This window comes from Acinetobacter sp. (assembly GCF_041919735.1).
Classification (GTDB): Bacteria; Pseudomonadota; Gammaproteobacteria; order Pseudomonadales; family Moraxellaceae; genus Acinetobacter.
On the sequence record NZ_JAYRTF010000007.1, the window covers coordinates 1 to 57,671 of the forward strand.

Genomic DNA, 57,671 nt, shown 5'->3' on the forward strand with positions numbered 1-57,671 from the left:
TCAATTACGCAGAATAATTCGGTACTATTGAACATTAGGACTAGAGTTGTGAGTTTTGTGTGGTAACTCAACTGATGGCTCTAGTCCTCTTATTTTCAAGTTTATTTCTTATCCGCGATTCGGGTTATAATAGCAACTTAGAACTATGTAAAAAATATCTCCTACAAACAGAAAAGTATTCAAAACTTCCTAAGGCTCAAATTTTAATATCCGATGAAGATTTAGACAATGTCCGTAATGAACCATGGTTCATTGAATTGTTAGAGCGCTTAAAAGCAAAAGAAGAAGCCGACAAAGTAGCATAAACAAAAAAAAACCGCTAAATAGCGGGTTTTCTTTTAGCTTCAAATCTTAAGCAGATTTTTTTGCTTGATTATTCTTACGAATCGTAATCATCACTAATTGCACTGCTGCTGGCGTTACACCTGGAATACGGCTTGCTTGAGCAAGTGTTTCTGGACGCACATTATTCAGCTTTAATGTAATTTCACGAGAAAGACCCGAAACCACATCGTAATTAAAGTCTTCTGGAATACGTGTGTCTTCCAAACGCTTCATTTGCGCCACGTCTTCTTGCTGACGGTTAATATAGCCTGCATATTTCACCGCAATTTCAATCTGCTCACCCACAAATGCAGACACTTGAGAATCAGTCAATTCAGCAATTTGCGAGAAGTTGATATTCGGACGTTTCAGCAAATCAATCGCATTGGTTTCTTTAGACAGATCATCACCTGTCATTTCAACGAATTTTTTGCCTAGGGGGTTATTTGGCGCAGCCCAAAGATGCTGCAAACGGCCTTTTTCAGTTTCGACTGCTTCCATTTTTTGGCAGAACGAATCCCAACGCGCATCATCCACCAAACCAAGTTCACGGCCAATAGCGGTTAAACGCTGATCCGCATTGTCTTCACGCAGCATCAAACGGTATTCAGCACGTGAAGTAAACATTCGGTACGGTTCTTTAGTGCCCAAAGTAATCAAGTCGTCAACCAATACACCCATGTACGCTTCATCACGTTTAGGCGTCCATTGTTCTTGATCCCATGCACGGCGCGCAGCGTTCAAGCCAGCAAGCAAGCCTTGAGCACCTGCTTCTTCATAACCAGTCGTACCGTTAATTTGACCTGCAAAATACAGGTTATTAATTGATTTGGTTTCTAAAGAGAATTTCAAAGATTGCGGATTAAAATAATCGTATTCAATGGCATAGCCCGGACGCAGAATATGCGCATTTTCCATACCACGGATTGAACGCACCAATTCAAACTGCACATCAAATGGCAATGACGTTGAAATACCATTTGGATAAAGCTCATGTGTGTCTAAACCTTCAGGCTCTAGGAATACTTGATGCGAGTCTTTATCAGCAAATTTATGAATCTTGTCTTCAATCGATGGGCAGTAACGCGGGCCGACACCTTCAATCACACCGGTATACATTGGTGAACGGTCTAAGCCGCCACGGATAATCTCATGCGTACGTTCATTGGTATGGGTAATGTAGCAATTGATTTGCTCAGGATGCATTGACGCATCGCCCATGAATGACATGGTTGGAGACGGGAAATCGCCCGGCTGCGGCGTCATGACAGAGAAATCAACAGAACGCGCATCAATACGCGGCGGTGTACCGGTTTTTAAACGGCCTACAGGCAAGTTCAATTCACGCAGGCGCGCAGCCAATGAAATTGAAGGAGGATCACCCGCACGGCCGCCGGAAGCATTATTCAGACCAACGTGGATCACGCCGCCCAAGAATGTACCAGTGGTCAACACAACGGTTTTCGCATCAAAACGGATACCCATTTGTGTCACGACGCCTTTTACGGTATCGCCTTCGACAATCAAGTCATCCGCTGCTTGTTGGAAAATATCCAAGTTGGCTTGATTTTCTAGCGTATGGCGAATGGCCGCTTTAAAACGCACACGGTCAGCCTGCGCACGTGTCGCACGCACTGCAGCGCCTTTACGCGAGTTTAAAATACGGAATTGAATGCCGCCTTTATCGGCAGCCAAGGCCATCGCGCCGCCCAAGGCGTCAATTTCACGTACTAAATGTGATTTACCGATACCGCCGATGGCTGGGTTGCAGCTCATCTGCCCTAAAGTCTCGATATTGTGCGTCAACAGCAGAGTCTGTCGACCCATACGCGCCGCAGCAAGCGCAGCTTCGGTACCCGCGTGACCGCCGCCGATAACAATGACATCGTAAACTTTAGGATAATGCATAGTGGTATTGGAAGAATTAAAAAATTGATGACCGAAGATTATAGCAAAATTTCAAACATTAGTTGAGTGATTCAGTCAATTTTATTGTGATTGCCAACAGCTGGATAGGCTTGAGCTTTTGCGCTTTTGCCATAAGTTTGTTATTCAGCTTTGCACAACTCATCAAAATGAAACAATTTTACCGTAAAACTTACCCGATCAATGTTGTTTTATTCTGACTATTTTTTATCCTATTAATTGACTCTACGAGAAACCATAAGGACAACAATCATGAATAAGAACGTCTTATTGTCATCGATTCTCTGCGGTTTGTGTTTGGCGCCATTTGCCGCGTCGGCAAATGATAAAGTTCAAACGGTTTATAATGCTCAGAAGTATCAGCAAGTCTGCAAAGGCAAATCCCAAGGCGCCCAAGTCAGCTTTGCCTACCGTGGAATTATCTGGAACGGCACATGCGAGCCTCAGTTCTTTGCTTCCGGCAAAAATGTTGCGGTTGAAGGCAATGAAAATGAATTATTCACTTCCTGCTCAAGCGGTTCAGGCGCAACCACCGTCATGCTGAACGGTACAGAAGTTAAAGGCCACTGCGCTTTAGGCTTTACGCCTCCTCGTCCTAAATAAGCTGAGCGGCAACCATTTATCTATTTGCTGCAATTGAATGTTAACTGTTTCAAAAAGCGGGTGAAAAGGTTTAATTTTCACCCGCTTTTATATATTGCTAATTTAACCAGCTCAGCTAAACTCAGGGGGATAGATACCGTTGTTTAGGCCTCAGGGCTTTACAAAAAACATAACAGGACAAAAATAAAAAAAGGATATTCCATGGATTCGGGGTTATTTGCTTTTTTTCTGCCCGTAACATTGTCCCTCATGATGATGGGTCTGGGTTTGGAACTTTCAATTAAGGATTTCATCCGTGTAGGGCGCTATCCTAAAGCGATCTTCTTAGCACTGTTCACACAGCTGATTATTCTGGTCTTTATTGCCTTCTTAATTTGCAAGATTCTGAATTTACCGCCTTTGCTGTCTGTCGGCTTAATGCTCTTGGCCTCGACACCTGGCGGGCCTACTGCAAATTTATTCAGCTACATTTATAAAGGCGATGTAGCGCTCAATATCACCTTAACCGCGCTCAACTCCATCATCAGCTGCTTTACACTGCCGTTTATTGCCAATTTATCCATCATGTACTTTTTAGGCGACAATCAAACCATCGGCATGCCTGTGGAAAAAATTGCGCACGTTTTCCTAATCATTTTCATTCCCGTGTGCATTGGCATGCTGCTGCGTCAAACCTTGCCTAGCATCAGCTATCAGCTGACCCGGCCAATGCGCTTTCTTTCGATCTCATTTATTTTCTTTATTTTTCTGTATGCGCTGTTTAGAGAAAAATCCAATGTGGCGCTGTATTTTCATAATGCCGGCTTAGCCACTGGCCTATTTTGCTTTACCAGCCTATTTTTAGGCTATTTAATTCCACATGTCGCCAATATTCCAGAAAAACAGGCCCGCGCCTGCACATTTGAAATCGGCATCCACAATACCGCCATTTCATTGACCATTGCGCTTTCCGTGCTGTCCAATACCACGATTGCCATTCCTGCAGGCGTATACACCATATTCATGTATGTTTTTGCGGTGTTCTTCGGCTTTATGTTAACGCGCAAAAGCAATGACCTCATCCGCCACTCAAACAGCACCAAAATTTAACCTTGCCCTATATAGGCTTTAAAAAACCAATCAGCCTTAACTTAAAAGGATAAAACACCGCCAAGCAGGAAAAATTATAAAACAAATAATTACTTACATCATAAGACATAAATAAACCATTAGTTTCCCCAACAACAAGTCAGACAGCCATGAACTAACAGCCAATTTTATCTTAAGGAGTGTACAGATGGATTCTGGAATTATTACCGTGATGCTGCCTTTGGCATTGGCCATCATCATGATTGGCCTTGGTTTGGAACTCACCCCTAAAGATTTTTCACGGGTTACCAAACACCCCAAAGCGGTTCTCATTGCCCTGTTTTGCCAATTGGTGCTGCTGGTTGGCATTGCCTTTTTGCTTTGCAAACTTCTGGCTTTGCCGCCATTGCTGGCCGTCGGCCTGATGCTGCTCGCCGCTTCACCCGGCGGCAGTACTGCCAATCTGTTCAGCTATCTCTTTAAAGGCGATTTGGCGCTGAACATTACCCTGACCGCTATTAACTCCGTCGTTGCCGCCCTGACCCTGCCTTTAATTGTCAATTTTTCCATTCTTCATTTCATGCAGGAAAGCCAGCAGATCAGCCTGCAATTTGCCAAAATTCTGCAAGTATTCGGCATTATTATTGTTCCGGTCTGCATTGGCATGCTGATCCGGCATTTTACCCCTGCGCTGACTGAAAAGCTGAACAAGCCGCTGCGCATCTTTGCAGTCGTTTTTCTATTATTAATTATTGCGGGCGCCATCTTCAGCGAACGGCAGAATATTGCCGAATATCTCGGCCAAGTGGGTGCAGCGACAGCAATCTTCTGCATCTGCAGCTTGAGTATCGGCTATTTTGTTCCGCGCTTCCTTGGAATCAACAGCACACAGGCCCGGGCATGCGCTTTCGAGATCGGCATTCATAACAGCACATTGGCCATGACCATTGCCCTTACGGTCATGGCCAGCTCCACAATTGCAATGCCTGCAGCCGTGTATTCCATTTTCATGTATATCTTCGCAGCCGGATTTGGCATGCTGATCAGCAAGTTTGCGCCGCTGAGCGCAGAGGCTCAAACCGACGCGCGAAGCAATACAGCCGTGTAGGCTGCTGCTCTCACGGCTTTAAAGCAATAGCCTGTTTTGAAGCAATAAATAAAGGGTGCTCCAGCATCCTTTATTTTTTTATGCAGAAAATAGTTATAGGCGGCGCATCCTGAGTTCCGCTACAATAGCTTTTTTACATAACAAATTTAGGTTTATCCCGTGAAGTGGTTACAAATTCATATTACTGTTGATCAAGCTCAAGTCGATTACACTGAAACCCTGCTTAGCTCTTTAGGCGCAGTCAGTGTAACCCTGGATGATGCTGAGAATCAGGAACTGCTGGAACCGCTTCCTGGCGAAACTCCGCTTTGGAATAAAGTCATCGTTACCGGCATTTACGCTCAGGAAGATGATGAACAGATTGATGTTGCCGCTTTAGAGACATTTATTAAGGCCCAATTGCCTGATGCGCCAATGCGCAGTGAGTTTATCGAAGATCAGGAATGGGAACGCACTTGGATGGATGCGTATGAGCCGATCCAAATTGGTGAAAAATACTGGATTGTTCCTGAGTGGATGGAAGCGCCCGAAGCGGATGCTGTCAACATTAAACTGGATCCAGGCCTGGCATTCGGCACAGGCAACCACGCTTCAACTTTCCTTTGCCTGCAATGGCTCGGCCAAACCGATGTCAAAGATAAAATTGTCATCGACTATGGTTGCGGTTCAGGCATTTTAGGCGTAGCCGCTTTGCTGCTTGGCGCGAAAAAAGTCTATGCAACAGATATTGACCCGCAAGCCGTACATGCAACCCAGCAGAATGCTGAGCTGAATGGCGTACTGGATAAACTGTATGTTGGCTTGCCGGAAGAATTCAATGCCGAATTCAAAGGCCAGCAAGCGGATGTGTTGCTTGCAAATATTTTGGCAGGCCCGCTGATGTCGCTTGCGCCGGAATTCTCAACTTTAATTAAATCTGAGGGTGAGTTCGCACTCGCGGGTGTAATTAAAGAGCAAGTTGATGATGTTTCTGGTGTTTATTCTGAATTTTTTGATATATTAGATGTCCAAGAACGTGAAGAACACTGGTGCCGAGTTTCAGGTAAGCGCCAATAAGCATTAACCGGTTTACTTTGAACACTTATGAGCCATAAACAGACATTCTGCCCGACTTGCGCTACTACCTATAAAGTAACAGTTGCTCAGCTGACTATGGCTCAGGGCATGGTCTGCTGCCCGAAGTGTTCAACCTCATTCAATGCCCTCAGCCACTTGGTTGCAGCTAAAGTGTTTCAAGCAGCTGCCGCGACTGAGGCTGTCTCAAACAGCAATGCGCCCTTTCAAACGCAGACCATCGACATCAGCAAGCTAGATTTTCAAGATGAACCTGATAGCCAGATTGAATCCAGCCAGCCGCGCACGCTTTTAGATATTTTTGACGATAAAGTTGAAAACTCCAACATTGATCTGAAAACCTATCTCAACAACCTCAACTATTTCAGCACAGAACCGATTGGCAACTTCCCTGCACTCAACTGGTCAGAAAAATCAGATGCCGAATCCAAACATGGCGTTCTGTATTATGTCATGTGGACATCCGTCAACATGCTCTTGTTCTGCGTGCTCTTATTTCAATTTTTCTGGTTCAACCCGCAGTATTTGAAAAATAGTCCTGTGATGGCTGTGGCATTCAATGGTGCGTGTGAAGTATTCAACTGCTCTAAGCTTGAAGAACATTACAATTTAATCGCAACCAAAAAAGTAAAAGTCCGCGCCGTTTCTAAAAAAGAAGTCGCATTTTCCGGGCAGCTGATCAACTATCATGAACGGAGCTTAGCCCTGCCACTCATCAAAGTTGACTTAAAAGATAACGGCACCGTGTTTGCAACCTATTTACTGCATCCGCAGGAATATTTAACAGAAAGCCTTGCCGGCATTCAGCGCATTCCATCCAACAGCCCGTTCAAATTCAATTTCAAGCTTCCTGTCGACCGCAAAAGCTTTGATAGCTACGATTTAGAAATAATTCGTCCATAAGATTGAAAAAAACTATTAAAAATTGCAAAAAAACTAAAAAAAAATGCAGTTTTCTTGCTCACTTTTTCTTAGACAATGGTATGATACGCGCCACGAAAGCTTTGCACTGCAAACACCTCACTGATTTTTCAAAATAAATACGATCCAGCTAAATGCGCTTTATCCCTATATTGCGTATAGAGCAGATTTTTTTGTTTAATTTTTGCCTGTAACAAATATTAATCTATTGTTACGCTTAAATTTCGATCAGATTCGGCGAGTTGTGGCAAGCTAAAGCTAAATTGCAATGTACACGTTTTAGAGCTTCTGTTTTAAGATCTAAGACAGAGTTCATTGAATTTATAGACCACTTTTTTTATATCACTTTACCCAAGTGATACCTGATTTTTTCGGATTAATTCGCATGAATAGCAAATCTCCTATTTTTACTGCACAATCTGATGTTGCTCTTCGTATTCACGTAGATCGCGCAGTTCGCCATTACTTTGCTCAGCTGCAAGGCGAACAGCCTTCTCAGGTATATGACATGGTGCTGGCAGAAATGGAGAAACCTCTTTTATCTGTAGTTCTTGAATATACACGTGGCAACCAGACTCGCGCTGCTGAAATTCTCGGACTGAACCGTGGCACTTTACGTAAAAAGTTAAAAGCTCACGGTTTAATGAGTGAATAAATGATAAAATGCTTGCGGCTTCCGCGGGCATTTTTTTTGACCCGAATTTGGCTATTTCTGTTTTATTTGTAATTGAAAACTGTGACGAAGATCATGACTATCAAACGCGCTTTAATCTCTGTTTCTGACAAGACTGGTATTGTTGAGTTTGCACAAAACCTTGCTGCTCTTGGGGTAGAAATTTTATCTACTGGCGGTACATACAAATTATTGAAAGACAATAATGTTGCTGTAGTTGAAGTTTCAGAGCACACTGGTTTCCCAGAGATGATGGACGGCCGTGTAAAAACACTGCATCCGAAAATCCATGGAGGCATCTTAGCTCGCCGCGGTCTAGACGAAGCTGTGATGGCTGAACACAACATCGATGCGATCGATTTAGTTGTTGTTAACCTTTACCCATTTGCTGCAACTGTTGCAAAACCGAACTGTTCACTTGCTGATGCCATCGAAAATATCGACATCGGCGGTCCAACTATGGTTCGCGCTGCGGCGAAAAACCATGCATCTGTAGGTATTGTGGTTAATGCTGCTGACTATGCAACTGTTGTTGAAGAACTGAAAGCCAATGGCGCTTTATCTCATGCAACACGTTTTGACTTAGCGGTTAAAGCTTTTGAACACACTGCTCAATACGATGGCATGATCGCTTCTTACTTAGGCGCTCGCGTAGGTAAAGAAGAAGGTCAAGCAGACAAATTTGCACGTACCTTCAATACACAATTGAATAAAGTTCAAGACCTTCGTTACGGTGAAAACCCGCATCAATCTGCTGCATTCTATGTAGAAGACACTGCGTCTGAAGCTTCTGTTTCAACTGCGAAACAGCTTCAAGGTAAAGAACTTTCTTATAACAATATCGCAGATACAGATGCAGCGCTTGAATGCGTGAAATCATTTGCTAAGCCTGCATGTGTAATCGTTAAACACGCAAACCCATGCGGTGTTGCAGTATCTTTAGACGGCATCCAAGCTGCTTATGACCTTGCTTATGCAACTGACCCTGAATCTGCATTTGGCGGCATCATTGCATTCAACCGTGAATTAGATGTTGCAACTGCGCAAGCGATTGTAGACCGTCAATTCGTTGAAGTAATCATTGCACCAAGCATTGCTGAAGGTGTTCTTGAAGTGACTGGCGCAAAGAAAAACGTACGTGTATTGGTATGCGGCGAACTTCCAGCGATCACTGAGCGTAAAGCGCAGCTTGACTACAAACGCGTAAACGGTGGCTTACTGGTTCAAGATCAAGACTTAGGCATGATCACTAAAGATGACCTTAAAGTTGTGACTAAACGCGCGCCGACTGAAGCAGAAATTGATGATTTAATCTTTGCTTGGAAAGTTGCGAAATACGTTAAATCAAACGCGATTGTATATGCAAAAGGCCGTCAAACTATTGGTGTAGGCGCAGGTCAAATGAGCCGTGTTAACTCTGCTCGTATTGCTGCGATCAAAGCGGAACATGCTGGCTTAGTGGTTGAAGGTGCTGTAATGGCGTCTGATGCATTCTTCCCATTCCGTGACGGTATTGATAATGCTGCGAAAGCAGGTATCAAATGCATTATCCAGCCGGGTGGTTCTATGCGTGATGAAGAAACAATTGCAGCAGCTGACGAAGCTGGCATTGCAATGGTCTTCACTGGCATGCGTCACTTCCGTCATTGATTGATTAAAAATCGTATTTATTAATCCCCCTAAATCCCCCTTTGTAAAAAGGGGGACTTTTCACGTAAGAAACCTTGATTTTCAAGCGTGATCCCCTCCCTTTTTTAAAGGGAGGTCGGGAGGGATTTTATTCTTTTGAGGGATTTTTAGATGAATATTTTAGTTTTGGGTAATGGCGGTCGTGAACATGCATTGGCATGGAAAATCGCACAAGACGACAAAGTTGCAAAAGTATTTGTAGCGCCGGGTAACGCAGGTTCTGCAACTGAAAATAAATGCGAAAATGTTGCCTTAAATATTTTAGACAATGCTGCGATTATCGATTTTGCTAAAAACAATGCCGTTGATTTAATCGTTGTTGGCCCAGAGGCGCCGTTGGTTAACGGTGTAGTCGATGCTTGCCGTGAAGCAGGCGTAAAAATTTGGGGCCCTACTCAATTTGCAGCGCAGCTTGAAGGCTCTAAAGCATTCGCAAAACACTTCTTAAAACGCCACAATATTCCAACGGCTTTTTATGACGTATTTACCGAAGTGGATGCCGCAAAAGCATTTGTAGAAAAAAATGGCGCGCCGATTGTGATCAAGGCAGATGGCCTTGCTGCAGGTAAAGGCGTGATTGTTGCCATGACTAATCAAGAAGCATTTGATGCGATTGATGACATGCTAGCAGGCAACAAATTCGGTGATGCAGGTTCTCGCGTTGTGATCGAAGAATTCCTTGCTGGCGAAGAAGCGTCTTTCATTTGCATGATTGATGGCGACAACATTTTACCAATGGCAACGTCTCAAGATCACAAACGTATTTTTGAAGGCGACCAAGGTCCAAACACTGGCGGTATGGGTGCATACTCTCCTGCACCTGTTGTGACTGCTGACGTATTTGAAAAAACCATGAATGAAGTGATGCGTCCTACCGTTGAAGGTATGAAAAAAGACGGTCACGTGTATACAGGTTTCTTATACGCAGGCTTGATGATTGATGAACAAGGTCAACCGAAAGTGATCGAGTTCAACTGCCGTTTTGGCGACCCTGAAACTCAGCCGATCATGATGCGCTTAAAATCATCATTGGTTGATTTGGTTGAAGCGGGTATTGCAGGTAACCTCCCTGCGGAAGCTGAATGGGATGAGCGTAAAACTGTCGGTATCGTGCTTGCGTCTAAAGGCTACCCAGAAACTTCAAGCAGCAATGATGTAATTTCAGGTTTAGACACTGAAATGACTGATGCCAAAGTGTTCCATGCAGGGACTAAAGTCAATGAAAATGGCGAAATTGTCACTGCTGGTGGTCGTGTGCTTTGTGTGACTGCACTGGGCAATACAATTGGTGAAGCACAAGCAAAAGCTTTAGAACTTTGCCAAAAAGTGACGTTTGATGGCGTTCAATACCGTAAGGATATTGGCTACCGTGCAATTGCTCGTGAAAATGCTTAATCTAAATTTTTGATTAAGTAAAAACCCCGCTGAGTGCGGGGTTTTTAACAGTATAAGTTCTAAGCACTAGGCTTATGCTGAGGACTGCCTTTCCATTTAAAAGCGTTTAAAACTTCTGTCAAAATACTTTGCAAATGATTCATCGATTCAGGTGATACATCTACTTCACCATAATGACCATCTGCCATAGTTGATCCATACTTAGAACCATTTAAACAATTTAATATTAATGCACCATTTGGAGCATTTATAAAGCCATTATCAACAGGCTTTAAATCCAAAGGTTTTGGATTTCTTCCTCCCCCCAAACTTCTCGATCTATCCTCTAAATGTTGAACTGTATTTCTAACTCCACGTAAATTAGGGAAATATTCCGTCATTTTCTGATATGCATTTTTCACTTCAATTGGAACACGTTCATAATTAGAGAGAACTTTAAGAAATTTATCAAAGGTATCCAAAGCATATAAAAATGCTCGTGCGTACAAAAATGCTAAATTATGATTAAATTCTCTAGGAATATCTCCTTGGCTCCATTTTTCTCTTTTAAAAATAACTTCTGTTTTTAAATTGATCTCATCCATATAATCCCAATGATTCTTACCTTCTTGAAGAATTTCAGCTTCAATCTGCTTCCTTATCTCACTTCTTCTATTATTATCTAGAAGCCAATCTTCTTTAGATGTCGATTCCTGATGATCAATTGAATGAAAAAGATTTAATGCTAAATTTGCTTCGAAAAATTGTCCTTCTAAGGAACGGAGCTGACTTTCAACTTCCCAACTCCACTCTCGATCCTCATAATCAAGCCAAATACCTGGAGTAATAATTTCATAAATATACATCACACCCTCATTTTATTTTTATAATAAAATTAAGGAATTATAATATTACATCTATGAAAAACATCCAAACCCCTCGCCTCATTCTCCGCCAATGGCAAGACTCCGACACTGCCCCATTTATTCAAATGTGTGCTGACGATGATGTCATGCGTTATTTCCTTAAAAAGCTCAATGCTGCCGAGGCTACGGCATTTATGCAGCACATGCGCGATGCCATCGAAACACGTGGTTGGGGTTTATATGCCGTTGAGCTGAAAGCCACAGGTGAATTTATTGGCTTTATCGGATTACATATCCATCCACCTGAGTTTGAAATAGCAGATGCACCCGAAATTGGTTGGCGGTTACTGCCTCAATATTGGCATCAAGGCTATGCCACCGAAGGTGCAAAAGCAGTATTAAAACATGCTTTTAGAAATCTTAGATTAGATAAAATCATTTCATTTACAGCTTGCCTGAATACGCCATCTGAACGTGTGATGCAAAGAATTGGAATGGATAAGGTGAGAAAGTTTGATCATCCTTTAGTTCCAGATGACCATCCATTACACCGCCATGTACTGTACGAAATACATCGCAGCGACTTTGTGCATCACACTTTTTGCTGATGCAAAAGTTTTCCATGCAGGTTAAAACACTTGTAAATGGTAATATCATGGCTACTGGCGGCCGCGTACTTTGTGTGACTGCACTAGGCAATACCATTGGTGAAGCGCAAGCGAAAGCTTTAGAGCTATGCCAAAAAGTGACGTTTGATGGTGTTCAATCCCGTAAAGATATTGGCTACCGCGCAATTGCTCATAAAAATGCCTCATCTCTATGAATTGCTTCAGCAATCCTAAATACTGATTTGATTTTAACCTTATCTTCAGTCTTTAAAGACCCGCCAAATGCAGGTCTTTTTTAATTAAAGCGCAGCCGTTTTTTTGAATGACATTTTATATAGGCAGTCATTTTAATGATTTGCCCTGTATTTATCTGCACCGACCATGTTCTCTTTTTTGAAAAAAAAAGCTTTCATTCAAAATAACAAATATCTTCAGCAGCCTCTGTGGGGCGCATTTAAGCTGCAAAGCATGTAGATGAAACTGCCAGATACTCCTCAACATCCGAACATCTAAACTCAGGATTTCATCAATCAGGAATCTATATGCAAAAAACAGATAACTAATCCAATTTTATTTACAAATTACTAATATGCATTAAAGCGCCATTTGATGGCTCAAAATTCAATAAAAGCATTTGTTTTCTTTATTAAATTCTATAAAACATCAACTAATTGCAGAATCGGCCCTCAGCCCGGCGCTGAAAGTCATACTATGTATAATTATAATTTATTGATATGATAAACAAATCTTTAGAGCCTGTTTTAAACAAATAAAATTCATTTGAAATGGACATCTAATACCAGAATGCAATGAACATGCATATAGCGGCCTGACTGCGTGTCTCCGCTATGCGGCATGTTCAGCAATGTTAAAAATTCGACATTAACTGTCGAGAATGCAAAGGACTCCATTCTCTTGCATTTCCTGATCAGGAATTATTCATGAAAAAGCTGTTTAGCGTATTACTCAGCGCATCCGTGCTGACCCTTTCTGCATGCGGAAAGCAAGAAGCGCCAAAAACTGATGCAGCTCAAGCAGATGCAGGCAAAGAACAAGTCGTGACTATGGCTTCTACAGGTTCCGATGCAGACGTTTGGCGTTATATTGCTGGTTTGCCTGAAACCAAGCAAGCAGGCATCAAGCTGGAAGTTAAAAACTTTACCGACTATGTATCGATGAACACCGCTGTTGCCAACAAAGAAATTGACGTGAATGCATTCCAATCGTATGCATACATGGTTGCGTTCAATGACAACAACAAAGAAAAAATTGCACCGCTTTCTACAACTTATTTAGAGCCAATGGGCATCTATTCAAGCAAAATCAAAAAGCTTGAAGATTTCAAAACTGGCGCAACGATTGCCATTCCTAACGATGGCGCTAACGAGTCGCGCGCTTTATTGCTGCTTCAATCTGCAGGTCTTGTAAAATTAAAAGCTGATTTTGACAATGTCAAAGGCACACCTGCTGACATTACAGAAAATGCGAAAAAAATCGTGATCAAGCCAATCCAAATGGCAACTGCTGTCCGTGTTAAAGATGAAGTGGATGCCATTGTTCTAGGCAATACTTTAGCAATGGAAGGCGGTTTAAACGTATTAAAAGATTCTGTTTACTACGAGCCGATTGACCAAAGCACAAAAATGAACGTCAACGTTTTAGCAGTTGCGGCTGGCCGTGAAAATGACGAAACGCTGAAAAAAGTTGGCGCGCTGTACCACACTCCAGCTGTTGCAAAATATGTTCAAGAACACTTCGGCGGCACAAAAGTTGATGTTAACAAGCCAACAAGCTACCTAACTGACGCAAAATAGTTCTATACTTAACGTATCTAAACAGGCAAATTCACTTTGCCTGTTTTTCTTTTATCTACAGCTTCTGACGATATGATTCAATTTAAAAATATTTCAAAGCATTTTGAGCTGAAAGGCCAAACCGTTACAGCACTGGATCAAATTGATCTAAAAATCCCTGCTGGATGCATTTTTGGCATTATCGGCTACAGCGGTGCAGGCAAAAGTACCCTGATCCGCCTCATTAACCTGCTTGAACGCCCAAGCCAAGGTCAAATCATTATCAATGATAAAGATTTCACTGCGCTGAATGCGGCTGAATTACGTCAAGAACGCACTAACATTGGCATGATTTTCCAGCATTTCAACCTGCTTCAGACCAAGACCGTGTCTGAAAACATTGAGATGCCTTTAAAGCTGCTGGGGGTGTCTAAAGCCGAGCGTCAGAAGCGCTTGGATGAGCTGCTGGAATTTATTGATTTAAAACATAAAAAAGATGCTTTCCCGGATGAGCTTTCAGGCGGGCAAAAACAGCGTGTCGGCATTGCCCGCGCTTTGGCCAATCATCCTAAGATTCTGTTGTGCGATGAAGCGACTTCTGCGCTGGATCCGCAAACCACCAAATCGGTATTGGCTTTATTAAAGAAAATTAATGAAGAACAAGGCATTACGATTGTCATGGTAACCCATGAAATGGATGTCATTGAATCGGTTTGCGATTATGTTGCGGTGATGGAACAAGGCAAAGTCATTGAGCTGGGTTCTACCCTCGATATCTTCAGCCAGCCGCAGCACCCAACCACCAAAAACTTTATTCAAACAGTTCTTCAGCAGCAGCTGCCAGTCAACATTTTGAATAATTTAGAAAATCAAAATCATAAAAGTATTTACTGCTTGAAATTTTTAGGCAGCTCCGCGCAGGAAACGGTGATTCAAGCCGTGATTAAAACTTTTGATATCAGTTTGAATATTTTATTCGCCAACATGACTGAAATTAATGGTTCTGTCATTGGGCAGATGTTTATTCAGCTTTTAGGTGAAGCTGATCAAATTCAGCAAGCAGTCACCTTTCTGGAAAATAGCGGTGTAGAAGTAAGCCAAGCAGGAGTTCAGCCATGAGAGATTGGATCGTACAATGGCTCACTGAAGTCACTGCGCCGTTTTGGAAAAGCTCCCTGTCGATAGACCAATTTGTCACAGCGCTGCAAGAAACCTTCCATATGGTGTTTTTTGCGATGCTGTTTGGCTGCATCTGGGGCTTTATTCAAGCCGTTATCCTGTTTGTCAGCCGTCCGGCAGGCATTCTGCCAAACCGCGTGATTTATCATGGCCTGAATCCGATTGTAAACGCGCTGCGTTCTCTGCCCTTTATTATTTTGCTGATTGCGGTAATTCCGCTGACTAAAGTTATCGTCGGCACCTCTATCGGCACTTGGGCTGCAATCGTGCCGCTGACTATTTATGTTGGTCCGTATATCGGCCGCTTAATTGAAACCTCCCTGCTGGAAGTCAATGAAGGCATTATCGAATCCGCACAAGCGATGGGTGCTTCACCTTGGCAAATTATTTATAAATTTGTTTTGCCTGAATCCCGCAGTTCACTCATTTTGAATTTGACTACCGCAACCATCAGCCTGATTGGCGCAACTGCAATGGCAGGCGCAGTCGGTGCAGGCGGTATCGGTGACTTAGCGATTTCTTATGGTTATCAGCGCTTTGATACCAGTGTCGTCATTTTAACAGTGATTGTCTTGCTGATTTTAGTTCAGCTGGTGCAAAGCTTAGGCGACTGGCTGTCCAAATTGCGTTAAGCCTTGAGCGCCGCGTTGATTTAAAACCCTCTTCGGAGGGTTTTTTATTTCCAGCAATTCAAAACGGATTTTCCGAAAAGCGCCTAATCCATCTCTGCAAACGGAATCGGCTATGTACTGATGATCCCGCCCCTAGAGGTCAAATCCGCGTTGCAGCAGCCTAAAAATTCAATATTCACTACCGCGCCAATGCCGCCTTGACGTTCAAAAAAGGCAAACTGGTTCAATTCTCTATTTGGCCAGACCTTGCCTGCTGAGTGCTTTTAATCCATGCCGTTTTGACGGCAAACAGCCAAAGCGGCGAATATCTGAAATGACAGGCATATAAAACTTCACCAATCCATTTCAATAAACGCAAGTTTAAGCTCAGAGCATGCTAAAATAATCAGCTGTTTTCGCAGGGACTCATCTATGCACTTTGTACATCTTGGTATTTTTACAGAATTTTCGATCACTGAATCTATTGTACGCATACCTGATCTTGTAAAAGCTGCAGCTGCAGATGAAATGCCCGCTTTGGCGATTACCGACCTGTCAAACCTTCATGCGGCAGTCAAATTTTATAAAAAATGCCTCGATAAAGGCATCAAGCCTATTTTCGGCGCAACCCTCCGCCTCAATGACGCAGAACATAAAGCCACCTTGCTGGCCATGTCCAAAAAAGGCTGGCGCAGCCTGACAGAGATTGTTTCTGAGGGCTACATCAGCGGCCAGCAGCTGGACATCCCATGCGTGCAAAAAGACTGGATTCTCAATCAGCATGAAGACCTGATTGTGCTGCTGGGCCAGCACAGTGACGTCGGCAAAATGCTGCTGACTTCCAACCCGCAAAAAGCCGAACCGCTGCTGCAGGAATGGGTCGAAAAATTCGGCAACCGCGTTTATTTTGCCCTGACCCGCACCAACCGCCCGGGTGAAGAAGACTTTATTCAGCAAGCGGTTAAACTGGCCAAAAAATATAATATTGGCGTTGTTGCGCATAATGATGTGCACTTCATCCGCCCAGAAGATTATGAAGCGCATGAAGCGCGTGTCTGCATTGCCGACGGTTATGTTTTAGGCGATGACCGCCGTCCGAAAAACTACAGCACTGAACAGTATTTCAAAACAGGCGCTGAAATGACCGAGCTGTTTTCGGACATTCCAAGCGCCATTGAAAACACCTATTACATCGCCCAGCGCTGCAACGTTTCGTTCCGCCTCGGCTTTCATGATTTGCCGGACTACCCGATTCCGGAAGGCCATACCATTGACACCTACTTTGCCCATCTGTGCGAAGAAGGTCTGGAAGAGCGCCTAGATTTCCTCTACCCGCCCGAAAAGCGCGGCGATGATTGGGCAGAAATACGCAAGCCCTATGATGAACGCCTGAAGTTTGAAATTAACATCATTCTGACCATGCAGTTCCCGGGCTACTTCCTGATCGTCATGGACTTCATTCAATGGTCGAAAGGCAATGGCGTGCCGGTTGGCCCCGGCCGCGGTTCGGGTGCGGGTTCTTTAGTCGCCTACAGCCTAAAAATTACCGACTTGGATCCGCTGCGCTACGACCTGCTGTTCGAACGTTTCTTGAACCCAGAGCGTGTCTCCATGCCCGACTTTGACGTCGATTTCTGCATTGCCGGCCGTGACCGCGTGATTGACTATGTGGCGCGCACCTATGGCCGTGATGCGGTCTCGCAGATTGCCACTTTCGGCACCATGGCAGCCAAAGGCGCAATCCGTGATGTGGCGCGGGTACTGGGCAAATCATATGGTTTGGCCGACCGCGTTTCAAAAATGATTCCAACCAAGCCATTGGGCTTGACCTTGGAAGAATCCATTGAAGCCGAACCGCAGCTGAAAGATGTGGTGACTAACCCATCCAACCCCGACTATGACGATGCCTCTGAAATTTGGGAAATGGCGCTGAAGCTGGAAGGCATTACCCGCAACACTGGTAAACATGCCGGCGGCGTGGTGATTGCCCCGACCAAGCTGACTGACTATTCTGCGGTCATGTGTGAAGCGGATGGTACGGCCCGCGTAGCGCAATTCGATAAAGACGATGTTGAATCTGCCGGTTTGGTGAAATTCGACTTCTTGGGCCTGCGCAACTTAACCGTGATTGAAGATGCGATTACGCATATCAACGCACGCCCAGATATCACAGAACCGGTCGATATTTCCTATATTCCGCTGGATGATCCTGAGGCTTACGCCATCTTTGCGACCGCGAATACTACTGCGGTCTTCCAGTTTGAATCCGTCGGCATGAAAAAAATGCTCAAGGATGCGCGTCCGAGCAAATTTGAAGAAATTATCGCCTTCGTATCGTTATACCGCCCAGGCCCGATGGACCTGATCCCAGACTTTATTTTCCGTATGCATGGCGGCGAGTTCGAATACCTGCATCCACTCTTGGAAAAAGTGCTGGAACCGACTTACGGCATTATGGTGTATCAGGAACAGGTAATGCAGGCCGCGCAGTTCTGTGCCGGCTATACACTCGGCGGCGCCGATTTGCTGCGCCGTGCCATGGGTAAAAAGAAAGTTGAAGAGATGGTCAAGCACCGTCAGATCTTCATCGAAGGCGCAGCCAAAAAAGACATTGATACCGATACTGCGAACCATATCTTCGACTATATGGAAAAATTCGCCGGCTACGGCTTCAACAAATCGCATGCGGCCGCCTATGCCCTTGTGGCCTACCAAACTGCTTGGCTGAAAGCGCATTTCCCTGCCGAATTCATGTCTGCGGTGATGACATCGGAAATGCAGAACACCGATAACGTGGTATTCATCATTGATGACTGCCGCAGCAACGGCTTAGAAGTACTTCCGCCATCGGTAAATATGTCACTGTACAACTTCCATGCCAGCGATCCGAAAACCATTGTTTATGGACTCGGCGCCATCAAAGGTGTAGGTGAAGCGGCGATGCAATCCGTGATTGACTCGCGCATTCAAGAAGGCCCTTACCGTGATTTGTTCGATTTCTGCCACCGTATTGACCTGAAAAAAATCAATAAGCGCACCTTGGAAGCGCTGATCCGTGCGGGCGCACTCGACTGTCTGGGCATCGAACGCTCAAGCCTCATGGCGCAGCTGCCGGAAGCTGTTCAAGCAGCAGATCAGGCGCGGCATAACCGTGAAACCGGCATCATGGACTTATTCGGTGAAGTCGAAGAAGTGCAGCGCAAACCGGCTAAACCGGTGAAGCCGTGGTCAGATGAAGTCCGCCTCAAAGGTGAAAAAGATACCCTTGGCTTATATCTGACCGGGCATCCGATTGACGTTTACCGTCCGGAACTGAAATCTTTCATTTCACAGCGCATCAATGAGCTGACCCCGACCCGCCGCGGCGTAACCACGGTATTTGCTGGTCTGGTGGTCGATGTCGCCAACTTCCCGAACCGCATGATGGTGACATTGGATGATGGTACGGCGCGGATTGAAGTGTCTGCCAACCATGAACGCTTCCAGCGCTTTAAAGAGATTATCCAGACTGAAAAAGTTGTGGTGATTGAAGGTGAAATTTATGAGCGCGAAGGCTTTGACCGCCCAATGGGCCGTTTAAGCAAAGCCTTCAGCCTGAATGAAATCCGTCAGAAGCGCGCCAACAGCATTCAAATTACCCTGGATGCAGAACATATCAGCAAAACCCTTACACAGGATATGCAGAATATTCTGGCGCCATACTGCAATGTCGACATGTGCAGCCATATTCCAGTCCAATTAAAACTGGATTTTGACTATGCTTCAGCAGAACTGCATTGCGGCGTGAATTGGAACATTGCTCCGCTGGATGAAGCGCTCAGCAAGCTGCGCGACTACTTTGGCAAAGAAGCGCTGCACATTGAATATCATGTCAAATCCAAAGCGGCCAAAGCCGTCAGCTACGAACAGGCGCAGCCCGTAAATATTGCGCCTCCTCCGCCCGGCATGAGCATGGATGACGCAATGGATTTATATCAGGCAGAAACTGCAAATCAATATTCTTGATCTGCATCTGCCTGCAGCACGATTAAATATTTTAAAAATTCAAATTTGGAACAAAGATGAGTCAAATTGACAATGCCGCTGTTTCAGCGCATCTCTCCCATGTGCGTATTGTAATGGTCAATACCACTCTGCCTGCGAACATCGGCAGCGCCCTGCGCGCGATGAAAACCATGGGCCTGTCTAAACTGGTGCTGGTGGCGCCAAAAACCTACCCGCACCCGGATATTGACGCGCTGGCTGCTGGCGCAGCAGATCTGATTGAACAGATCGAAATTGTCGAAACCTTGGAAGATGCCATTAAAGACTGCCATATCGTCTTCGGCACCAGCGCGCGCAGCCGCACCATTCCTTGGCCGCTGCTCGATGCGCGCCCTGCCGCTGAATTGTCCTTAAAGGCTGTATCGGATAAACAGCAGGAAGTTGCCGTCATTTTTGGCCGTGAAGACCGCGGCTTAACCAATGAAGAATTGGCAATGGCCAACTATCATGTCACTATTCCAGTCAACAGCGACTATGGCGTGCTGAATGTAGCGCAGGCGATTCAAGTGATTTGCTATGAAATGCGCATGGCGGCCTTGGCGCATGTCGAACACGGCGCAGATCCTGAAGCGCAGATGCATGTAACGGATGATATTGATATGCAGTGGGACGAACCCTTGGTGACCCATGAACATATGGAACAGTTCTACCCGCACATCGAAAAAATGCTGGCGGATATTGAATTTATGGATCCAAAAAATCCAAGATTATTGCCTTTGCGCTTGCGCCGCCTATTTGGACGTATACAATTAGATCGTATGGAATATCATTTACTTCGCGGTATATTTACCCGAGTACAAGCCTTAAATAATGGCACATGGAAAAAATCGAAGGATAAAGAGGATCAATCTAATGCTTAAACAGCTCAAAGAAGATATCCAAGCTGTATTCGCGCGCGATCCTGCAGCACGAAATACGCTCGAAGTCTTAACCACCTATCCGGGCATTCATGCTCTGATTATGCACCGTGTTGCGCATGAATTGTGGGTTAAGGACTGTAAAGGCTCTGCCCGTTTACTATCTTCTTTCAGCCGTTTTGCCACTGGCATTGAAATCCATCCCGGCGCAAAAATCGGCCGCCGCTTTTTCATTGACCACGGCATGGGCGTAGTGATTGGTGAAACTGCGGAAATCGGCAATGACGTGACTTTGTATCATGGCGTCACCCTAGGCGGCACCACGTGGAATAAAGGCAAGCGCCACCCGACTTTGGAAGATGGCGTAGTGGTTGGCGCAGGGGCTAAAATTCTGGGGCCATTTACCGTCGGCAAAAATGCCAAAGTCGGTTCAAATGCAGTGGTGACCAAGGAAGTTCCAGCAGATACCACTGCTGTGGGCAATCCTGCACGCTTCATTACCAAAAACAAACCAAAAGATGATGAAGAAAACCGCCGCCGCGATTATGCCGAAAGCATTGGCTTCCAGCCCTATGCCGCGACACAGGATCAATCGGATCCGATTCTGGAAGGCATGCGTGTGCTGCTTGACCGCATTCAGCTCAATGAAAAGCGCATGAACACATTATGCCAGCGCCTATCGCTGCTGGATCCGACCTTTAAGAAGCAGCAGCTGGACGAACAGCCTTTCAGTGATGAAGAATTAAAAATCATTGAAGATGCCCGCCGCGAATGCGAAGCGCAAAGCACACAATCAAAAGCCTAGTTCCTGCATTAAATCGCACTCAAGTGGCTAGCAACTGACTTGCATGTTGATCAGAGTTTTTTTAGACTGATCAGCATGCTGTTTTAAGTTTTAAAATAAATTAAATGGAAGATCGCTATGACGCTTAAGCCCTTGGCCGTTGCCTTAGTTGCTTTAACCCTCGCCGCTTGTGGAAGCGCCCCGACTAAAAATAAAAATCCAGAAGGCGCAATGATCTTTGCGGAACCGGAGCTGACTCCGCCATTCTATGCACTGAATCCATTTAATTATGATGCGCCGCCTCCATTTGAAATTGACTTGCAGAAAGCTGCGGCTCAGCCTGTGACTAAAATGGAAGTAAATCTTGCAAGTGACCCATCTAAAAAAATGACTTTAGATGTCAACCGCCTCATCATTCCGACCGTGAACAGCAAAGTCCGCTCGATGAAATATGCTGCGCTTGCGGGCGACAATGAAATTGACATCACCGAAATTGATGACTTCCTGCAGCTGGTCGAAGGCAAAGCGCGCCATTACCCGCCGCGTTTTGTACAGCGTCAGGAGCGCAAAGGCTTTGAAGCTAAATTGAAAGAAGTGACTCAGCAGCTGGATACTTTAGCCGCGAAGGACAATGCATCTTTCGATATTCTCATCCGTGCATTTAAAGGCAGCGTTATGGCGCGCAACCTCGATTTAGGTTCGGTCTATACCACTAAATCGCTCACTTATGCGCAGCGCATTCTTAAAATCAACAAAGATGATGCTGAAGCCAACTTCTGGTTCGGTTTCGGCTTGTCTGAAGGCGGCGGCCAGCGTGAAGCGATCCCTTACCTAGACAAAGCAATGAAAGCCGGTGTTCAGGAAGCGTATCTGTCTGCTGCCAACAACTACATTGCGATGGAACAAAAGAAAAGCGCAGTGAATGTGCTGAAAAACTATAAAGTGAAGTTCCCGCAAGAAGGCGAAGTCGCTGACCGCCTAATTCAAGAAATTGAAAAGCAAGGCCGCTGGAATGTTTGGCAAGTGCTGAATCCGCCAAAAGCATCTTAAGTTCAAATACAAAAAAATAGGCCAATCAAGGCCTATTTTTTTAAACGAATTGAAAATCCTGAAGATTATCGTATGATTTAAAAAATTGAACACATGAATTTTAGCGAACTCAGTATGCAGCATAAAATTAATAAATCCCTGCTTACAGGACTGTTCAGCGTATTGCTGCTGAGCGGTTGCCAAGTGGTCAGCGTCAAAAACCAATCCATCAATGTCACTATCGCCAATGAACGTGAAAGCATCCTTTCACGCAATAAATTGAGCGAAGCCAGCTTAAACGTCCTTTCGATGACTGGGCGTGAAGCAAAAGTATGTGCTGATGCGCCTGAAAAATGCGTAGAAGACATTCAAAAAATTCCGCAAATTCAGGATGAGCAACTGCTGTCTACGGCCAGCGAACTCTATCTGGCCAAAGCGATCGAGCTGGAAAAGTCTTCTGAATGCAAAATCAGCATACTGACCAAGCACAGCTCTCAAGAAAAACAGCAGGCAACACAGCGCACCTACGATGCTTGCTTAGATCAGCAGCTGAATATGCTGGATAAGAGCATCCGCTATAGCTATGCCTACATGTTTAAAACCAAACGCGGCCCGCAAGACCGTATTTTTGACAACCGGCAGGTTCAAATTCGGGATTTCTACAATCAAGGGATTGCTAAACTTGTTAACGCCTATGCTTTGCGCTTTAAACCGACTGAAGTCGAGAGCCAGATTAAAGTCGGGCAAAGTGTTTATAACATCAGCTTCGACAATTATCCTGAACTGAAAAAACGCAAGATTGAACAGCTTCTGTCTACATACAACCTGAATTTCTCAGGTTTGCGCTCGATTACCCGCCGTGATGGTTTCGGATCTGAATTTTTAGTGGTTTTGCCCGATGACACGCCTAAAAATACAGAAAAAACGAAATACATTGTTGACCCGCTGACGTATCATTACCCGAGTGGCGTCAATCCCAATATCCATCAGCCGCAATACTTGGCCGCAACCTTAACCGCAGAGCCGGCATCTGCCGCCTCTGTAGAGGATATTTTGAATCATTCGGTCTTCCAGATTAAAGCCTACGATCCGTATAAATATGAAAATCTGATTATCGCCAATAAGGAATATCCGCTGGCAGCCAACTTTTCGGCTCCCTACGGCCTTTGGCTTGCGCAAAACAATCTGGGCAAATCGGCTTATCTGTCGCTGATTGACCGCGATGAACAGCTGACCATGCCGCACTTGTACATGCTGGAGCCCTATAATCCCAATAAAAAAATCATTGTTTTGGTGCATGGCTTAGCCAGCAGTCCTGAAGCGTGGATCCGCCTGACCAATGACATCATGGGTGACCCGGTGCTGCGTGAGCATTATCAAGTGTGGCAGGTATTTTATTCTACCAATATGCCCATCATAGAAAGCCGCTTCCAGATTTATTCCATTTTAACGCAGGCCTTTGCTCAGGTTGGCAGTCAAGCGCCTGCAAAGCATGATGCGGTATTGGTCGGCCACAGCATGGGCGGCATTATTGCCCGCCTGCTGGTCAGCGATGCGGATATCACCCAAAATGCGCTTAAAATGATGAGCAATCGCCAGCTGAACCGATATCAAATTGATGTGATTAAAAACCGCTTGGTGATGAAAGACATCCCGAATTTCAGCCGCGCGGTTTTCCTGTCTTCACCGCATCGCGGAACAGAATTTGCAGACCGCTGGTTTACCAAAGCGGCGCGTAAAATCATTAAATTGCCGGGCGCCTTTCTCTCTGCGATGGCCGATGTATTGACGCAAGAAGAAGACCTGAAAGATCTATTTAAGGAAATTGATCACGGCCTGATTCAAAATGGCCCAAGCGATTTAAGCTACCGTTCTAAATTTATCGCCTTAACTGAAAACATTATGCCTATACCGGGCATGAAATATCACTCGATCATTGGCAATGCCACAAACAGTGATGATCCAAATGTCATTTCTGATGGGGTTGTTCCTTATAAAAGCGCCCACTTAGACGGCGCAATATCAGAAAAGATTATAAAAGGCGGCCATTCTATTCAAGAAACGCCAGAAGCTGTTTTAGAATTGCGCCGCATTTTAAGGCAGCACCTTGTGGAGCTTGGCTTATACAAACCCTAAATACAGAGCATAAAAAAAGCCGGATTCATGTTCGGCTTTTTTATGGCGTACTGCTGCTATAAAGCTCAAGGCGCTGAATTCATTTGCTCCAAATAAATTTATGGCAGGCATCCAATGCCAGCTCATAATAAGCCAGCCCTTCTTGCGCTGCCCGAAATGCGCGCTCCTGCATCGCCGGCTGGCCCTCACATAAGCGCTTAATCAGTTCCATCGCCTCATATGGATGCAGATCATCATAATGCGCATGCGCTCTCAGCCATGCAATCGTTCTTTTATTGATTGAGACTTCTGAATGCACCGTATAGGCCTGTATGCCTTCATAAACTTTACTGCTCCAGTCACCCGTCGCCCATTCAATTGCAAGATTGGTGGCCGCCAAACATTCGCACAACGTGCCACGGCTGCTGATATTCCATAAATAATGATTGACCGCATTCATCGCTGCAGGCGGGCGCACGCTGTCCAGTCCCGGTACCAATTTAAATGGCGTTCTTCCACTTTAATATTGCGAATAAGCCAATCCCGGGTTTCAGTAACGCCCGGCTCAGAAAAATTGACAGCTTTGGCAAGCGCCAGCCCCATAAAAGAAGGAAAATGGGCGACCAAAGGATAAAAATTCAGCAGCGCGAAACGGAAACTTTTAACCGAGAGCTGTCCGCCCGCCATATTCATAAAAAAAGGATGCCTGCTGATTCTATTTTTATAAGGAGTTAAATGATCCCAAAACTGCTGTGACCATAAAGTATGCGGGCTGATTTCCAGTTCAGCCTCATCCTGCTTTTTTGATATGGCATTCATTTACTGCTCCATGTCATAATTTTTATATATTGCAATTCGATCATAATTTAATTCATAACAGAAACAAGGCCTTTTTTAATCATATGCATACGACTCATCAGCATTGCCCATAAATGCTTTTAAGATCAATTATTTTATTAATCACGTTATTTATATTAAGCCATAAAAAATAGTAAATTCCTGCCCTTGCCGAGCATAAATTCTTTTGTTAAAACTAGTAACTAAGCGCAATAAAACCAATGCTATGCAGCCTTTAAAATGGACGTTTTCGATTAAAATATAATTTGGCCAACAGATATGAAATTAGAAGGTTCGAAGCTTTTAAGCCGGAATGAAATTCATGCCTTAATTTCTAACGGATTGAATTATGTCTATTTTTCAAAAAAGCTTGAGCCTATTTACAGACGGCAGTACCAGCATGAAGCCGCTTTAGAATTCCGCTACCGTGCGCCTATTATTTTCCTGCTGTATATATATTTAAGCTACGGCATTTATCAAAACCTTTCTGAAACCGAACAGGCTTCCCAATGGCTTTTATTATATTCCTGGGTCGGCATTATTATTTTTATCGCCTGGCTGTTTTCATTCGTCCGCAGGTTTGATCATCTTTTTGACATATATGCAGGTTTAGGCTGTTCAGCAGCTATCGCCATTTCATTTATGATTATTACCAGCGTTCAAAATAATAATGATGCCCTGCTTCATGCGGCCATGATGTATGCTGTGATTATTGTTTACAGTTTTGTCGGTTTACGTTTTTATACCGCCTTAATTGCCGGCTGGTTCGGCGGATTTACCGCTATTCTAATTACAAAATTGCTTAACTATCCGATTGACTGGGCATTTTTAAACCGCACTTATACCTTCAGCAGTGTTCTCGGCATGTCGCTGGCCTATGCCATTGACCGGCAGCACCGCGAAAACTACCTGCAGAACTGCATCATTGAATTGAATAAGCTGGAAATGGCGCAGCAGTCTGAACAGCTCGAGCGGCTGACTCAATTAGATGCACTGACGGGGCTGGCCAACCGCCGCCATTTAACCACGGTACTGGATCAACAATGGAATATGGCTCTGCGCCATCAAATGCCGCTCAGCATCCTGATGGTGGATATTGATTTTTTTAAAGAATATAACGACCACTTAGGGCATCTTGCCGGAGATATTTGCCTGCAGAAAATTGCGCATGAATTGCAGCTGATCACTTCACGCAGCACCGATTTGGCCGCGCGTTATGGCGGTGAAGAATTTTTATTGATGTTTCCCCTGCAAGAAGAGCATCAAATTGAAACCATTGCCCTAAAACTTTTAGCGCATATCAGCAATCTTGCGCTGCCGCACCCCTCAAGCTCCATTTCCCCCTATGTTACGGTCAGCATTGGAGCTGCGACAATTGTTCCTCAAGCGCATGATGCACTATCAGCTTTTATTCAATCTGCAGATGACGCGCTGTACTTAGCAAAATCCAATGGCCGCAACCAATTCTTCATGCAGAAAAAACCGGCTGCTTAATATCAGATTTCAATTGAGCTTTTTCATTCCTGCGCGGCAAATCAACCGGTGCGGCAAATAGATTGATCGTCACAGAAAAAGCTGAACTTTTGGCAGATCGGCCCGCATATCTGAATCGTACTTTTTACATTCATCTAATCTTTGCATGCTTTCGGTTTGCCGTATTTTTGTTAGAATCTGTCTGCACTGTTTGACATGCCTGCCTGTACGGAATCACATCAATATGCGCAGCGCCTAAGCGCCATTTTGCTGTTTTTTCATTCAATGCACCCATTTAAAAGCCGGCGGCATGGACCGTAAGCAAATGATCAATACAAATGAATATATTTAATTTAAAAGGTATTTTTATCCAATGACTGCAGCAACCCCAAATATTGATCTGAGTACGCTTACTCCTATGATGCAGCAGTATATGACGGTGAAAATGCAGCACCCGCATTCGCTGATGTTTTACCGCATGGGCGATTTTTACGAATTATTTTTTGAAGATGCACACAAAGCTGCAAAACTGCTGGGCATTACCTTAACCCACCGCGGCAAAGCCAATGGCGAACCGATTCCTATGGCTGGCGTACCCTATCATGCTGCAGAAGGCTACTTGGCCCGCTTGGTCAAAAAAGGTGAAACGGTCGTCATCTGCGAACAGATCGGCGAAGTTACTGGCAAAGCGCCTGTAGAGCGCGGTGTTGTACGGATCATTACACCCGGCACCTTAACCGATGATGCCCTTTTAACAGCGCACCAGACTTCAAATCTGGTGGCTTTATGCATCCAGCAGAATCAAATTGGCATCGCACTGCTGGACTTAAGTGCAGGCTTATTCAAAGTGCAGCAGCAGGAATTTAAAACAGAACAGCTGGCCATTGAGCTTTCCCGCTTAATGCCAAGCGAGATCATTATTGATGAAGACATCATTGATCCAAATATCATTGAGCATATTAAGCAGCAGCTGGATTGCCCAATCACCAAACGGCCGAATGTTGATTTCAACCTGAATAATGCGCAGAAAACCCTGTGTGATCAATTTGCCATATCGACTTTATCTGGTTTTGGCATCGACCATTTACCGCTGGCCAAAGCGGCGGCAGCGGCATTAATTCATTACGGTAAAGAAACGCAAAAAACTGCGCTGCCGCATATCCGCAGCATTCATCTGGAACAAAGCTCAGACTTTATCGCGCTTGATCCTGTGACCCGGCGCAATTTAGAACTGGTCGATCCCTTATTCGAACATGGCACGTCCCTGTTTCAGCTGATCAATGATTGCCAAACCGCCATGGGCGGCCGGCTGCTGCGCAGAACTTTGATGCAGCCGTTGCGCGATACCGCCATTTTAGATGGCCGCTTAGATGCCGCTCAGGCATTATTGAAAGGCTATCATGAAGCTCCCGTTCGCTTAGTCCTGAAAGAAATCAGCGATATTGAACGTGTCCTGAGCCGTGTCGCCCTTGGCAGCGCGCGCCCGCGGGATTTGGTTCAGTTGCGTCAAGCCTGTGCGCAAATTCCTTATTTACGCCACGCCTTGCAACCCGTAACGGACGCGAATCAGTCACAGCTGCTGAGCGAGCTGAATCATGAACTCGGCGACTTCAACGGCCTGCATGAACGCCTGATGTCCGCGATTGTGGAGCATCCGCCCGTGTTGCTGCGTGATGGCAATGTCATTGCAGAAGGCTTTGATGATGAACTGGATGAACTACGTAAAATCCGCGATCATGCAGGTCAATTCCTGATTGATTTAGAAATTAAAGAGCGTGAAGCCACAGGCATCAACACCCTTAAAATCGGCTATAACCGTGTCAGCGGCTACTATATCGAGTTAACCCGCGGGCAAGCCGATCAAGCGCCGGAACGCTATATCCGCCGTCAAACCCTGAAAAATGCAGAGCGCTATATCACCCCAGAACTGAAAGCATTTGAAGATAAAGTGCTGTCCAGTGAATCACGTGCATTAGCGCGGGAAAAAATGCTGTTCGAAATGCTGCTGGATGAGCTGCGCCAGGACATCGGCAATCTGCAAATGATGAGCAGCGCCATCGCGCAAGTCGATATGATTGCCAATTTCGCGCATCAAGCGCGCCTGCATCATTGGACCCGTCCAGAATTCAGCCCAGACATTGGTGTAAAAATTAAAGCCGGCCGCCATCCTGTGGTGGAATCGCTCAGCAAAACGGCCTTTACCCCGAATGATACAGTGCTGGACTTCAACCGCCGCATGGCGATTATTACCGGCCCGAACATGGGCGGTAAATCCACGTTTATGCGCCAGACGGCTTTAATTGCGCTTTTGGCGTACTGCGGCAGTTTCGTACCTGCAGATGCAGCTGTCTTGGGCCCAATCGACCGGATCTTCACCCGCATCGGCTCTGCAGATGATCTTTCAACCGGCAAATCGACCTTTATGGTGGAAATGACCGAAACCTCGCAGATTCTGCATCATGCCACCAGCCAATCTTTGGTGTTAATGGATGAAGTGGGCCGCGGCACCAGCACCTATGACGGTTTGTCGCTGGCTTGGGCCTGCGTGCTGGATTTGACCAAACGCATCAAATGCCTCTGCTTGTTCGCTACGCACTATTTTGAGCTGACCGAACTGGGCAAAGAGCCCAGCATTGACAACTATCACGTCACGGCAAAAGAGCTTAACGGCAACCTGATTCTGCTGCATAAAGTCCAGCATGGCCCTGCCAGCCAAAGCCATGGCCTGCAAGTGGCGAAACTCGCCGGCATTCCGGCCAATGTCATTAAAGAAGCGCAAAACCGCCTGCGCATTTTGGAAAAACAGCAGCAGCTGCATTTGAATCATGCCGTGCAAAATGATCTGTTTGCCGAAAGCCAAGTGCCGGAAGTTGTTGAACGCATCGTCGAAGTTGAAAAAACCTCGCCGGCTTTAGAACTGCTAAAAGAACTGGATGTCGATAATTTAAGCCCGCGCGAAGCGCTGCAGCAGCTGTATATGCTCAAAGACAATCTCTAAGCCTGCGCTTGGAAATGAGCAAAATACGCTTCTAAAATTGCACCAGGAAAAAGCTCTCAATTGAGAGTTTTTTTCATTTATAAGTATTTTTGATGAATCTGAACGCTTTTTATCAAATTTAACAGTCCTATCTATATCAAATATCAATAAAAGGAATTGTTAGTTGCCTCTGTTTTTGCCTAAAATACAGCATTAGTTATTAGAACCATATTTTTAGGTAGCTGTCGCCATGACCTTTGTTGTCACTGAAAATTGTATTAAATGTAAATATCAAGACTGCGTTGAAGTTTGCCCTGTAGACTGTTTCTATGAAGGCCCGAACTTCCTTGTTATTAATCCTGATGAATGCATCGACTGCGCACTTTGCGAGCCGGAATGCCCTGCAAATGCAATCTTCTCAGAAGATGAGCTGCCAGAAGGTCAGGAAGTTTTCATTGAGCTGAATACTGAGCTTTCTCAAAAGTGGCCAAATATCACTCAAATCGGCGATCAGCCTGCTGACCGCGAAGCGTGGAATGGCAAAGCAGACAAACTGCAATATTTAGAAAAGTAATTTTTTTAAATTACAAAATTAAAAAAGATCAGCACCTGCTGATCTTTTTTATACTGAAAGCACACATTTCATTGCAATTTATTCAAATTTTCTTTGCTGTTTTAGATTAAAATATAAGTATTGTGTAAATAATTGATTTTTATAATGAAGCATTTTATGAAGGCATTGCTTGCAGTTACAGCAATACCTCTAATCTTTTTGGCTGGCTGCAGCACCTCGCCCAAAAAAGGTCAAACAATTACAACACCAGATGGTCAGCGGATTTTCATCCCTCAGGAACGCATCAGTTTTGAACGCAAAGCCCAGCCAAAAGTTGTGCCTTATGCGTATAACTCATGGGTTTCGGCCAGTGACAATTTACGCCAAGTCCGTGAGTATGAAATATTTTTAGAAAAAAATGGCGTCGGCAATATCATCCCGAGCTTTGAGCTGATGCGCACTGCACGGGATTGGCAAAAATGCGGCCGCTCGCAATATATGGTGCCCAACCGTGAACTTTGGGGCAACCAGATTCCTACGCTGCGCGTATTTAAATACTTGGTCGCTGCCAATATTTTGCCTGATTTTGAAGTAACTTCGGTTTACCGCGATTTGCCGCTGAACCAATGCGCCGGCGGCGCGAGTTCTTCACGCCATTTATATAACTCAGCCATCGATTTCCGCATCGGGCCTGAATATCCGCAGCCAGAAGACTATGCCTATATTGAAAATACCAAATTCAGATTATGCCAATTCTGGTCTCAGCATGGCCAAAGCCTGAATATGGGACTGGGCCTGTATGCAAGCGGTCAAATCCATATTGATACTCAGGGTTACCGTACGTGGGGCCCGGATCATTCCAGAAATTCATCTATGTGTAATTACTAAAGCATTACATTTCAAGCAAAGGCCTCAATTGGGGCCTTTTTTGCAGATAAATTCTGCAAATATGATGCAAAAAATTGCGCTTCATGATGAAAGGTTTAAAATGCATGCATCAAAAATGAGGCGTGACGACTATGCAGCAAATGTGGACAGAAATTGATGCTTATATTGATTCGCATTTAATTCCTGAAGACCCAATCTTAACCCAGACGCTGAAACATACCGATGAAAGCGGTTATCCAGATCATTTGGCTGTCGCGCCAAATCAAGGCATGCTGCTGCAGATGCTCATCCAGATGAATAAATGCAAGCGTGTGCTTGAATTGGGCACTTTTGCGGCTTACAGTACCATGTGGCTGGCTCGCGCCTTGCCTGAAAATGGCTATATTCTGACCATTGAAGGCCGTGACACGCATGCTGCGTTAGCGCAGGAAAATATTGATAACGCTAAGCTGCCGCAGACAATTGAACTGAAATGCGGACGCGCCGCAGATGTGCTGCGCGCGCTGCCTGAAGATACAGAAGCTTTTGACTTTATCTTTGTTGATGCCGACAAGCAAAGCTATCCGGAATACTTGGAGCTCAGCCTTAACTTGTCACATTCAGGTACGATTATTGTGCTGGACAATGTGATCCGCGCCGGTGAAATTTTAAATCCGGAAAATCACAAGCCGAGTATTGAAGGCATCCGCGACATGTTTAAAGCCATGCAGAACCATCCGCGCATCTTGTCGTGCACGGCGCTGCAGACGGTTGGCAGCAAAGGCCATGATGGTTTTGCCATCGCTATTGTGAAATAAGCAAAAATAGCGCAAAAATCACTCATTGTTTTATTTTTTAAATAAAACATAATGTTACAAATACTTACCACAGAGTTATCCACAATTTATGAGGATAACTCTTTTTTACGTTCTTCTTGGCTGTTTATACAGTGCCACAGTTCATGATGACGCTGCTCTGATTATTTGACCACCAGCAGCGGAACTGTAGAATTCCGGAAAATAGTGGTTGCAATGCTGCCTAAGAAGAACTGATGGATCTTGCTGTGGCTGAATGCGCCCAGCACAATCAGCTGAATGCCCTGCTCTTGCTGATACAGCAGAATATTTTCAGCTACATCGCCATAGCGGTATTCCGTGACGACATCCAAGCCTTCATTCTTTAAATACTGCATCGGTTCATTCAAAATTTCCGGATGGTCGCCGACATACAGCAAATGGCATTGCAGCAGCTTCAGCAAATCACTTTGCCCGACGCGCTTCATCAAATTAACGCAGGTCGGTGAGTATTCATAAGCAAAAATAAAGCGTGTAGGCGGCTTAAAGCTTGATCCGACCGTCATGACGGTGCATTTCGCGCCGCGGATGAAGTTTTCAACATTGCTGCCTATCGGCTTGTTGCGCTCTGCAGAACGCTCCCCGACACGGCCAATCACCACAATATCGTCATCGCGCAGCACATTGAAGCTTTGTTCTAAGAAGTCGCCTTTTTCCTGAATATGCGAAACGGTGACGCCATATTTCTCATGAATCATTTCAGAAATATGATTTAAAAGGTTATTGCTGTAATCCAGCGCCAGCTCACTTTGCTTTTGTTCTAATTCGGCCAATTCTTTTAACAGCATGGCATTGCTTTCAAAACCAATGACACCGCTGATCTCGCCTAAATGGTAGCTGGCCGGATAATAGTCCAGCACTTGAAGCAGAACGAGTTCCCGCTGGGTTTCTTTCGATACCCAGACAGCGGCTTCTGCCAGTGCATTAATGCACGGTGAAGAGTCAATACATGCAATTACGCGTTTCATAATTAGCCTCTCTTTCTGTAATAGCTGGGCTATAAATAATCTCTGTTTTTAACTTAGCACAACTTTTCACATCATGGCAGGCTTTTATGTAAGTACTTTTACAAATTGAATTTTTGCGTCAATCTGCTCAAAACTCAGCTCAATCCATACAGCTGCATTAATCGCGGTAACGAATGAATTTAGCCGGATTTCCGCCAATGACTGCTCTTTTTTCTACATTTTTAGTCACCATGCTGTTCATGCCGACGATAGCCTGATCCTCAATGCGGATGCCGTCTTTCACGCCGACATGCGCGCCCAGCCATACATCCCGCCCAATTTCAATGCCCCGCGAACGTACAGGCTGCTGATAAATCGGCTGATCAGCATCCATGCCATGATCAAAAGCATACAGGTGGCAATACGCCGCAATTCGGACCTGATCGTGCAGCTTGATCCCGGCGCGCCCGCCATCCAAGATGCAATGATGATTGATCGCAACTTCATTGCCGATGTCCAAGGGGCCATGCAGCGTGCAGTCCGCAGCGATAAAGGTATTATCGCCAATGGTGATTTTACGGCCAGGCTCGGCAAAAATATGCGCTAAAGGCGAAATAAAACAGTTTTGGCCAATTTCAACCGTTTCCATGGCCATAAGATAGGCTTGATATTCCTGTTGCCATGCTTCCGCCCAGCCTCTATTTTTCGGCTTTAAGCTCCAGTACAGCCAAGGCATGTAGTTCAGGCGGTGCTTATGCTGTTCGCGGTATTTCAGCAACGGATCAGCAGCGGAATTTTGCTCAGTCATCTTCAGGCTCTTCAATAATCTTCAGCTGTTCTCGGCCGCGTGTCACATCCTGCAGCTTTAATGCCAGCGGAGCAACCTGATGCACTTGCAGCAAGGCCTCAACACGCACGCCATCCGCCGTATATTCTTCACTATATTCAATTTGCTGGGTATTCAGCTCATATTGAAAGATCGCCCATTCATTGAATTGGCATTGAAAAGAGACTTTTTTCTTTTCAATCAATTCAATTTTTTCCGCCAGCAGCAGGCATTGCCCCGCTGTGCCGCCATAAGCCCGGACAAGCCCGCCAGTACCCAGCTTGATGCCGCCATACCAGCGGTTGACCAAAATCAGCACATTGGTCAATTCATTGCCTTCTATGGTCGCCAAGATGGGCCGCCCCGCAGTGCCTGAAGGCTCGCCATCATCATTAAAACGGACATTATGGCCAATTTTCCAAGCCCAGCATTGATGCGTCGTGCTGACATCTTTATGCGCTTCTAAAAAATCCTTGACGGCCTGCTCATTTTCTACAGGCGCCGCAATGGCTTGGAAGCGGCTTTTTTTAATGTCTTCTTCAAAATGGACTGGGCTGGCGATGGTAAACGGCATTCGGCTTCTTAATGTCAAAAATCCAAATGATTATAGCGTTTTATTGGCCAAAATGATTTCACTACGGCAAAGAAAAAGCCTCACGGCAAGGTGAGGCTTTTTCCTGCTGTCAGCAATCAGCGTTCACGCAGCGCTTCTTTGGCTTTGTTGAATGGCTTGATTAAATAATCCAGCACGGTTTTTTCCCCTGTCCTGATATCCACAGTCGCCACCATGCCCGGTGTAATCGCAAAACGCTGTCCCGCTTTATTCACCAGCTGATCACTGTCTGTACGGATATAAGCGCGGTAATAGAACTGATCCTGCTTCACTTCATCGCGCAGCGTATCCGGTGAAATGACCGTCACTTTGCCTTTTAAACCGCCATAAATCGAATAATCATACGCGGTAATTTTCACCAAAGCGTCTTGCTCAGGGCGGATAAACGCAATATCCCGCGGCGAAATACGCGCCTCGACCAGCAGCTGTTCATCCAGCGGCACAATCGTCATGATTTTGCCATTTTGCGGCACCACACCGCCGAGCGTCATCACATCAATTTCTTTCACCACACCGCGTACAGGCGATTTAAAGACAGTTCGGCTGAGTGTATCCGTTTTGCCTTTCACCACTTGCTGCTGCGTTTCAATATCGGTATTGGCCTTAGCCAATTCTTCACGAGCTTTGACAAAATACTGATTGCGGATATCATTCATTTGATTGCGCAGTTCGTTGGCTTGACGCTTTAAGCGCAGCACTTCTACTTCGCTGGCAGCGCCTTTCGCCACCAAGGGCTGGGTCATCGCCAATTCTTCTTCAACCAACGTTAAAGCCTGTTTCAGGCCTGCCAATGATTCTTCTAAATTGGCTCGGCGGGACTGATACAGCGCTGTTTCTTCATTGACCAATTTGGCATCTTTCACCACTTCCGCAGGGAAACTCAGCGGTGTGCCATTCACCTCTGCCCGCAGGCGCGCTGCAGATGCTTTGGTCGCCATCAGCAAGGATGCCGTTTCACCGACATTCGATTCAAAGCGGGTGGGATCAAGCTGAGCCAAAACTTGGCCTTGATTCACGATCTGCCCCTCTTTGACATAGATCTTGGTTAAAATACCGCCATCCAGTGACTGAATCACCTGCTCTTTGGAGGAAGGAACGACTTTGCCGGTTCCGGTTGAGACTTCTTCCAGTTTAAACAGCCACGCCCAGGCCAAGATTACCGCCAATCCAATGCAGATGATCCAAATCACCAGGCTGGCTTTCGGCAAGGGCAGCTCTTGAAATGACGTTTTTAAAGCGCGCGGAGCGACTGGATTGCTTTCACTTATTTGTTCACTCATGCCTGCGCTCCCATTGCGCGCTGCTGCGCTGCGCCAGATTGATTCAAAATTTGATCCCTTGGCCCATCCATGACAATTTTTCCGTCATTGATCACGATAATGCGGTCGACCAATTCCAGTACCGCACGGCGGTGCGTTGCCACCACCAATGTACGGTGCTTTAAATAAAAACGCAGATGATTAATTAGTTGCCTTTCCGACACATCATCTATCGAGGCTGTCGGCTCATCCAGCAGCAGAATATTCGGCTCACGAATCAGCAGCCGCGCCAGCAGCAGCGCTTGACGCTGGCCGCCTGAGAAGCCGACGCCGCCTTCCAGCACAATATGATCCAGCCCTTCTTTCTTTTCCTGCACAAAAGCCAAAGCGCCGGTAATATTCAAGACATGCAGAATCTGCTAATCAGTCGCCAGCGGCGCACCCATCGTCAGGTTGTCACGGATCGAACCGTAAAACAGCTGGGAGGTCTGATTCAGCTGCCCCATGTCGCGGCGCACATCCGATGGATCGATCAGGCTTAAGTCAATGCCATCCAGCTTCACTTTGCCTTGCGATGGCGACTGCATGCCGGAGAGCAGCTGCAGCAGGCTGGATTTTCCTGCGCCATTGCGCCCTAAAATCGCAATTTTTTCACCGGCTTTAATTTCCAGTTTCGGAATCACCAAGCTGGGCTTAGGATCATCATCCATATATTTGAACACCACACCATTCAGCTCATAGGCGCCATTGATCATTGGCCGGTGAATCAGGTGCGAATATTCCGGCTGATCGACATTCTTTTTCATCAATTCATCCAGGCCATTTTTCGCTACTTTGGCCTGCTGCCAGCGCCCGAGCACACCTGTCAGCTGCGCAATCGGCGCCAGCATGCGCGAAGATAGAATTGAACACGCCACCAAAGCGCCGGTGGTCATTTCACCTTTCATCACCGCAAAACAGCCCACCAATACCACCACGGCAAAGGTCAAGCCTTGGATTTTCTGTGTCCACGCATTCATGAATCCGACAATTTTGCGCTGCTGCATGCTGACATTGGCCGAAACTTCGTTCATGTGGTTCCACTGATTTTGAAAGCGCGACTCGGCCCGAAGCAATTTAATGTCTTCAATTCCCTGCACCGCTTCGACCAGCATAGCATTGCGGATGGCGGATTCACGCATGCCCATTTGCGCCAGCTGAGCCAATTTTTTCTGCGCAAGAAAACCCGGCAAGACCATAATCGGCACAATCAGCAGCATCACCCAAAACAAATTGCCGCCAATGATCCAGAATATGCCCAAGAACAGCAGGAAGAATGGCAAATCAGCAACCGCTGTCACGGTCGTGGAGGTCACCAGTTCACGCACGCCTTCCAGTTCACGGATTTGCGAGATGAATGTACCAGTCGATTTCGAGCGCTCATTGTTTTTAATGCGCAGCGCATGGCCAAAGACGCGGTCAGAAATGCGCAGATCCGAACGCTTGCCGATAATATCGGACAAATGAATGCGGGTAATGCGCAGCACAAATTCAAAAACCGCCGCCAGCAGCACGCCGCTGGCCAGCACCCAAAGTGTCGGCACGGACTGTGATGGAATCACGCGGTCATATACATTCATAGAGAACAGCACGGTCGCCAGCGCCAAGAGATTCGCCATCATTGATGCCAGCATGATGTCGATATAGCGCTTCCAGTCCTTGAGCACAATGCTCCAGAACCAGTTCTGTTCAAAAGGCTTGATGTATTCGTCTACCCGCACATCCGGCACTGAAGACTCTGGACGCAGGATGTAGATATTGCGGATGCCGTGATTCAAGCGTTCAATGGAAAACACCTGCGATAAGCCTTCATCCCCGCTGATCTGCACACTGACATTGCCGTCAGCATCAATGCGTTCAACAATGCCCGCTTCACCGCTGATAAATTCGACCAGCACAGGCAAACGCCATGGGTTCAGCAAGCTTGCATCGTACTTATTTTTCCGCACGCTCATGCCCAGCTGCTTCGCCATGACGGAAATCAGCTCATCTAAATTGCTGTGCTGATTCCAGTCCAGCTGCAGGCGTATTCGCTCTTCTGAAGCTTCAATGCGGTAATGCTTGGCAATATTGAACACCGCTTGCAGCCAAGGCTGATAGTTGATGATATGGGTCATGGCTGCACTTCAACTCCCTGAATCTTTATATTATTTAATTTATAGATTTCTCTGCTGCGTCCAGTCACTTGAATATATTGGGCAAGGGCTGCGTAAATATCGTATTGTGAATTGACAATTTCCATGGCTGCGCTATGAATCGACTGTTCTGCATTCAGCAGATCAACCACGGTCCGCGTGCCTAGCTTATATTGTTCTTGATACAGCTCTTTGGTCCGTGCCGTGGTTTCCCTGCGCTGCACCAGCACCGCCATTTGGCGTTCCTTGTTTTCAATTTGCTCGCGGATCAAGCGCACTTGATCCAGCACATCCAAATAAGCTGTATTGACCTGCGCGCGGGCGGCTTCTTCAGCAAAACCGGCTGCACGCGTCTGCGCGCCAATCGCCCCGCCTTGATAAAAATTACTGCTGGCCTCCAGCATGATTGAATTATAAAAGCCATTATCTTCATTATTATTCGGATTGCGCCCGCTGACCGCCTGGCTCAAGCTGCCTTTGACATGAATGGTCGGATAGGCGCTCAGTTTGGCTTGCTGTTTTTGCAGTTTGGCGACGTCAACAGCAGCCTGAGCCTGCATAATGCTCGGAATGAATCCATAATCAGGATCTTTATATAATTCTGAATTTTGCAAAACAGACACTGGAATATCCCATGGATTGCCTGTGATATCCAAGCCAAGCAAGGTTCTTAAGCGCTGCTGATACTGACGCAGCTGTGATTGCTGCACAATCAGGTTAGATTCGGCCGCTTCTAAATTCGACTGCGCCTGAATCGGGTCGGCCTGACTGCTGATGCCTGCTTTAGCGCGCAAATCCGCAATTTCAGCAATCCGTGCAATTCCCTTAATTTGCTGTTCTGCAATTTGGCCGAGTTCTTGATAGCGCTTAATATTGATGATGGCATTGGCCACATCATAAGACACCTGATCCAGACTCACTAAAAAGCCGGCCTGTTCCTGCAGCAACTTTGCTTCAGCTACATTGACGCTGCTTTTCACTTTGCCGAAGTCATACAGCAGCTGCGTGACATTAAGCGAATAAACCTGCCCGCCGCGCTCGCCTTTGGTCAGGTCAGCTGTACTGAACCCGCCTGACAGCTGCGGATAATATTGCGACTTGGAAAAATCGATATTGGCATTCTGCTCAGAAATCTGCGCAATGGTTTGGCTGATTTCCGGCCGGCGCTGTACAGCCCGATGAATGGCATCAAGGAAACTGAGCTTCCCGCTCAACGGGTCAGAGGCTATCCATGCCAAACTGTTGCTGGCATACGGCGCATTTTGATCAGCCGCAGAGAATGCATTCATTTTTGAACGCTCAAAAGGCCGCTTGCTCAGTTCAGTAATATCAATTTTTTCTGCAGAACGTTTCGGTTTGGCAGGAAATAGCTGACCGATTCCATCTTTTAAGCGATGAAATTGATTTTTTTCAGCATTTTCTGCATGCACATAGGAAAGTTGAAATAGAATAATCAGCAGAAATATGGCCGCTTTTTTATTTTTATCAAATTTTTCCCATAGTTTTATATACTTATGGCTTCTTATCAGCATGTTTTCTACGCAATAATTTTTATTGATTTTTTTTACTTAATTCGCAAATAAAATTACATTTATCGAATATTATTTTTATTTTATTGATTATTTACCCTCACAACAATGACCTGTTTCTCATTTTGTGAGGGTTTTGCGCTATTTAGACGGTGAAGTCATCGCCTAAATACACTTTACGGACCGTTTCATTTTCAAGAATTTCTTGCGGTGTTCCTTCAGCAATTACGGAACCTTCACTGACAATATAGGCATGTTCACAAATCGCCAGTGTTTCACGCACGTTATGATCGGTGATCAATACGCCAATACCGCGGTCTTTCAGGGTGCGGATAATGTCTTTGATATCGCCGACAGAAATCGGATCGACCCCTGCAAAAGGCTCATCCAGCAGCATAAATTTCGGATCCGCCGCCAAAGCGCGGGCAATTTCCGCACGGCGGCGTTCACCGCCAGATACGCTCATGCCCAAAGAGTCTTTAATATGGGTAATTTTAAAATCCGCCAATAGCTCCGCCAAACGCTGCTGGCGTTCCTGCTTGTTCAAGTCTTTGCGCGTTTCTAAAATAGACATGATATTTTCAGAAATGGTCAGCTTTCTAAAAATAGACGCTTCCTGCGGCAAGTAGCCAATGCCTTTGCGCGCGCGCTCATGCATGGCCAGATCCGACATATCCAAATCATCCAGATGGATTTCGCCTTTGTCCATGCGCACCAAGCCAACCACCATGTAGAAGCTGGTGGTCTTGCCGGCGCCGTTTGGCCCCAGCAAACCGACAATCTGGCCGCTTTGCATGCTGAAAGAAACGTCTTTCACCACCCAGCGTTTGCTGTAGTTTTTCGCCAAATGCTTAATGCATAAGGTCTGAGGCTGATTCAATGATTTCTCCATTAATCACGCGCTCCCGGGAATGACTTCGAGCTGGATGGCGGAATGACAATCTGTACACGGCCAGTAGATGAGCCAGAATTGTTTGGCGTGCCTTCGGCAACAATATCGCCTTTATTCATGCTGTATTTTAAGGTGTTGCCTTTAATGCTCGCGCCCTCTTGCTCTAATAATGCGCTGCCGGACATGGTGATGATGCCCGTTTCGGCATTATAAACAATTTTTTGCGCCTGGCCTTTGGCGAAGCCTTTGGCTGGATCTGTTTTTTGCTGGAAGCGCGCAGGGCCGCCTGTTGCGGTAATGGTGCTGATTTCTTTGCGGCCATTCAGATTGGCAACAATCGAATTCGCCTGCAGTTTCATGGTACCCTGTTCAATGATGACATTGCCGGTATATGTGGTCACGCCAGTTTTTTCATTGAAGGTTGCACGGTCAGCCACCAAGGAAATCGGCTGACTGCGGTCTGAAGGCAATGCAAAAGCCCCTGCTGAACACAGTGCAAGAGAACCCATCAGCACTGCCTGTTTAAGGAAAGATTTAGACACTAGCGGTTTATGATTAAGGTTCATACTTTCCTCGAATATTAAAAAATTCGTACTGACCGTCATTTAAATTGGCTTTCAGACCGTTGCTGACAAATTGGGCCTGCGGCGATTCCACAGTCACCTGCTTGTCAGTTTCAATTTCACGTGTTTTGGGATAAGCAGTCAATTCATCGGTTAAAAAGACCATTTGCCCAGTCTGCATTAATTTTGTCGCTTGCACTTCATGGCGAAGCACAACTTTTTCATTGTCATTATAGCCGTTGGCGACTTTGGCGAAGAAAGTCGCATCTACGCGCCCATCTTTATACATTGAAGCTTTCAGATTATCCAGCTGCGATGTTTTTTGCTGCAAATCCTGCTCTAAGCGGTCAACCTGAGCGCGTATATACAGCTTACCCTGTTCATCTGTTTGCGTCAGGTTAATATTTGACGCAGAGTAATTCATGCTGCGCGCAGAATCTGCTTGAAGCTTATTGCTCTTGCCACTGTAATAGTAATAACCGCCGCTTACAGCCGCAATTGCGATTGCAGTAACGTATAAAACTTTTGTATCCATAAGCGGTTGTTTAATCCAAATTTACTGAATTATTAAGTTATTAATGCGGTGCACTGGCAAATTTTTCAAGCATTTCTTGGTAAACGCCTTTAGACATCAGCAGCATATCGCAAATTTCACGCACAGCGCCGCGCCCGCCATAAGCTTGCGTCACCAAATCCGCACGGCGGCGAACTTCAACATGGCCATTCGGCACAGTAATTTTCATGCCGGCAATGGCAAATGCAGATAAATCCGGCCAGTCATCGCCCATATACAGGCAATCTTCTGGATCGAGATTAAGCTGCGCGCAGGCTTCACGCAGCGCTGTGCCTTTATCTTCACGGCCTTGAAAAACCAAGTCCACGCCAAGATCCGTCATGCGCTTGTCCACAATATTACTTTTACGGCCCGTAATAATAATGACTTTAATACCTGCTTTTTGTACGAGTTTCATGCCTAAACCGTCACGGATATCGAAAGATTTAATTTCGTCTCCCGAATTGGTCAAGGTCACAAAACCGTCGCTGAGGATACCGTCTACATCCAGTACCAGCGCTTGAATATGGCGCGCCTGCTCCAACAAAACATAAGATGCCATTAATTAATTTACCCCAGCCTGAATCAAGTCATGCATGCTGATGACGCCAATCACCTTGTTTTCGTCATCAACAACAATGAATTGATTGATTTTTTTCGTGTTCATCTTTTCAAGCGCTTCTACTGCGCGGGCTTCTTTCGAAATTGTAGACGGATGCTGAATCATCACCTCTGCAACCGGCAGGTTCACATCAAAGCCTTGCTGCTTGTCAATTAAGCGGCGCAAATCACCATCGGTAAAAATTCCCAGCAGTCTATCTTCTGCATCCACCACGGTCGTTAAACCGAGGCGCTTATTGGAAATTTCATACAGCACTTTATTCATTGGCGTATCTGGAGAGACTTTTGGCAGTTCATCGCCGGTATGCATCAGATGCTTCACATGCAGCAGCAAGCGTTTGCCTAATGCGCCTGCGGGATGGGAACGGGCAAAATCATCGGAAGTAAAGCCGCGCGCTTCCAGCAAGGCAACCGCCAGGGCATCGCCCAGTGCTAAAGTTGCAGTGGTGCTCGATGTAGGCGCCAAGCCCAGCGGGCAAGCTTCCTGAATATCGCCTAAAGTTAAAGCGACATCCGCATTTTTCGGCATTGGCCCTTGATCATGGCCTGAAATGGTAATGAGCGGTACGCCGACATGCTTGATCAGCGGCATCAGCATCATAATTTCATCGCTTTTGCCTGAATATGAAATTGCAATCAGCACATCGCCTTTGACCAGCATGCCCAAGTCGCCATGACCGGCTTCACCTGGATGCATGAAGAATGACGGTGTGCCTGTAGACGCAAACGTGGCCGCCATTTTACGGCCGATGTGGCCCGACTTGCCCATGCCTGTTACGACTAAACGGCCTTTGCATTGCAATATGATTTCGCAAGCTTTGGTAAAACGTTCATCTATTTCGGCTGCAAGCACCTCTAAACCATGGCGCTCAATGCTCAGTGTTTCGAGGGCGACTTTCTGAAAATCAATTTGATTTGGCATATTTGGTGGGTTCAAAGCCGTTTTACCTTTATTAAAGCTGCCAGCGCAGCGCTTCAATTACGAAGAATAATTTTGCGCATTTTAGCATATCTGCACAAATGCAACGCTTATAAATGTTCAATTTATAATACCTTACGGCTTTTTTTAACAATTTGAAGCAAAAAAAAACCTTAGTCCGAAAACTAAGGTTTTTTCATATTCTGGAGCGGGAAAGGAGACTCGAACTCCCGACCCCAACCTTGGCAAGGTTATGCTCTACCAACTGAGCTATTCCCGCAATATGGAAATGAATTATAGAGAATTTCACAAAACTGTCAACTCTCTATGCATTCATTTGGCGAATTAATCAGCACGGCGCCAAATTGTACCTTGACGGGTATCTTCCAGCACAACGCCTTGATCCAGCAAAGACTGGCGAATTTCATCCGCTTTGGCGAATTCTTTGGCTTTTTTCGCATCTTTGCGCTGCTGAATCAAATCTTCGATTTGCGCTTCAGTTAAGCTCAATGCTTCTTGGCCGATATCCGACTTTAAGAAGTCTTCAACATTGTGCTGCACCAAGCCTAAAATATTGGTCAAATGGCGAAGCGTAGAATAATACACCGCTGCTTGATCCGCCTGCTCTTCTTTCACTGCGCGGTTGAGTTCTTTGTTCACTTCAAACAGCACAGCAATGGCTTCAGCCGTATTGAAGTCGTCGCGCATGGCAGCATTGAACCGTTCAACCAAAGCCTCATCTAAAGCATCAACCGTTTTGTCTCCATACGCCTGCTGATAGGCTTTGAATGAATGATAGAAACGCGACAGCACGTTTTTCGATTCTTTCAGCGCTGCATCGGAGAAATTGACTGGACTGCGGTAGTGTGAAGACACAATAAAGAAGCGGATCACTTCAGGATGGAATTTCTCCATCACATCGCGGATGGTAAAGAAGTTGCCTAATGATTTAGACATTTTCTCGCCATCCACATTGATAAAGCCGACATGCATCCAGTAATTCACATACTGCTCACCTGTAGAGGCTTCGGACTGCGCAATTTCATTTTCATGATGCGGGAAAGTCAAGTCTGAACCGCCGCCATGAATATCAAAGTGGTTGCCTAGGCAGCAGGTAGACATGGCTGAACATTCGATATGCCAGCCCGGACGGCCATTGCCCCATGGAGAAGCCCAAGACGGCTCATTTTCTTTGGCGTGTTTCCACAGCACGAAGTCAAAGGGATGTTTCTTTTCCACTTCGACATCGACACGTTCAGATGCGCCCGCCTGCATATCTTCCAATTTACGGCCAGATAAACGGCCATATTTGGCAAATTTTTCAACTTCAAAATATACATCACCATTGCTTGAAGGATACGCTGTTCCTTTATTGACCAAGCTGCCGATCATATCCTGCATTTGGTCAATATAATCAGTCGCGCGCGGCGCTTCGTCTGGCTCAGCACAGCCCAAGTTCGCGGCATCTTCATTCATGGCTTGAATAAAGCGGTCGGTCAATGCCGTAATGCTTTCGCCATTTTCGTTGGCGCGCTTAATAATTTTGTCGTCAATATCAGTAATATTGCGCACATATTTGACATTCCAGCCCTGGCTGCGCAGGAAACGGATAATGTAGTCAAATGCAACCATGACCCGAGCATGTCCAATATGACAGTAGTCATAGACCGTCATACCGCACACATACATGTCGATATGCCCTTCTTTACGCGGTACAAATTCTACTTTTTTTCGCTGCTCAGAGTTATATAGAACAAAAGGTTGCATAGGTCTTTAAATTGTTTCTACCAAAAGATGGCTCATCTTAACCTAAGCATTATTTTTCATAAAGTTTTCCAAGGCGATTTTCGAAGAAATCTTTTACTCCCCCAATGCTCCCGCATCCTTCAACACTCTCCCTTGACTGCTTTTGCCGCATGCATCCGGTTTGACAGCTCAGCTTTCAGACCTTGTATTGCTCAGCCTGCCTATGCCGTTTTGCATGCCAATGCATGACCAATATCTGACGTTGCGGCTCATCTCATGCAATGCCTCCTTAAAATCCAGCTCCCCGCTTTCATTTACGCATAGCTTTAAGGAAAGATCCGGCGCGCAGTTTCTGCCGGCTGCGCATAGCTTTGCCACAGCGCGGTAAAAATCCCCTATTAAATTTAGGGAAATCAATTTATTAGGCCATCTCTATTTTTTCATAATTATTTTTCGTATGGATGCGTTTCGAGCGGTTTTCCTCAATCTTTCTCCACACTTTTAGACTAAGCTTACGCAAAATTACATTTGGTCAGCCGAATAATGAAATGCACGCCATCTCCTTTTAAACTGAGCGCCTTAACACTTGCCGTGCTCGCATTTTCTGCAGCTGCAGCAGCGCAAGATCAAACAGCGCCTGCCGCCCCTCAAGCCGCTGCAGTGCATACTTTAGAAACCATGACCATTGAAGTGGAGCAAGCGCCTGATGTTGAAAAAGATCCAGATATCAGCGCTGTCGCTAAAACCGTCATCAGCCGTGAAGAAATGGAAAAATTTGGCGACCAAAGTGTCAATGATGCGTTGCGCCGTGCAGCAGGCTTTCAGATGCCCGCACCTGGACAAGGCCCGCGCGGCGGCAATAGCAGCATGCGTTTCCGCGGCGGCGGCACGCCGGTCTTCTTGATTAATGGCGAACCTGTTCAAGGCGGTCCGCGCGGCGGCATGTCCGTCGTGGACAGCATTACCCCAGACATGATTGAACGCATTGAAATTGTGAAGCAGCCGAGCGTTGCGCAAGCCTCGGTTGCCTCTTCTGCGGTGATCAACATTATTTTGAAAGAGCCTTTGGATGGAACACGTATCAGCGGTACTGTCCGTGCAGGTTATGGCATGGCGAAGTCCAGTGAAAAAGAAGAACAGCGTAAAAATATTTCACTGCAAATGGACGGTAAAACCGATCCATGGTCGTACAGCCTGTCTGCCAATCACATATGGAACGACACAGACTCCGTCACCAAAATTGAAAATGCATCCGGTCAAATCTCATCGCAAAAGCGTGTGACCAACAGAACATCGCAAATGCTCAGCCCGCGCGCGGAATATGCCATTGATGATCAGCAGAAGCTGGTTGCGGAAGTGTTTTACCGCAATAATGAAAGCGAAGGCAGCATGCGTGATCAGATTCAGCAAGATAAAAACGACAGTATCCGCTTGAACACCCGCTATGAACGTAAAGATCGCGGCAATTCAGACAAGATCCGCCTGTCTGCAGAACAGCAAAAAGAATCTGAACTGACCCATTCCAGCCAGCGTCAAAGCTATATTGATGAGCAGATCAATGAATATGGCCTCGCATATGACGGTGTCCGCAAGTTTGACAGCACCAAGCAAGTTAAATTCGGCACCGATCTGCGTTCGAGCGAATTAGAAAGCAATATTGCCGATACTCTGGACGAGCAGCGCTATGCCTTATATACGGAAGGCAGCTGGCGCTTCACCCCGCGCCAAACAATCACCTTAGGCGCGCGCCAAGAATGGATCGACCGTTCCGGCTTGGTCGATTACAGCGATCAGCATTTAAGCCCAGTTTTGGCGCACCGTTTCGATTTTACCGAGTACTGGTCATTGCAAACCAATATCAGTCAAGCGTTTCGAAGCCCCAAATCAAATCAGCTGATGCCAACGGTGTCCGTTTCGACAGACAGCGATGCAGGTACGTTGAATAATCCTGACCGCGGCGGCAATCCTTATCTACGTCCTGAAAAAATTCAGGCTTATGAAACTACTTTAGGCTATAACACCCCATCGGGCGGCATAAATATCACGGCGTATTACCGCGAAATCAATGATTTCATTGAAAAAGCCATCCGCAGTGAAAATGCTTCAGGACAAAGCTGCAGCAATGATCCGACCTGCCGATTTGTAGAACGCCCTATCAACCAGGATAATGCCACTACTTACGGCGTTGAGCTGGCTGGACGCTATGCGCTGAAACAGACAGATGCCGGCCACTCCTTTATGCTGAATGCGCAGCTTTCTACAGTGCGCGCAAAAATTGAAGAAGAGAATGGCGTAAAACGCTTAGCCAGTGATGTCGCGCCTTATACGGCCAGTACAGGGCTTTCATACAATTATCAGCCTTGGCGTATATCCAGCAGCTTGAATCTAAACTACACCCCGGAGTATTCACGCGAGCTCAATAGCCAGCTGTATAACGGCGAACGCTACGAACGCACCGGCAATGAACGTATGAATGTCGATTTAAGCGTGACCAAACGCTTTGACCGCAACTGGGCGGCATCCATCAATGCGTGCAATATTTTCAGCACAGACTACAAAGAGCGCTTAACCAAAATCAGTGACGGCAGCCTGTATCAGGCCCGCTCCAATGAATCTATCCCAAGCCTGCTCTTGAGTGTGGAAAAGAAATTCTAAGTCCAAGACTTGAAACATTAAACTTAGGTTTAAGTGAGTGCAGCTTATGTAAAAAGCCGATTTTCAATGATCGGCTTTTTATGTTGTAGATCAAAATGAGTTTCTGAATTTTTATGGAATGAACCATCATCCGAATCGAAGCCTTCCCACTGAAGCGCTAGTGCTTTTGCAACTCTTTCAGCAGGCCCGCAACACGCAAGGTATTTTCTTTTTTCCCTTTTTTTTCCAATACTTTTTGTTCAATCCACCACAGATATTCAAAGATTTCAGATTCGCTTGATTTCTGTGTGATCAATTTGAAAATATTAGGCAAATAATCTTCATATTCATCACGCATAGCTGGAATATGCCGGATATGCAGCGGGTCCCATTCTTTGAGCAAAATTTTATGTATCGCATGCAGCAGCGTTGCATCACGCGTATGTTCTACATCCATGAAACTTCCTTCCCTATCTCTTTTTCTTTTTAATCAAATTTCTGGCAGCGGCAAAACCGGTTTCTTCACATTAAGCATTGTGCAAAACGCCATTAAAGATACTGAAAGCATCTCCAGATCAAATGTCCCAATGTTCTGATTTTTCATTTTTTTAATGTCTGGTTTAATATATATCACTTTTCAAAATATAGATTCAGCAATGATCGGCTGATGCAAAAATTTGCAAATAAATGCAGTGCTAATTTTAAATAAAATAATTTGAAATACATCTGATTTTTAAATTTTAATCTCTACCCAGCAGTCACTTTTTACTGCTTTTAATCGTATTTTTATTGATTTACATGCAATCGACTGAATAAGCGTCTTTATATTTCGTCTTTTTCAGCGTAGATTTCTATACATCTACGGATTAAAAAAATGCGATGAATACCGAATTTCCAAACACCATTTATGCTGTTCAGCATCTTGCCTTTGAAGATCTTGGAGCTTTAGAAGATCTGTTTTATCAAATGGGCTTCCGGGTCCGCTATTTTGAAGCGGGTGTGGATGATCTGAGCAAAGCCTTTGAACACACGGGCCTCACGATTATTTTAGGCGGACCGATCGGTGTATATGAAACAGAAGATTATCCTTTCCTGCAGCAAGAAATAGACTTACTTAAAGTGCGTTTGGAAAAAAACCTGCCAACCATCGGCATTTGCTTAGGCGCGCAGCTGATTGCGCGCGCTCTCGGCGCCAAAGTCTATGCGGGCCATAGCAAGGAAATCGGCTGGAGCATGCTTCAGCTGCCAAATCCATCCAATAATATTTTAGCGCCGCTGGCAGAAACTCCTGTGCTGCATTGGCATGGCGATACTTTTGATTTGCCTGAAGGCGCCGAACTGCTCGCCAGCTCACAGCTGTATCCGCATCAAGCATTCAGCATCGGAGAAAATATTTTAGCGCTGCAATTCCATCTTGAGGTGGCTGCGGACAGTTTGGAAAAATGGCTGATTGGGCACACTTGCGAATTGCGCAAGGCCAATGTGAATATTCCCGCCTTGCGCAAAGACAATCAACAGTTCGCTGCCGCATTAGAAATGCAGACAGCCAAAATATTCACGGCTTGGATGGCTCCATTTATCCATGCTTAATCCTGCTGCGGGAAAACGGTGCAGACAGCTGTCTTATTTAAACTGGCAGCCGTTTTCCCTTTATTTTTCAGCATGAGTGCAACATCGGCGGCATTCTTTCCGTTCTATTCCCCCTTATCTGCTCAAAGGCAGATAAGGCCTTTTTCTCTTTATTGACTGGGTTCAAATGACTCCTTTAATCAGCATCGCCCTTATTCATTTCTTCGCGCTGATCAGCCCTGGCCCAGATTTTTTCTTTGTCACCCAAAGCGCCATCCGTCAATCCCGTTCACATGCTTTATTTGCAGCATTAGGCATTTCACTCAGTATTTTAGTTTGGTCGATTTGCGCAGTGAGCGGCTTGCATTTTCTATTTCAAAAAATGGCTTGGCTGCAGCAAGTCCTGATGATTTTAGGCGGGCTGTATTTGCTTTATTTAGGCTATCAATTATTAAAATCCGCTTTTCAAAAAAGCCCAGCGCCTGCGGTACAGGAAGCGCAGCATCCTGCAGCGCAGAAGTCACACGGTAAAATCTTGCTGCAAGGCTTTTTCACCAATATGGCCAATCCTAAAGCCTTGGTCTATTTCAGCAGTGTCTTTTCGATTGGCATCAGCGCCAATGCCAGCATTTTTGCGCAAAGCTCCTTATTGGCCTTGGTGTTTATTGAAAGCCTGCTTTGGTTTTCTGCCGTTGCGCTGGTTTTTTCTGCGCCTAAAATGAATAAGTATTATCAAAAATTCAGCAAGAAGATCGACGGCATTACCGGCGGGATCTTTATCAGCTTTGGCACTTTGCTGCTGTTAAATCGTGACTAAGCCAATGGTAATGCGGATTATTTTTTGGTAAATAAGACATTAAAAAAGCACCCCATTCGGGTGCTTTTTTATTTTAACTCAGGAAATACTAAAGTTTATTTTGCTGCTGTTTTAGCTGCAGGCACTGCCGCCTCAGTAGTAATGTTCACAGTGATTTTATCGCCCACATTCGGTACATAAGCGCCGACGCCAAATGCTGAACGGTTGAATGAAGTGGTCGCATTGAAACCGACTGTTTCAGCCTTCGTCATTGGATGCACGCCTTGTTTATTCAATACAGCGTCCAATACCACAGGTTTAGTGACATTCTTAATAGTCAGATTACCCGTAATTTTGTATTTGGTTTTGCTGATGGCTTGCACTTTGGTGCTTTTAAACGTAATGTTTGGGTATTTTGCCGAATCAAAGAAATCCGCAGTTTGCAAATGCTCATCCAGAGCTTTCACATTGGTATTCAAGCTAGATAATGGAATGGTCACATTCACAGATGAATTTGACGGTTTCGCATTATCTACATTAATGACGCCTTGGATATCACTGAAGTTTGCAGACGGTGTAGAAAAACCAAAATGGCTCCAGCTGAATACTGTTGCGGTATGTGTTGGATCAATCTGGTAAGCCACTGGCTTAGCCATTGTGAATGTTGCTGCTGACGCGACTGCCAAACCGATTGTTAATGCTTTAAAGTTCATGTTTTTATCTCACTTTGGAATACAAACAAGTCTATAGATTTCTGCAGAAAATACATTGTTAAAGATAAAACGTTTTGTTGCATCTTTAGAACGCTATCGGCTTTCGCGCCATCCCATGCACGGCGCTTTGCTCATTTTTATGCAGCGGACTCAGTAAAATCTAATTTTTTAAAACTTCATGTTTAAAAATAGCGCGGCATTACATTCGGTATTGTATAAATCCTGTCTTTTTCGCTATGCGGTCATACAGCTGCTGAGCGGTCACGTTGCTTTCATGTGTCAGCCAATATACGCGGTCGCACTGACGCGCCATGGCGGCATCATAGACCTGCTGAATCAGCTTCCGCGCGATCCCTTGACCGCGATATTCTTCAAGTGTGAACAAATCCTGTAAATAGGCATAAGGCTTGATTGTCCAGCAGCTGTCATGCTCAATCACATGCACCATGCCGACGACTTGATTGCCAATCATCGCTGCAAAGCCATAGATATGCGGCACATCACTGCTGCTGAGTTTATGCCACGTATTTTGACTGATGTCTTCTGCAATATTTGCACCGTAAAATATTTGATAGCCTTGCCATAACGGCATCCATTGCTCTTTACCAATCGACTGTAAAGACTTGATTTCAACCACTAGACACCCCTTTTCCTCTATATTTTTAAACTTCGCTTTTAACATTTATTGAGTTTTAAAATTTACTTTCTTATAGATCATTTTTACATATCGCTTTTTGCATCATAACGTTCATAAATTCAAATTTAACCTTTTTATTATATAGTCACATCTTATTGTTTCTCTTTCTTTTATTTCTACTACTAGAAAACTACTGACAACACAAGCAGGATTTTCTAGTTTAATTTTTATGACCTTATAAAATAAAAGCCCCTTCCGGAGCTTTTATCATCTGTACTTAAAGCTTTTCAACCAATATGCGATCAACTTGCTTTAAACCCGTATGCTTCTCATGATTTTTGCGGCGAATCTTAATCACCTTATCTTCCTGCAAATCTTGCAGCATCAGCTCTACTGCAACCATTGCTTCAAGCTCTAGGTCTGCACCGATCCATTTTTGTTCACCAGCATCCATCAAGACAATTTCATCATTAATCTGATCGTAAAGACTCATCATTTCCTCACTTGGGCAATACGCCACCCACGGCTGAATACTGTATGAATGAATTAATTTTAAACCTTTAGCTTAATTCATTCGTTACAAATCGTTATTTTTACAATAAAAAAACGCCCCCTTTTACCGGGACGTCTTTTCGGCAGTTAATCTTGAAGGATTAAGCTGTAATTTCTTTTACCGCTGCAACAACCGCTTCAGCAGTAATGCCAAAGTGTTGATACAAATCTTTCGCAGGTGCAGATTCACCATAAGTAGTCATACCGATCACGCGACCGTCAAGACCTACGAATTTCCACCAGTAATCCACATGAGCCGCTTCAACCGCAACACGCGCACGAATTGCAGCTGGAAGCACTGCTTCACGGTAAGCCGCATCTTGCTTCACGAATTCTTCAGCACATGGCATAGACACCACACGAACGCCATCGAGTTGAGCGTAAGCATCCATTGCCAATGAAACTTCTGAACCTGTTGCGATAATGATCGCTTTTAATTCGCCTTTTTCTTTCGCAAGTACATAACCACCTTTCGCTACGTCAGCAATTTGATCTGCTGTACGTGTTTGGAATGGTAAATTTTGACGAGAGAAGATTAATGCTGTAGGGCCTTCGCTACGTAACAATGCAGATTTCCAAGAAATAGACGCTTCTACAGTGTCACATGGACGCCAAGTATTTAAGTTTGGTGTACCACGTAAAGATGCGATTTGTTCTACAGGCTGATGTGTAGGACCATCTTCACCTAGACCGATTGAGTCATGAGTATAAACATGAATCACACGCTGTTTCATCAATGCAGACATACGTACTGCATTACGTGCATATTCCATGAACATCAGGAATGTTGCGACATAAGGAACGAAACCGCCATGCAGCGCTACACCGTTCGCGATTGCTGTCATACCAAATTCACGTACGCCGTAATGAACGTAGTTACCTGCTGGGTTTGATTCAACGCCTTCCGCACCTTTCCAAAGGGTTAGGTTAGAACCTGCAAGGTCAGCAGAACCGCCTAAAATTTCAGGAAGTTGTGGCGCAAATGCTTGGATGGCATTTTGGCTTGCTTTACGTGTTGCGATGGTTTCCGCTTTTGCATTCACTTCTGCAATATATGCATCTGCTTTTGCAGCAAAGTCAGCAGGAAGATCACCAGACAGACGGCGTTTCAATTCAGCCGCTTCGGTTGGGTATTTTGCAGCATAAGCAGCAAATACTTCATTCCAAGCAGATTCTGATTGTGTACCTTTTGCTTTTGCATCCCAAGCCGCATAAACATCAGCAGGAATTTCAAATGGACCTTCTGTCCAGCCTAAAGCTTCACGTGTTAATGCAATTTCGTCATTGCCTAGTGGTGAACCGTGGCAATCTTCTTTACCTTGTTTATTTGGTGAACCTAAACCAATCACTGTTTTACAGATAATTAATGTAGGTTTAGCTGTTTCAGCTTTCGCCACTACAGTTGCTTCACGGATTGCGTCTGCATCGTGACCGTCAACTTTCAGCACTTGCCAGCCGTAAGCAAGGAAACGCTGTTCTGTATCGTCAGAGAACCAGCCTTCTACTTCACCGTCAATTGAAATGCCGTTGTCATCGTAATACGCAACAAGTTTGCCCAGACCTAAAGTGCCCGCTAATGAACATGCTTCGTGAGAAACACCTTCCATTAAGCAACCATCACCGAGGAAGCAGTAAGTGAAGTGATCTACAACTTTGATGTCTTCTTTGTTGAATTGAGCCGCTAAAGTTTTTTCAGCAAGCGCAAAACCAACCGCATTGGCAATACCTTGGCCTAATGGACCAGTGGTTGTTTCGATACCAGGTGCATAACCCAATTCTGGGTGGCCTGGCGTTTTAGAGTGTAATTGACGGAAAGATTTTAAATCTTCAATTGAAAGGTCATAACCTGTTAAGTGCAATAACGCATATTGCAACATTGAACCATGGCCGTTAGACAATACGAAACGGTCACGGTTTGCCCATTGTGGGTTTGCAGGGTTGTGGTTTAGAAATTCACGCCATACCACATCAGCAATGTCTGCCATCCCCATTGGAGCACCTGGATGTCCTGAATTTGCTTTTTGCACAGCATCCATTGCCAATACACGAATTGCGTTTGCAATACGACGTTCGTTAAGCGGGGTTGTCATAGGTCAGAGTCCAAACAAATGGTTTAAAGAGTAAGATGAATAAGAATTCAAAGATACGCGTATTGTCTTAAAAAAAGCGGAAGGGGTAAAGCCTCAGGGACAATATTTCGCTAAATATTCATATTGCACTGTAACATTGGGCACTTATTGTTCAACTTCAAGCCTATAAGGCTCGTTTATTTTGTATACAAGGCATTTAGAAATGTCGAAACAATGACGAATAGCAAATAGAACCACAGAATGAAAGAATAAATACTTGATTTATTTAAGAAAATTTTTTGGAGAATCGATCATCTCTAAACTTACGATTTATCTACTTACAAAATACTGCTCAATGAATTTTATTCAACTTAAAAAATAAGACATGAAAATACTCAATGATATTCAGTATTCTCAAGTGCATAAAAGCTAAACACCAGCACAGGAAGCTGGTAAATAACGTTGTGAAATATCATCAGATTTACAGTTCCACGCACCATTCACACCATCTGGAATACTAAAATAGATGCGCTTTGAACGCAGTGCAAAATTTACATCCGTTGCTTTAAAAGTAAAAACCACAGAACACTTCCCTGAAATATCCGCAATTTCACTCTTCGCAATATATTGGGTATTGATACTCTCATTAAGCGCAGTATTTAATTCAGCACAAGTCAGCTCTTCAGAATATTGCTCAATTAATTTTAATTTATAAGGTGACAACATCCCGAGAACTTCCGCTACCTGCGCACGAGCGACATAGCCATTATACGAAACAAGTGCTATCGCCGCTAAAATCCCAATGATCGCCACCACAATCATTATTTCAATTAAAGTGAAACCTGCTTGCTTCATTGCTGTATCTCCATATAACCATATGGAGATACAGCAATCTTTATACCAACACACAAAAATTTTATAGATAGAGGCTTTATGCAAATTCAATATTGATAAATTAGTCTATAACTGACATTTATGGGCACTATGTCACACATTTAAGCATTGCAAGGATCAAAAAATTATTAACGCGAATCGCATTCGTCATTAATCAATTCACATCAACTGCAAAATTATCGAAATAAAATATAAGTGGGCAATTAAACACGCTAAATCAGAATTTTATTAGTGATTACATGTCTCATATCAATTTTTCAGATGTTGATATCAATTAAAAAGTCATGAAAATGAATTAATTTCAGTCATTTTGGTCGTGTGATGCTAGTCCTCGACGCAATCTCGATGTAACATATCGCGTCTTTTAAATTTAACTGTGATAGGACTTATGCGCGAGTACGCTGTATTTACCTCGGAATCTGTAAGCGAAGGCCATCCAGATAAAATGGCTGACCAAATCAGTGATGCTATTTTGGATGCAATCTTAAAAGAAGACCCTTATGCGCGGGTTGCTTGTGAAACGCTTGTAAAAACAGGTGCTGTAGTACTTGCTGGTGAAATCACAACAACTGCCAACGTTGACTTTGAAGCAATCGTTCGCCATACCGTAAATGGCATCGGCTACCATCACACTGACTTAGGTTTTGATGGTTCAACTTGTGCGGTCATCAATATGATCGGCAAGCAGTCTCCTGAAATCGCTCAAGGTGTTGACCGTCAAAAACCTGAAGATCAAGGTGCTGGCGACCAAGGCCTTATGTTTGGTTATGCAAGCCGTGAAACAGATGTTTTAATGCCTGCCCCAATTTCATACGCGCACCGCTTAATGGAAAAACAAGCAGAGTTGCGTCGTGATGGCACTTTACCTTGGTTACGCCCAGATGCGAAAAGCCAAGTAACATTTGCTTATGAAAATGGTGTACCTGTACGCTTAGATGCTGTTGTACTTTCTACCCAGCACGATCCAGAAATCTCTCAAGCAAACTTGAAAGAAGCTGTGATTGAAGAAATTGTGAAAAAAATCATTCCTGCTGAAATGTTCCATGCCGGTACAAAATTCCACATCAACCCAACTGGCCTGTTTGTGATTGGCGGCCCTGTAGGTGACTGTGGTTTAACTGGCCGTAAAATCATTGTGGATACTTACGGTGGTATGGCACGTCATGGCGGTGGTGCTTTCTCTGGTAAAGATCCATCGAAAGTTGACCGTTCTGCTGCATATGCAGGTCGTTATGTTGCGAAAAACATTGTCGCTGCTGGCCTTGCAGATAAATGTGAAATTCAAGTGTCTTATGCAATTGGTGTTGCAGAGCCAACTTCGATTTCAATCAACACGTTCAACACAGGCAAAGTATCTGACGAACTGATTATCCAACTTGTTCGTGAGCACTTTGACTTACGTCCATACGGTATTACTCGTATGCTTGACCTGCTTCAACCAATGTATAAGCAAACTGCTGCTTATGGTCACTTTGGTCGTGAAGGTTCTGACACTGCATTTACATGGGAAAAAACAGATAAAGTTGAAGCGCTTAAAGCATCTGCTGGCCTTTAATTTTATTTTTCTCGAAAAGCCCGCATTGATGCGGGCTTTTTTTATTTTTGAATACTTGATTTCTTTTCGATATGATCCATACAGATCCTTATCTATTGAGAAATATGATGGCCGTTATTTTACAAGTTGATTTTCCATCTCCAGGCCCTTTTGGCGAGAAAATGGCGCAGATGATGCAGCCGCTTGCACAAAGCATCAATGAAGAGAAAGGCATGCTTTGGAAAATTTGGACTGAAAATGCAGACACTCAAGAAGCTGGCGGCATTTATCTATTTGAAAGCCAAGAACTGGCCGAAAAATATTTAGCGATGCACAGCGCACGGCTGGAATCTTTTGGGCTCAAAAATATCCGTTCTAAAATCTTCAATTACAATGCTGAACTCTCGCATTTGAACAAAGCCGCATTTTTAGAATAATCTGCCAGCACTTAAAAACAGCCCCTTATTGGACTACGATTCAGCCCCCTTACATGAATTGGAGCGGAGTCCTAAAAAGTTACACTTAATCAACAATTTTTGATCGATTTGTGCTTATTTTTTCAGCTAATATGTGTTCAGCCCATGCTGCGGGCATAACAAAAAAATGAGGAATAACACAATGAACAAATTACTTGTTGCTTTAGGTTTGGCTGCGACAGTTGCAATGGTTGGCTGCAGTAAAGAGAAAGCTCCTGAAACAGGCGCGACTGCTGGTGAGCATTTAGAAAATGCGGCAAGCCAAGCAACTCAAGATATTCAAAATGCGGCTGATCATGCTGCATCAGAAACGCAAGCCGCTGCAGACACGGCTGCTGCAAAAATTGATGCTGCTACAGATGAAGCGGCGGCTAAAACCGAAGCTGCGGCACATGACGTTAAGGAAGCAACTAAAGACGCAACTGCCAATGCCGCAGCTGCTGTTGAAAAAGGCGCTGCTGATGTGAAAGAAAAAGCGCAGCAATAATCCGCTGTTTATAAAAAAGCCTTCATTACGAAGGCTTTTTTTTCGTTTAATCACTGCACTGAGCTTGCATCCTCAAGGTAAAGCCATTCATCATGTAGAAAATTAAGGCAAAGAGCATGCAATATGTCTTTTTCACATCATAGCGAAAAACATTATATACAGCGCACCGGTTGGCTGCGCGCAGCGGTTTTGGGGGCAAATGACGGTATTATTTCTGTCACCAGCCTGATTATGGGCATGGCGGCCAGTGGCGCATCCACACATACTTTGCTGATTACCTGTGTCGCAGGCTTAATTTCCGGCGCCACTTCCATGGCTGCAGGTGAATATATTTCGGTTAAATCACAAGTCGATATTGAAGAAGCAGACTTGCATATGGAAGCCCGCGAACTGGAAAAAAATCCGCATCATGAATTAAAAGAACTCACGCAAATCTATATCCACCGCGGTTTAACGCCTGA

General features: G+C 45.0%; 49 protein-coding genes, 1 tRNA gene and 3 pseudogenes (1 of these 53 running past the window's edge). 31 read left to right on the forward strand and 22 right to left on the reverse strand.

What is annotated here, in order from left to right:
- The first annotated feature begins 59 nt into the window (after positions 1-59).
- Entirely contained in the window at positions 60-305 is a 246-nt protein-coding gene (locus ACE3T3_RS05435; protein ID WP_374664840.1) for a hypothetical protein, read from the forward strand.
- Between the two features lie 46 nt (positions 306-351).
- On the opposite strand, the gene mnmG is transcribed toward ACE3T3_RS05435, so the two are convergent.
- On the reverse strand, positions 352-2,232 hold the full coding sequence (gene mnmG / locus ACE3T3_RS05440; protein WP_374664842.1) for a tRNA uridine-5-carboxymethylaminomethyl(34) synthesis enzyme MnmG: 1,881 nt from the start codon (positions 2,230-2,232) through the stop codon (positions 352-354).
- Between the two features lie 270 nt (positions 2,233-2,502).
- Here mnmG and ACE3T3_RS05445 point away from each other — a divergent pair, with 270 nt between their 5' ends.
- The 8 genes from ACE3T3_RS05445 (at position 2,503) to purD (ending at position 10,781) form a co-directional block, all read left to right on the forward strand.
- Positions 2,503-2,853 (forward strand): hypothetical protein, encoded by a 351-nt coding sequence (locus ACE3T3_RS05445; RefSeq protein ID WP_374664844.1) that lies wholly within the window; start codon positions 2,503-2,505, stop codon positions 2,851-2,853.
- 201 nt (positions 2,854-3,054) lie between these two features.
- Positions 3,055-3,942 (forward strand): bile acid:sodium symporter family protein, encoded by an 888-nt coding sequence (locus tag ACE3T3_RS05450; protein WP_374664846.1) that lies wholly within the window; start codon positions 3,055-3,057, stop codon positions 3,940-3,942.
- 187 nt (positions 3,943-4,129) lie between these two features.
- The gene (locus ACE3T3_RS05455; RefSeq protein WP_374664848.1) at positions 4,130-5,029 is read left to right on the forward strand and encodes a bile acid:sodium symporter family protein; all 900 of its coding nucleotides are present in this window, start codon (positions 4,130-4,132) and stop codon (positions 5,027-5,029) included.
- Between the two features lie 159 nt (positions 5,030-5,188).
- A complete protein-coding gene (prmA, locus tag ACE3T3_RS05460; RefSeq protein WP_374664850.1) occupies positions 5,189-6,085 on the forward strand; it encodes a 50S ribosomal protein L11 methyltransferase in 897 nt (298 codons plus the stop codon).
- Positions 6,086-6,112: 27 nt separating this feature from the next.
- Positions 6,113-7,006 (forward strand): DUF3426 domain-containing protein, encoded by an 894-nt coding sequence (locus ACE3T3_RS05465; RefSeq protein WP_374664852.1) that lies wholly within the window; start codon positions 6,113-6,115, stop codon positions 7,004-7,006.
- A gap of 403 nt (positions 7,007-7,409) precedes the next feature.
- Positions 7,410-7,679 carry a DNA-binding transcriptional regulator Fis gene (gene fis / locus ACE3T3_RS05470; protein WP_001086304.1) on the forward strand — a complete coding sequence of 90 codons (270 nt, stop codon included), beginning with the start codon at positions 7,410-7,412 and terminating at the stop codon, positions 7,677-7,679.
- 93 nt (positions 7,680-7,772) lie between these two features.
- Positions 7,773-9,347, forward strand: coding sequence for a bifunctional phosphoribosylaminoimidazolecarboxamide formyltransferase/IMP cyclohydrolase (purH, locus tag ACE3T3_RS05475; RefSeq protein ID WP_374664854.1), 1,575 nt, complete (start codon positions 7,773-7,775; stop codon positions 9,345-9,347).
- 150 nt (positions 9,348-9,497) lie between these two features.
- Positions 9,498-10,781 (forward strand): phosphoribosylamine--glycine ligase, encoded by a 1,284-nt coding sequence (gene purD / locus ACE3T3_RS05480; protein WP_374664856.1) that lies wholly within the window; start codon positions 9,498-9,500, stop codon positions 10,779-10,781.
- 59 nt (positions 10,782-10,840) lie between these two features.
- On the opposite strand, the gene ACE3T3_RS05485 is transcribed toward purD, so the two are convergent.
- Complete coding sequence (locus ACE3T3_RS05485) at positions 10,841-11,626, reverse strand: hypothetical protein (RefSeq protein WP_374664858.1); 786 nt, start codon at positions 11,624-11,626, stop codon at positions 10,841-10,843.
- Positions 11,627-11,679: 53 nt separating this feature from the next.
- Between ACE3T3_RS05485 and ACE3T3_RS05490 the strand changes: the two genes are divergently transcribed.
- The 10 genes and pseudogenes from ACE3T3_RS05490 to ACE3T3_RS05535 all read left to right on the forward strand — a co-directional run bounded on the left by ACE3T3_RS05490 (position 11,680) and on the right by ACE3T3_RS05535 (position 24,667).
- A complete protein-coding gene (locus tag ACE3T3_RS05490; protein WP_374664860.1) occupies positions 11,680-12,234 on the forward strand; it encodes a GNAT family N-acetyltransferase in 555 nt (184 codons plus the stop codon).
- Positions 12,221-12,449, forward strand: a pseudogene (locus tag ACE3T3_RS05495) (phosphoribosylglycinamide synthetase C domain-containing protein); the annotation flags it as partial. The gene ACE3T3_RS05490 and the pseudogene ACE3T3_RS05495, both read left to right, overlap by 14 nt.
- 726 nt (positions 12,450-13,175) lie before the next feature.
- Positions 13,176-14,048 (forward strand): MetQ/NlpA family ABC transporter substrate-binding protein, encoded by an 873-nt coding sequence (locus ACE3T3_RS05500; RefSeq protein WP_374664862.1) that lies wholly within the window; start codon positions 13,176-13,178, stop codon positions 14,046-14,048.
- A gap of 72 nt (positions 14,049-14,120) precedes the next feature.
- Positions 14,121-15,146 (forward strand): methionine ABC transporter ATP-binding protein, encoded by a 1,026-nt coding sequence (locus ACE3T3_RS05505; protein WP_374664864.1) that lies wholly within the window; start codon positions 14,121-14,123, stop codon positions 15,144-15,146.
- Positions 15,143-15,838 carry a methionine ABC transporter permease gene (locus ACE3T3_RS05510; RefSeq protein WP_374664866.1) on the forward strand — a complete coding sequence of 232 codons (696 nt, stop codon included), beginning with the start codon at positions 15,143-15,145 and terminating at the stop codon, positions 15,836-15,838. Before ACE3T3_RS05505 ends, ACE3T3_RS05510 begins: the two co-directional genes overlap by 4 nt.
- Positions 15,839-16,249: 411 nt before the next feature.
- Complete coding sequence (dnaE, locus tag ACE3T3_RS05515) at positions 16,250-19,822, forward strand: DNA polymerase III subunit alpha (protein WP_374664868.1); 3,573 nt, start codon at positions 16,250-16,252, stop codon at positions 19,820-19,822.
- Positions 19,823-19,878: 56 nt separating this feature from the next.
- A complete protein-coding gene (locus ACE3T3_RS05520; RefSeq protein ID WP_374664870.1) occupies positions 19,879-20,721 on the forward strand; it encodes an RNA methyltransferase in 843 nt (280 codons plus the stop codon).
- Positions 20,714-21,523 carry a serine O-acetyltransferase gene (gene cysE, locus ACE3T3_RS05525; protein WP_374664872.1) on the forward strand — a complete coding sequence of 270 codons (810 nt, stop codon included), beginning with the start codon at positions 20,714-20,716 and terminating at the stop codon, positions 21,521-21,523. Before ACE3T3_RS05520 ends, cysE begins: the two co-directional genes overlap by 8 nt.
- 117 nt (positions 21,524-21,640) lie before the next feature.
- Positions 21,641-22,552, forward strand: a complete 912-nt coding sequence (locus ACE3T3_RS05530; protein WP_374664874.1) for an ABUW_2363 family tetratricopeptide repeat lipoprotein — start codon at positions 21,641-21,643, stop codon at positions 22,550-22,552.
- Positions 22,553-22,666: 114 nt separating this feature from the next.
- Entirely contained in the window at positions 22,667-24,667 is a 2,001-nt protein-coding gene (locus ACE3T3_RS05535) for an esterase/lipase family protein (protein WP_374664876.1), read from the forward strand.
- A 79-nt stretch (positions 24,668-24,746) separates the two neighbouring features.
- Here ACE3T3_RS05535 and ACE3T3_RS05540 read toward each other — a convergent pair.
- Positions 24,747-25,465: pseudogene (locus ACE3T3_RS05540) on the reverse strand (TenA family transcriptional regulator).
- Positions 25,466-25,762: 297 nt separating this feature from the next.
- Here ACE3T3_RS05540 and ACE3T3_RS05545 point away from each other — a divergent pair.
- The 5 genes from ACE3T3_RS05545 to ACE3T3_RS05565 all read left to right on the forward strand — a co-directional run bounded on the left by ACE3T3_RS05545 (position 25,763) and on the right by ACE3T3_RS05565 (position 32,171).
- On the forward strand, positions 25,763-26,977 hold the full coding sequence (locus tag ACE3T3_RS05545) for a GGDEF domain-containing protein (RefSeq protein ID WP_374664878.1): 1,215 nt from the start codon (positions 25,763-25,765) through the stop codon (positions 26,975-26,977).
- A 352-nt stretch (positions 26,978-27,329) separates the two neighbouring features.
- On the forward strand, positions 27,330-29,954 hold the full coding sequence (mutS, locus tag ACE3T3_RS05550; protein ID WP_374664880.1) for a DNA mismatch repair protein MutS: 2,625 nt from the start codon (positions 27,330-27,332) through the stop codon (positions 29,952-29,954).
- Positions 29,955-30,183: 229 nt separating this feature from the next.
- Complete coding sequence (gene fdxA / locus ACE3T3_RS05555) at positions 30,184-30,507, forward strand: ferredoxin FdxA (protein WP_374664882.1); 324 nt, start codon at positions 30,184-30,186, stop codon at positions 30,505-30,507.
- A gap of 144 nt (positions 30,508-30,651) precedes the next feature.
- A complete protein-coding gene (locus ACE3T3_RS05560) occupies positions 30,652-31,374 on the forward strand; it encodes a D-Ala-D-Ala carboxypeptidase family metallohydrolase (protein WP_374664883.1) in 723 nt (240 codons plus the stop codon).
- A gap of 131 nt (positions 31,375-31,505) precedes the next feature.
- Positions 31,506-32,171, forward strand: a complete 666-nt coding sequence (locus ACE3T3_RS05565; RefSeq protein ID WP_374664885.1) for an O-methyltransferase — start codon at positions 31,506-31,508, stop codon at positions 32,169-32,171.
- A gap of 161 nt (positions 32,172-32,332) precedes the next feature.
- Here the strand turns inward: ACE3T3_RS05565 and ACE3T3_RS05570 are convergent, their stop codons facing one another.
- The 13 genes and pseudogenes from ACE3T3_RS05570 to cysS form a co-directional block, all read right to left on the reverse strand.
- The gene (locus ACE3T3_RS05570; RefSeq protein ID WP_374664887.1) at positions 32,333-33,175 is read right to left on the reverse strand and encodes a universal stress protein; all 843 of its coding nucleotides are present in this window, start codon (positions 33,173-33,175) and stop codon (positions 32,333-32,335) included.
- Between the two features lie 157 nt (positions 33,176-33,332).
- Positions 33,333-33,962 carry a DapH/DapD/GlmU-related protein gene (locus ACE3T3_RS05575; RefSeq protein WP_374664889.1) on the reverse strand — a complete coding sequence of 210 codons (630 nt, stop codon included), beginning with the start codon at positions 33,960-33,962 and terminating at the stop codon, positions 33,333-33,335.
- On the reverse strand, positions 33,955-34,554 hold the full coding sequence (locus ACE3T3_RS05580; RefSeq protein ID WP_374664891.1) for a YigZ family protein: 600 nt from the start codon (positions 34,552-34,554) through the stop codon (positions 33,955-33,957). The genes ACE3T3_RS05575 and ACE3T3_RS05580 overlap by 8 nt, the downstream gene beginning before the upstream one ends.
- Before the next feature lie 116 nt (positions 34,555-34,670).
- On the reverse strand, positions 34,671-35,873 hold the full coding sequence (locus ACE3T3_RS05585; RefSeq protein WP_374664893.1) for an HlyD family efflux transporter periplasmic adaptor subunit: 1,203 nt from the start codon (positions 35,871-35,873) through the stop codon (positions 34,671-34,673).
- Positions 35,870-38,008: pseudogene (locus ACE3T3_RS05590) on the reverse strand (type I secretion system permease/ATPase). Before ACE3T3_RS05590 ends, ACE3T3_RS05585 begins: the two are co-directional and overlap by 4 nt.
- Positions 38,005-39,558 (reverse strand): TolC family outer membrane protein, encoded by a 1,554-nt coding sequence (locus ACE3T3_RS05595; RefSeq protein ID WP_374664895.1) that lies wholly within the window; start codon positions 39,556-39,558, stop codon positions 38,005-38,007. The pseudogene ACE3T3_RS05590 and the gene ACE3T3_RS05595 overlap by 4 nt, the downstream one beginning before the upstream one ends.
- Before the next feature lie 142 nt (positions 39,559-39,700).
- Entirely contained in the window at positions 39,701-40,447 is a 747-nt protein-coding gene (gene lptB / locus ACE3T3_RS05600; RefSeq protein WP_374664897.1) for an LPS export ABC transporter ATP-binding protein, read from the reverse strand.
- On the reverse strand, positions 40,447-41,013 hold the full coding sequence (lptA, locus tag ACE3T3_RS05605) for a lipopolysaccharide transport periplasmic protein LptA (RefSeq protein ID WP_374664899.1): 567 nt from the start codon (positions 41,011-41,013) through the stop codon (positions 40,447-40,449). Before lptA ends, lptB begins: the two co-directional genes overlap by 1 nt.
- Positions 41,003-41,545: an LPS export ABC transporter periplasmic protein LptC gene (gene lptC / locus ACE3T3_RS05610; protein ID WP_374664901.1), complete on the reverse strand. Its 543-nt coding sequence runs from the start codon at positions 41,543-41,545 to the stop codon at positions 41,003-41,005. Before lptC ends, lptA begins: the two co-directional genes overlap by 11 nt.
- A gap of 40 nt (positions 41,546-41,585) precedes the next feature.
- Positions 41,586-42,125, reverse strand: a complete 540-nt coding sequence (locus ACE3T3_RS05615) for a KdsC family phosphatase (RefSeq protein ID WP_374664903.1) — start codon at positions 42,123-42,125, stop codon at positions 41,586-41,588.
- A 3-nt stretch (positions 42,126-42,128) separates the two neighbouring features.
- Positions 42,129-43,106, reverse strand: coding sequence for a KpsF/GutQ family sugar-phosphate isomerase (locus ACE3T3_RS05620; protein WP_374664905.1), 978 nt, complete (start codon positions 43,104-43,106; stop codon positions 42,129-42,131).
- A 201-nt stretch (positions 43,107-43,307) separates the two neighbouring features.
- Positions 43,308-43,383 (reverse strand) — tRNA-Gly (locus ACE3T3_RS05625).
- 65 nt (positions 43,384-43,448) lie between these two features.
- Positions 43,449-44,870 carry a cysteine--tRNA ligase gene (gene cysS, locus ACE3T3_RS05630; RefSeq protein ID WP_374664907.1) on the reverse strand — a complete coding sequence of 474 codons (1,422 nt, stop codon included), beginning with the start codon at positions 44,868-44,870 and terminating at the stop codon, positions 43,449-43,451.
- 522 nt (positions 44,871-45,392) lie between these two features.
- Between cysS and ACE3T3_RS05635 the strand changes: the two genes are divergently transcribed.
- Positions 45,393-47,504 (forward strand): TonB-dependent receptor plug domain-containing protein, encoded by a 2,112-nt coding sequence (locus ACE3T3_RS05635; protein ID WP_374664909.1) that lies wholly within the window; start codon positions 45,393-45,395, stop codon positions 47,502-47,504.
- A 157-nt stretch (positions 47,505-47,661) separates the two neighbouring features.
- Here the strand turns inward: ACE3T3_RS05635 and ACE3T3_RS05640 are convergent, their stop codons facing one another.
- A complete protein-coding gene (locus ACE3T3_RS05640) occupies positions 47,662-47,940 on the reverse strand; it encodes a hypothetical protein (protein ID WP_374664911.1) in 279 nt (92 codons plus the stop codon).
- 422 nt (positions 47,941-48,362) lie between these two features.
- Here ACE3T3_RS05640 and ACE3T3_RS05645 point away from each other — a divergent pair, with 422 nt between their 5' ends.
- Positions 48,363-49,073 carry a glutamine amidotransferase gene (locus ACE3T3_RS05645; protein ID WP_374664913.1) on the forward strand — a complete coding sequence of 237 codons (711 nt, stop codon included), beginning with the start codon at positions 48,363-48,365 and terminating at the stop codon, positions 49,071-49,073.
- Between the two features lie 166 nt (positions 49,074-49,239).
- Positions 49,240-49,869, forward strand: a complete 630-nt coding sequence (locus tag ACE3T3_RS05650) for a LysE family transporter (protein ID WP_374664915.1) — start codon at positions 49,240-49,242, stop codon at positions 49,867-49,869.
- Between the two features lie 95 nt (positions 49,870-49,964).
- On the opposite strand, the gene ACE3T3_RS05655 is transcribed toward ACE3T3_RS05650, so the two are convergent.
- The 5 genes from ACE3T3_RS05655 to ACE3T3_RS05675 form a co-directional block, all read right to left on the reverse strand.
- Positions 49,965-50,561, reverse strand: a complete 597-nt coding sequence (locus ACE3T3_RS05655) for a YceI family protein (RefSeq protein WP_374664917.1) — start codon at positions 50,559-50,561, stop codon at positions 49,965-49,967.
- A gap of 199 nt (positions 50,562-50,760) precedes the next feature.
- Positions 50,761-51,153 carry a GNAT family N-acetyltransferase gene (locus tag ACE3T3_RS05660; protein WP_374665078.1) on the reverse strand — a complete coding sequence of 131 codons (393 nt, stop codon included), beginning with the start codon at positions 51,151-51,153 and terminating at the stop codon, positions 50,761-50,763.
- A gap of 322 nt (positions 51,154-51,475) precedes the next feature.
- Entirely contained in the window at positions 51,476-51,691 is a 216-nt protein-coding gene (locus ACE3T3_RS05665) for a hypothetical protein (protein ID WP_374664919.1), read from the reverse strand.
- A 160-nt stretch (positions 51,692-51,851) separates the two neighbouring features.
- Positions 51,852-53,840: a transketolase gene (gene tkt, locus ACE3T3_RS05670; protein ID WP_374664921.1), complete on the reverse strand. Its 1,989-nt coding sequence runs from the start codon at positions 53,838-53,840 to the stop codon at positions 51,852-51,854.
- Between the two features lie 408 nt (positions 53,841-54,248).
- Complete coding sequence (locus ACE3T3_RS05675; RefSeq protein WP_374664923.1) at positions 54,249-54,674, reverse strand: pilin; 426 nt, start codon at positions 54,672-54,674, stop codon at positions 54,249-54,251.
- Between the two features lie 427 nt (positions 54,675-55,101).
- On the opposite strand from ACE3T3_RS05675, the gene metK reads away from it, so the two are divergent.
- From metK to ACE3T3_RS05695, 4 genes are all read left to right on the forward strand, one after another.
- On the forward strand, positions 55,102-56,268 hold the full coding sequence (gene metK, locus ACE3T3_RS05680) for a methionine adenosyltransferase (RefSeq protein ID WP_374664925.1): 1,167 nt from the start codon (positions 55,102-55,104) through the stop codon (positions 56,266-56,268).
- A 107-nt stretch (positions 56,269-56,375) separates the two neighbouring features.
- Entirely contained in the window at positions 56,376-56,684 is a 309-nt protein-coding gene (locus ACE3T3_RS05685; RefSeq protein WP_374664927.1) for a monooxygenase, read from the forward strand.
- A gap of 181 nt (positions 56,685-56,865) precedes the next feature.
- Positions 56,866-57,210, forward strand: a complete 345-nt coding sequence (locus ACE3T3_RS05690) for a hypothetical protein (protein WP_374664929.1) — start codon at positions 56,866-56,868, stop codon at positions 57,208-57,210.
- Positions 57,211-57,333: 123 nt separating this feature from the next.
- Positions 57,334-57,671 carry the 5' portion of a VIT family protein gene (locus ACE3T3_RS05695; protein WP_374664930.1) on the forward strand. 364 nt of this gene lie beyond the right edge of the window, so only the first 338 of its 702 coding nucleotides appear in the window; the start codon lies at positions 57,334-57,336; its stop codon lies beyond the right edge, outside the window.

Coding starts and splice junctions, on each gene's coding strand:
- purH (WP_374664854.1), top strand. CDS start 7,773: ATGACTATCAAACGCGCTTTAATCTCTGTTTCTGACAAGACTGGTATT.
- ACE3T3_RS05675 (WP_374664923.1), bottom strand. CDS start 54,674: ATGAAGCAAGCAGGTTTCACTTTAATTGAAATAATGATTGTGGTGGCG.
- ACE3T3_RS05585 (WP_374664893.1), bottom strand. CDS start 35,873: ATGAGTGAACAAATAAGTGAAAGCAATCCAGTCGCTCCGCGCGCTTTA.
- ACE3T3_RS05485 (WP_374664858.1), bottom strand. CDS start 11,626: ATGTATATTTATGAAATTATTACTCCAGGTATTTGGCTTGATTATGAG.
- tkt (WP_374664921.1), bottom strand. CDS start 53,840: ATGACAACCCCGCTTAACGAACGTCGTATTGCAAACGCAATTCGTGTA.
- fis (WP_001086304.1), top strand. CDS start 7,410: ATGAATAGCAAATCTCCTATTTTTACTGCACAATCTGATGTTGCTCTT.
- mnmG (WP_374664842.1), bottom strand. CDS start 2,232: ATGCATTATCCTAAAGTTTACGATGTCATTGTTATCGGCGGCGGTCAC.
- ACE3T3_RS05615 (WP_374664903.1), bottom strand. CDS start 42,125: ATGGCATCTTATGTTTTGTTGGAGCAGGCGCGCCATATTCAAGCGCTG.
- ACE3T3_RS05595 (WP_374664895.1), bottom strand. CDS start 39,558: ATGCTGATAAGAAGCCATAAGTATATAAAACTATGGGAAAAATTTGAT.
- ACE3T3_RS05500 (WP_374664862.1), top strand. CDS start 13,176: ATGAAAAAGCTGTTTAGCGTATTACTCAGCGCATCCGTGCTGACCCTT.
- ACE3T3_RS05455 (WP_374664848.1), top strand. CDS start 4,130: ATGGATTCTGGAATTATTACCGTGATGCTGCCTTTGGCATTGGCCATC.
- ACE3T3_RS05565 (WP_374664885.1), top strand. CDS start 31,506: ATGCAGCAAATGTGGACAGAAATTGATGCTTATATTGATTCGCATTTA.
- metK (WP_374664925.1), top strand. CDS start 55,102: ATGCGCGAGTACGCTGTATTTACCTCGGAATCTGTAAGCGAAGGCCAT.
- ACE3T3_RS05635 (WP_374664909.1), top strand. CDS start 45,393: ATGAAATGCACGCCATCTCCTTTTAAACTGAGCGCCTTAACACTTGCC.
- lptC (WP_374664901.1), bottom strand. CDS start 41,545: ATGGATACAAAAGTTTTATACGTTACTGCAATCGCAATTGCGGCTGTA.
- ACE3T3_RS05620 (WP_374664905.1), bottom strand. CDS start 43,106: ATGCCAAATCAAATTGATTTTCAGAAAGTCGCCCTCGAAACACTGAGC.
- ACE3T3_RS05640 (WP_374664911.1), bottom strand. CDS start 47,940: ATGGATGTAGAACATACGCGTGATGCAACGCTGCTGCATGCGATACAT.
- ACE3T3_RS05650 (WP_374664915.1), top strand. CDS start 49,240: ATGACTCCTTTAATCAGCATCGCCCTTATTCATTTCTTCGCGCTGATC.
- ACE3T3_RS05465 (WP_374664852.1), top strand. CDS start 6,113: ATGAGCCATAAACAGACATTCTGCCCGACTTGCGCTACTACCTATAAA.
- ACE3T3_RS05490 (WP_374664860.1), top strand. CDS start 11,680: ATGAAAAACATCCAAACCCCTCGCCTCATTCTCCGCCAATGGCAAGAC.
- lptB (WP_374664897.1), bottom strand. CDS start 40,447: ATGGAGAAATCATTGAATCAGCCTCAGACCTTATGCATTAAGCATTTG.
- ACE3T3_RS05665 (WP_374664919.1), bottom strand. CDS start 51,691: ATGAGTCTTTACGATCAGATTAATGATGAAATTGTCTTGATGGATGCT.
- ACE3T3_RS05560 (WP_374664883.1), top strand. CDS start 30,652: ATGAAGCATTTTATGAAGGCATTGCTTGCAGTTACAGCAATACCTCTA.
- purD (WP_374664856.1), top strand. CDS start 9,498: ATGAATATTTTAGTTTTGGGTAATGGCGGTCGTGAACATGCATTGGCA.
- ACE3T3_RS05520 (WP_374664870.1), top strand. CDS start 19,879: ATGAGTCAAATTGACAATGCCGCTGTTTCAGCGCATCTCTCCCATGTG.
- dnaE (WP_374664868.1), top strand. CDS start 16,250: ATGCACTTTGTACATCTTGGTATTTTTACAGAATTTTCGATCACTGAA.
- ACE3T3_RS05445 (WP_374664844.1), top strand. CDS start 2,503: ATGAATAAGAACGTCTTATTGTCATCGATTCTCTGCGGTTTGTGTTTG.
- ACE3T3_RS05570 (WP_374664887.1), bottom strand. CDS start 33,175: ATGAAACGCGTAATTGCATGTATTGACTCTTCACCGTGCATTAATGCA.
- ACE3T3_RS05505 (WP_374664864.1), top strand. CDS start 14,121: ATGATTCAATTTAAAAATATTTCAAAGCATTTTGAGCTGAAAGGCCAA.
- ACE3T3_RS05685 (WP_374664927.1), top strand. CDS start 56,376: ATGGCCGTTATTTTACAAGTTGATTTTCCATCTCCAGGCCCTTTTGGC.
- ACE3T3_RS05545 (WP_374664878.1), top strand. CDS start 25,763: ATGAAATTAGAAGGTTCGAAGCTTTTAAGCCGGAATGAAATTCATGCC.
- ACE3T3_RS05575 (WP_374664889.1), bottom strand. CDS start 33,962: ATGACTGAGCAAAATTCCGCTGCTGATCCGTTGCTGAAATACCGCGAA.
- ACE3T3_RS05645 (WP_374664913.1), top strand. CDS start 48,363: ATGAATACCGAATTTCCAAACACCATTTATGCTGTTCAGCATCTTGCC.
- ACE3T3_RS05450 (WP_374664846.1), top strand. CDS start 3,055: ATGGATTCGGGGTTATTTGCTTTTTTTCTGCCCGTAACATTGTCCCTC.
- cysE (WP_374664872.1), top strand. CDS start 20,714: ATGCTTAAACAGCTCAAAGAAGATATCCAAGCTGTATTCGCGCGCGAT.
- ACE3T3_RS05690 (WP_374664929.1), top strand. CDS start 56,866: ATGAACAAATTACTTGTTGCTTTAGGTTTGGCTGCGACAGTTGCAATG.
- fdxA (WP_374664882.1), top strand. CDS start 30,184: ATGACCTTTGTTGTCACTGAAAATTGTATTAAATGTAAATATCAAGAC.
- ACE3T3_RS05660 (WP_374665078.1), bottom strand. CDS start 51,153: ATGCCGTTATGGCAAGGCTATCAAATATTTTACGGTGCAAATATTGCA.
- lptA (WP_374664899.1), bottom strand. CDS start 41,013: ATGAACCTTAATCATAAACCGCTAGTGTCTAAATCTTTCCTTAAACAG.
- ACE3T3_RS05510 (WP_374664866.1), top strand. CDS start 15,143: ATGAGAGATTGGATCGTACAATGGCTCACTGAAGTCACTGCGCCGTTT.
- ACE3T3_RS05655 (WP_374664917.1), bottom strand. CDS start 50,561: ATGAACTTTAAAGCATTAACAATCGGTTTGGCAGTCGCGTCAGCAGCA.
- mutS (WP_374664880.1), top strand. CDS start 27,330: ATGACTGCAGCAACCCCAAATATTGATCTGAGTACGCTTACTCCTATG.
- ACE3T3_RS05530 (WP_374664874.1), top strand. CDS start 21,641: ATGACGCTTAAGCCCTTGGCCGTTGCCTTAGTTGCTTTAACCCTCGCC.
- ACE3T3_RS05580 (WP_374664891.1), bottom strand. CDS start 34,554: ATGCCGTTTACCATCGCCAGCCCAGTCCATTTTGAAGAAGACATTAAA.
- cysS (WP_374664907.1), bottom strand. CDS start 44,870: ATGCAACCTTTTGTTCTATATAACTCTGAGCAGCGAAAAAAAGTAGAA.
- ACE3T3_RS05535 (WP_374664876.1), top strand. CDS start 22,667: ATGCAGCATAAAATTAATAAATCCCTGCTTACAGGACTGTTCAGCGTA.